The sequence below is a fragment of the Acetobacter pasteurianus subsp. pasteurianus LMG 1262 = NBRC 106471 genome (genome assembly GCF_000285275.1).
GTDB lineage: Bacteria > Pseudomonadota > Alphaproteobacteria > Acetobacterales > Acetobacteraceae > Acetobacter > Acetobacter pasteurianus.
The window spans coordinates 170,960-226,000 of sequence record NZ_CADO01000139.1; the positions used below are offsets into that span (position 1 = coordinate 170,960).

Sequence of the window (55,041 nt, forward strand, 5' to 3'; positions counted from 1 at the left end):
TCCCGCACGGTGCGGGTGCGTTTCCATAAAGTGGCGCAGGCAGGGGCCAGAGCCAGCAGGCTGAGCAGGGCAATGGAAAGCCAGATCATGGGGCGTTATCCTTATCCTTTGTCAGCTGGGCCAGCCGGTTTTTTTCTTCTTCTGTCAGCGGAGGAGGAGAGGGCGGGGCAGCCGCGCGACGGCGATAAAAGATAAAGGCCGAAGCAAGCCCCAGCAGCAGCGTCAGAACAGGCATGCACCACAACAACAAGGTGCTGAATGAGAATGCTGGTTTCAGCCGGATGAAGTTGCCATAGCGGTTTACCATCCAGTCCATGATCTGCTGGTTGTTTTCACCCTTGGCAACGTGTTCACGCACCACGCGGCGCAGGTCTCGCGCCAAGCCAGCACTACTGTCCTCAATGGATTCATTTTGGCAGACAAGGCAGCGCAGTTGGGAGCCAATGGCCTCGGCCCGTGCTTCATCCTTGGGGTTAGGCAGCATTTCCATGGGGTCATCTACCGCCAGCACCAGCGCAGGTGCGGCAATGAGGGAGAACCCAACGCAGGAGGCTGCCAGAAAACGGCGCATGTTCATGGCGTTTTCAACTTTTCAACCAAAGGCAGGAGTGTCTGGTTCAGAATGTCATCTGTAAGAGGGGCTGCTGTGTGCCAGCGGATAACGCCGCCGGGGCCGATCAGGAAGGTTTCCGGCACGCCAGAAATACCCCATTCAATCCCCACACGGCCTTCATGGTCACTTCCAAGGCGGGAGAACGGGTTGCCGGAATGCTTGAGAAAGTTTTCTGCGTTTTCTGGCCTGTCCTTGTAGGCAATGCCCCACATGGTCAGCTTGTCTTTCAGCGTCATCAGGGTAGGCATTTCCGCAAGGCAGGGAATGCACCATGATGCAAAAAAGTTCACCAGCACAGGCTGTGTCAGGTTGCGTAAGTCCTGCGTGTTAAAACCCTGCATGGGGGGCTGATCTGGCAGCGTAAAATCCGGCACAGGTCGGTTCAGCACTGGCGCATTGATATCATGCGGGTTGAAGGAGCCATGCTCCATGCCGGAAAGCATTTTCCAAAACGCAACGCCAACAACGCCAGCCCCCGCCAATGGCAAAGCCATAAGCAGGCGACGGCGGGATGCATTGGGGGGTGTTTCTGAATTGCTCATGATGCTGCACTCATTTCGGCAGAAGATTTGGCACGCTGCGGCGCACCCACACGCACACGACGGTCAGATAGCGAAAGCGCGCCACCAAACGCCATGACCAGAGCCCCCAGCCACATCCACGGGGCCAGCGGGTTGTAATGCAGGCGCAGCACGTAGGTGGGGTTATTATCCGGCCCGTGTTTGTCACCCAGAACACCATACAGATCTGCCAGCAGGTTGGTATGGATGGCAACATCCGTTGTGGTCTGGTTTTGCGTATTAAAGCTGCGTTTGGAAGGGTGCATGACAGTAATAAGGTGCCCGTTACGCCGCACTTCCAACGTGCCCACCATAGCGATGTAGTTTGGCCCCGGTTCCTGCTTTACGTTTGTCAGCGTCCAGTCATAGCCAGCCAGATGTTCTGTGGTGCCAATAGGCACTTCCACAATTTTATGCTGGGCCTGAGACATAGCGGAAAGCCCAAGCACCGTAATGCCCACGCCAATATGCGCAATGGCCGTGCCAATAATGGCGCGTGGCAACATGCGCGCACGCTGCACACTTGTGGCAAATGGTGCGCGGAACAGGCGCACACGTTCCACAACATCCGTAATGGTGGATGCAATAATCCAGATAGCCGCTGCTGCGCACAGAATGGGCAGAACGCCAGAAAGGCGGAAGGCCGCAATGGCGCAGGCAATGGCGGTGATAACAGCCGCTACCCACAGCTTTTGCAAAATGGGCCAAAGCTGCGCGCGCTTCCACGGCAGCATGGGGCCAAAGCCCATGAAGATGAACAGCGGCAACGCCAGCGGAATGGTGGTGGCATCAAAAAACGGTTTGCCCACAGAAATGGTGCGGTCAAACAGCAGGGACATAAACGGCGGATACATTGTGCCCGTGAGCACCACGGCACAGAGCGAACACAGCAGAATATTGTTCAGCACCAATGCCCCCTCGCGCGAGACCGGGGCAAACAGCCCGCCGGAAGTGAGGGATGGGGCACGATAGGCAAACAGCGCCAAAGAACCGCCAATCACTACCGCCAGCAGGCCCAGAATAAACACGCCACGTGCGGGGTCATTCGCAAAGGCATGCACGGAATTCAGAATGCCTGAACGCACAAGGAAGGTGCCGGAAAGCGAGAACGAGAACGTGCCAATAGCCAGCAGCACGGTCCAGATTTTAAGGGCTTCGCGCTTTTCCACCACAATGGCGGAGTGAATAAGGGCGGTGCCTGTCAGCCACGGAATGAGCGAGGCATTTTCCACCGGGTCCCAAAACCAGTAACCGCCCCAGCCCAGCACGTAATAAGACCACCAGGACCCCATGGCGATCCCGCAGGTGAGGAAGCACCAAGCGGCCACGGCCCAAGGGCGTACCCAGCGGCCCCATGCGGCATCCACCCGGCCTTCCAGCAGGGCGGCAATGGCAAAGGCAAACGGCACGGCAAAGCCCACATAACCCGTGTACAGAATAGGCGGATGAAAAGCCAAGCCGGGGTCTTGCAGCAGGGGGTTCATGCCCTGCCCATCCATGGGGGCAGGCCAGATGCGGGCAAACGGATCAGACGTGGTCAGGCAGAACAGCTCAAACCCGGTAGCCACCAGCCCCAGCACGCCAATAACGCGGGCGCGCAAAGCGGAAGGCAGGTTACGCCCAAAAGCCGCAACAGCCGCGCCGCACAGGCCCAGAATAAGCGCCCATAAAAGAATGGAGCCTTCGTGGTTCCCCCATACGCCGGTAATCTTATACAGCAGCGGTTTGGAAACCGCGCTGTTGGCCGCAATGTTCTGGACAGAAAAATCATCCGTAACGGCAGCGTAAACCAGACAGAGGAAAGAGGTTAGCAGCGCAATAAGCTGACCAATGGCAAGGCCGGGGGCCAGTGCCATCAGCCGCACATCGCGGCGGCGTGCACCCATAAGGGGGAGAATACCTTGTATGGCAGCAAGCACGCAGGCCAGCGCAAGGGCGTAGTGTCCGAGTTCGGGGCTCAGCATGTCAGGGGGTAGGCTCCCGCTTTTTCAGGTCTGTATATTAGTTGGAGGCAGGCTGGGTGGCGGTGTTTTTGCGGGCATCCTGCACCGTCATTTTATTCCAGCTATCCGCACTGGGGGGCGGGCCAAATCGAGGGTCCCACTTCCCGGCCTTTTTCAGGGCCTCGGCCACTTCCTTGGGCATGTAGGTTTCATCATGCTTGGCCAGCACTTCGGTGGCGGTAAAATCATGCGAGGGCTGAACCGTGCCAATGGCCACAACGCTTTGGCCTTCACGGAACAGGTCTGGCAAAATGCCTTCGTAATGCACGGTTACTGCGGCTTGGCCATCGGTGACGTTAAACGTGGCAACAGGTGTTTCACCCCTGCGTTCACGGTGGACAGAACCGGCCACCACCATGCCGCCCAGCTTGACGGTTCTATCCTTGGGCGGAGGGGAGGCCATAACCTGCGAAGGCGTTACAAAAAACACGATATCGGAAGAAAAAGCCCGCAGGATCAAAGCTGCGGCGGTGCCAAGGCACGCCACGCAGGCAATGACAAGCCAGAGGCGACGGGTTTTGCGGGTCATGATTGTGGAGCGGCTCCTGCCTTGCGGGGGGCTTTTTGTTCAAGGGTGGCCAGCCGGATGCGGTCGCGCTTCAGGCGCAGGGCAGCGCCAACGGAAAACACAAGCGCCATAATGGCAAACAGGCCGTAGCTGGCGGCAATATAAGGCAGATGGGTCATGCAGCGTTGCCTCTGCGGCGGGGGGAGGACAGCAGGGCGCGAATACGGCTTTCCATTACGGCGGCGCGGGTGCGGGCCACAACAATAGCAGCAAAGCCAAGCCCCATGCCCAAGGCAGACAAGGCCAAAGGCCACAGCATGGAAGAAGACATGGTGGGCGCACCCGTAAGGGTAATGCTGTCTGGCTGGTGCAGGGTGTTCCACCATTGCACGCTAAACTTGATAATGGGCAGATCTACCGCACCTGCAAGGGCCAGAATGGCGGCGGCCTTGTAGCCACGCTGCGGATCATCAAACGCGCGAATAAGCGCAATATGCCCCAGATACAGGAAAAACAGCACCAGAACGGAGGTCAGCCGTGCATCCCACACCCACCATGTGCCCCACATGGGCTTGCCCCAAAGAGACCCCGTAGCAAGGCAAAGTGCGGTGATGGAAGCGCCCACAGGGCCAATTTCCACCGCTGCCAAGTCAGCCAAGGGGTGCCGCCATACAAGTGAGAGCAGGCCACATATGGCCAAACCGGCATATCCGGCAGAAGCCAGCATGGCCGCAGGCACATGCACATACATAATGCGCACGGAATCGCCCTGCTGCCAGTCTGCGGGGGAGAAAAACAGCCCCCAGCCCAGCCCTGTAAGGGTAAGGAGTATGGCAGGCCATGTAAGCCACGGCTGAAGGCGTGCCCCCAGCTTAAGAAACTGGCCGGGATTGGCATACCGATGGAAAAAATTGCCGGTACGCGCGACAAAGGTCGGAGAGGCGCTCAAAAGTCAGTCCGTTCCATCTGTATCTGGTTCAATCCTGTGGTCTTCCTCTTTCACTGCCATTGCGGAAGTGGGAAAAGGACTACCTGTGTCCCCTTTTACAACATTCCGTGCCTCTTGACACGATGCAGTTGTTCATGGGCGTGTTGCCCACACAACACAACGGAGGAAATTATGCTGTTTGCCATTACCTGTACGGATCGCCCCGGCGCGCTGGAACTGCGCAAGGCCACACGTGCGCAGCATCTGGCATTTCTGGAAGCCCATAAAGACGGTATCCTTTTTGCAGGTCCGCAGTTGGATGCCAACGGCAACCCCTGTGGCAGCCTTGTTCTGCTAGAAGCACCAGACCGCGCTACGGCAGAAGGTTTTGCGGCGGCAGACCCGTATGCAAAGGTAAACCTGTTTGAAAGTGTGATTATTCGCCCGTTGCGGACCGTGTTCCGTGATGGCCAGATGGCTGAATAATCATGGCCTACTGGCTGGTGAAAAGTGAGCCTGATGCCTTTAGCTGGGATGAGCAGGTGGCCAATGGCGTGGAGCCATGGACAGGCGTGCGCAACCATCAGGCTAAAAAGAACCTGGCGGCCATGAAGGCGGGAGACCGCGCTTTTTTCTACCATTCCAACGTGCAGCGCGCCATTGTTGGCGTGGTGGAAGTGGTGCGTGAAGGTTACCCGGACCCAACGGCAGAAACCGATAAATGGGTATGTGTGGATGTAAAAGCCATAGCCCCTATGCCCACACCGGTAACACTGGCGCAGATTAAGGCAGAACCTACGCTGGAAGATCTGGCTTTGGTGCGGCAGTCCCGCTTGTCTGTCTGCCCCGTATCGGCAGAACACTGGCAGATTTTGTGTGACATGGGTGGGTGGCAGGAACCAGCCTGAAACCCAGCCCGTGTTCACGATATTTTGTAGTTTGTGGGTAAATACAAACCAACAAAAAAGGCCGCTCCATAAAGGGCGGCCTTTTTTGCAAGCAGCGCAGCGCAGGAATTAGCTCTGCGTTGCCAGTGTCCATGCCTGAGCAGAGCGGTTGCCAGAACGGCAATAAGCAAAAATCGGGCCCGGCAGGGTGTTAATGGCTTCCTGCGTTTCAATCACGGCATCGGAAGAAGGCGTGAGCGGTGCAGAAACCGGAATGGCAATAAAGGAAAGGCCGGCCTTGCGTGCGGCTTCACCAATGGTTTCAGCGGAAGGCTGACCAGCTTCTTCGCCATCCGGGCGGTTGCAGATAATGGTTTTGAACCCTGCATCCCGAATAAGCGGAATATCTTCCAACGTAATCTGGGGGGAAACTGCAAAATCGGGAGAAACAGAATGATACTGCATGGGACTATATATCCTGAAAGCTAAAAAGAACTGCCGCAGAATGCGGCTTTTGGGCCTGAATGCAAGATCAAAGCAGCCAGACCCAAAAGCATAGGCACCGGGGTATCTGTTTTAGCGGTGAATGAAGTACATATCGGAATACAGGTTTTTCAGCGCAGCATGGTCTGCCAGGCAGTGGCGCACCAGCACGGCGCGCAGGCTGATAGCGGCCTGCTGCACGGCTGGGTCTGTGCTATCTGGGTGCAGGGCTGGGTAATGCTGCATGCAGGATTTAAGCGTGGGGTTGTTCATATCCACGCCAGAGCGGATCTTTTCTTTCAGCTCGTTATAGTAATCGGAAACTTCTTTATCAGAATCCCACAGCGGCACGGAGGTATCCACCTTACCGTTGTGCATGAAGTAAGCCACCGTGAAAAAGCCTGTTTCAGGCGCAGCCGTGCCGGATTGAACTGTCATGCGGCAAGCGCGTTGTGAATATGGCGGAAAGCTTACATCCGGCATGGCGGAAGAAGCTTGCACCTGTATGGCTGGCGCAGGCGTGTTAGGGTTGGGAGAGGCATCTTCAACATCTGCCCCACCGGCTTCATGTGCCTTTTCCCATGCTTTTGCCACAAGAACGTGGAAACGGTCAGACTGGCACAGATCAGGTGCAGTGCGTGCTTCAGCCAGCCGGGTTTCATATGTCTGTTCCTGCGGGGTGGCGCAGGCTGCAGTTGCCACAATAGCCGCCAGCGGTGCCAGCCGCAGAAAGCGCCGTACAGAACGCTGGATGGGTGAAGGATCGGTCATATCAGGATACTCCGCAATAAGGTGTGCGCCTGGGTGGAGAACGGTATTTCTGCTTTGGAGTGTCTAAGGGCTTTATGCAAGCCTTACAACGGCGCGGGCCGCGTATGCAGGGCGGATAAGGTGCTGGGTGCTGTTTTTCGTGCCCTGTGCCTGTTATGATTACAACGGAATAGAGAAAAATAAGGCGCCAGAGTGCGTCGCTGCTTCGTTCGCAAACGGGCGTGGCATGCAGCAGGCAGGAGAGGCACGGATGAGCACACAAAAAACAGCAGGGAATGCCCTGGCCCCCATGCTTTTGGATGGGCACGAACTGGCAGAACTGGAACAGGCGCTGGCCGATGTGGAATCTGGCCGGGGCGTTCTGGTGCGTCTGGCAGACCTTATGGGCGGTGCTGTTGGGCATGCCGCACGTTTGGGCCTGCGCGGTTTGGGCATGGCCCCCAATATGGAAGAAAAAATGCGCGGGCTGGCAGAAACCGCCATTGCGCGCGCGTTTGATGTGGCCATTGTAGGTATGAAAGGCCCTGCCGATAGCCAGATGGCAGAAGCCCGTTGGCGTGGCCCGGCCTTGCAGGCTGCGGTGGCTGTTTCTGGCGCAGTGGGTGGCTTTAGTGGTTTGGCCGGCTTAGCCCCGGATATTGGTTTTACAACGCTGACAATCATGCGTGAAATAGCACGCGTTGCGCGGGAGGAAGGGGAAGATCTGTCAGACCCGGATGCCCGCCGCGCCTGTCTGGAAGTGTTTGCGCTTAAAGCCTTCCCCAACAGCAGAAGCGGGGAAGAAAGCGAACTGGGTTATTTCTCGGCCCGCGCTGTGCTGCGTGGCCGCCCGGTTGTGATGCTGATTGCTGAAGTGGCCTCTCATTACGGTTTGGCGCTGGGGCAGAAAATTTCCCTCCAGCTGATGCCTGTGGCAGGTGCGCTGTGTGGGGCTTCTTTGAACACGGCGTTCTTCAACCATTACCGCGCACTTGCCCGTGCGCATTTCACCATTCGCCGGCTGGAGCGGGAACATGGGCCGGTTGTGCGTGATACCGCCATGTCCATGCGTGAAGATCTGGCCGAACGTGGGGCAGAAGCCTAAGCCATTTTCAGCTCAGGCTAGAAAGATTGCAAAAAAGGCCAGCACCTTTACGGGCTGGCCTTTTTGCTGGTCAGGCAGGTTTTTTCTGCACCTTGCGGGGCGGTTCGCCCTCCAGAAACGTGGTGAGAATGGCAAACCCAAGCAGGGTGATGCCAATAACCTTGGCCGCCAGATGGTAATGCGGTGCCCAAAAGGTTACGGCAAAGCATACCGCAATACCAATCAGGCAAGACAGGCGCATGTTCATGGCAAAAGCGGCTCCTTACGGCGTAACGGGAGAAGGCATGGGCAAGCCTTTTGCCAAAGCCTCTACATTGTCTAGCGCCAGCATGCACATGGCGGTGCGCGTTTCTATGGTGGCGCTGCCTGCGTGCGGTGTCATGAAGATATTGGGCAGCGCTGTCAGCCGTGGGTTGGGGTTTGGTTCCTGCCGGTAAACATCAAGCCCGGCCCCAAACAGATGGCCAGATTCCAAGGCCTCTATCAGCGCATCTTCATCCACCAAGGAGCCGCGTGCCGCATTTACAAACACACTGCCCTTGGGCAGCAGGGAGAATGTCTGGCTGTTCATGAGAGGCGGCGCGGAAGGTGAGCCCGGCATGTGCAGGGTGAGCACATCGCAATGGGGCAGCATGTCTTCCAGCTTTTCAAAATAGGTGGCGCCAGCTTCTTCTGCTGCAGAAAGGCGGCTGCGGTTGTGGTAGAGAATAGTCATATCAAAGCCGCGCGCACGCTTTGCCACGGCCTGCCCAATGCGGCCCATGCCCACAATGCCCAGACGCTTGCCGGTAACACGGTGGCCCAACATGCCGCCCATACCAAGGCCATGATGCCAGCCGTTTTTCATGAGCGTATAATATTCGGCAGCCCTACGGCAGGCGGCCAGAATCAGCATCATGCTTAAATCGGCATTACAGTCTGTCAGCACATTTGGGGTGTTGGAAACCGCAATGCCGCGTTCATGCAGGGCAGGAAGATCCAGATGGTCCAGCCCAACGCTTACGGTAGATACCAGTTTTACGCAGTCTGGCAGCGTCTCCACATCCTTGCCTTTAAGGGGGGCGTTGTTGGTAAGCACAACAGCAAAAGGCTGAAATTCCTTGGCGAGTTCCAGAAGTGCCGGTGTTTTCAGGCTTCTTTCTGGCGGGGGCGGGGCTGTAAATTCTGCTTTAATACGATCTTCCGCAGCATCTAACAGGCGGATGGAGCGGATAAGGCGAGGTGCTTCTGTGCTCACAGGCAACTCCGTAGGCTGGTGAGTCGGTGGTTGTCTGGCGCAAGTTTGTGCCCAATGCGGTGTGGCATCAAGCGGGGGCAGACAACATATGGGCTATGACACTCCATAACGGCATGCAAAGCCAGAGGTTGCCTTGGCGTGCAGAATGATGAGTTGCAGGAAGGGAACACGCAGCAGATGACACAGGAACTTACCCCCCAGATCATGCTGGGTGCATACGCGGCGGGGCTGTTCCCTATGGCGTCTGATGCAACGGATACCACCTTACGGTGGTATGACCCGGACCCGCGCGGCATTCTGCCGTTGGATGGTTTTCATCTCCCGCGCCGCTTGCGCCGCACTGTGTTGTCTGACCAGTTTGACGTATGGGTGGATCGGGATTTTCCCGCCGTTATGCGCGCTTGTGCAGCCCCCGCGCCAGGGCGAGAAACCACTTGGATAAATAGCGAGATCTACCGTCTGTTCTGCGCCCTGCATGACATGGGCTTTAGCCACAGTGTGGAATGCTGGCAGAACGGTGAACTTGTGGGGGGCCTGTACGGCGTAGCCCTTGGCGGCGCGTTTTTTGGAGAAAGCATGTTCAGCCGCACAACAGATGCTTCCAAAGTGGCTTTGGTGCATTTGGTGGCACGCTTGCGCTTGTGCGGGTTTGTTGTGCTGGACACACAATTTGGCACCGAACACCTTGCCCGCTTTGGGGGAGAGGAAATACCGGCAGCCGAATATAAAGCTATGCTGGAAAAGGCCGTAAGCATGCAGCCGCGCTGGCAGCAGAATATTCCGGCTGATGTGCTGGAAGCAGAAATCCGAAACATGTAAGTAACTGCCATATTCCGGCCCGTGGCATGCCCTAGGGTTGCAGCATGTTGGTTGCGCCCAAGGTAAATAGCCAAGCGTGGGCCTGTAATTTGAATGACTGGAATGGATGATATCATGAGCACACGCCTGTATGGTCGTATGCGTTTTTTTTGCCTGATGGGTGTTCTGGGGGCGGCTGTGCCTGTTGTGGGCACGGTATGTTCCGAGCAGGCACAGGCACAGGTTGCGCTGGACCATCCGCGTTTAACGCCAGCGCGTGATGCCATTATTGATTACAGCTTTCAGCCCCAGCCCACAGCGCAGGATTTGCAAAACGGCGCCAAGCCGGACACCCCCGTGCCAACGCGCCATGTGCAGGTGATGTTCTCTGGCGATGGCGGGCTTATGCGCATCAACTACATGACTAGCATGGAAGGTGATGAAAGCCGCGGGGCCGTGATTATCAATCGTGCTTCACAGGAAGTGCTGGTGCTTTTGAATGATCGGCACATATACACCCGCCTTGTGCAGCAGGAAGGTATTCGCAACCCGTTTCTGCTTGATCTGTCCATGCAGTTTACGCGCAAAGGCAGCGATGTTGTGGCCGGGCAGCCATGCACCGTTTGGGCTGCGCAATCTGCCCAAGGGCAGGCCACGGCCTGCGTAACAGATGATGGCTTTATTCTGTCTCAAACCGGTATTGATGTAGATGGGCTGAACGGCCGTATCCGCGCCATGAAGGTATCTTACGAGCCTGTGCCAGATAGCGTGTTTCAGCCACCTGCAGGTTTTCAGGAAGTTAACCCGCATAGTGGGAACAAGAATAGCGGAGGTTCGGCAGGTGCTGCACCGGCGCAGCCTGCAGCCCCTGCTGGCGTAGGGCCGATGATATCTACCCCCACTAATGGTACGGAAGGAACCCCGTAAGATGGTTGCAAAACGCTTGCTTGCAGGTGTGGGGTTTGTGCTGATGGCGGCTTCCGGCACTGTGGCCCACGCCCAGATACAGCCCCAAACACCAGAACCAACACAGATAAGCCCAGCCGATGCACCAGTAGTGACGCCATCGGTTGATGCAGATGTGTTGTATGAGTTGAATTCCGCCCAAGGTGATGCGCATACCCAGCAGCGTATGCGCTGGCAGGTCAGTTCTCTACGCCAACGGCTGGACCCGCAGAATTCTGACGTGTTCATGATTACATCATGGACAGATCACACTCTTACGGTGGTGGATACCGCACGCAAGCGTGCCAGTGTAATGCCCGTGCCCGGCCCACAGCAGATTACCCCCCCAGGGCAGCCCGCAGCGGCTGGCACCTATGCACGATTGGGGAATTCCGTTGTGGCGGGTGAACAGTGCACATTATGGCGCACAACGGATGCCGATGGGCACCCAACAGATGCATGCTATACGCCAGACGGCCTGCTTTTGCAGGTTGCACAGCAGGGGCAGGTAACGGTGCGCGCGCTGAGTGTAAGCCGAGCCACCCAGCCAGATAGCGTGTTTGCCATTCCGTCCGGGCTGAAGCGGGAAGCCCCTGCGCACCCATAAGGTTTGATGTTTCGGGCGGCAAAAAACGGAAAAAGAGAACGTCGCCATGAAAATCCGCCCCAGCATTGCACTTTTTTATCTGTTTTTAGCTGGGGTGAGCCTGCCTGTATTTGCGCAGGCGGATGATGGAAGTTCCGGCACAGTTTCCGTATGTTTGCGCACAGATATTGCGCAACCGGCTCAAGCCATGCAGGTGGTGGCATCTGGCACTGTGTTTACAGCACAAACTAAAGCCGGTGGCCGCAAGGGCGGGGAAGAAAATGAGGCGCTGGTTACCACCGAAACCGTAACCCTCACCCATATGCAACCGTGTATGGATGCAGATGCTTCCTCCGTTATCTCGCACACGCGGCACTGGCTGGTTTCCCCCGTGCAGCCGCAGTCTGGCGTGGTGTTTCATGCTGTGGGAGAAGTCAGCGGCAATGGTCTGGACACCGCGTTTGATGATGAAGGCACATCTTTTCGCGATATCGTGCGGGCAGGGGGCATTACCGCCACAGTGCACAACCCGCTAACAGATGCCGTATCCCTGATGGAAGGGGCAGCTGATCTTCCCCCCAATGCGGATGGAGAAGACCCCGCTATTGATGATAAATAACGCAGCCTTCTAAAGGGGCTGCCACCGGGTTAAAAAATCCGGCGCAGCGCCCCGGGCAGGAAGATGGAATAGGGGTTTACGTGTAGGGAAGGATTGTTCATCTGCCCAGCCACGCCAAACGTTACGGCAACAAGCCCGCCATCTTTTTCCGGGCTGAACATCCAGCCAATACCCGGCAGCTTTCCGGGCAGTTTGTTAATGGCAAAAATAGGCACCACAGTGCCGTGTAAATCTATGCTGTTTTTATCCAGATTTACATCGCCTTCAAGCGTTGCGCCCAGCGCGTTGTTACCGGTTCTGCCATCATGAATATTCAGCACGCCATCTTTGAATGTTACGGGTAGCACAAGGTGTGTCACCATGAATTCTGATGTCTTGTGTGCAGCCAGCCAACCGTAAAACGAGATATTTCGCGCCATACGCAAGGCCGTTGGGGCTTTTTTGAACACAAATGGCGTAACGGTTATGCGGCCATTAAACGGAGCAGAGGCTTCCGTATCATCAAAAGATCCGCTGAGAACGGCATGGCCACCTTCAATATCTGGCAGAATGTTGAAGTCAGACAAAAATGCGCCCATGTCTGGAATGGAAACGCGCAGGTCTCGCCCCGCACCTTTGGGCGTAAGTGTCATGCTGACGGGGGTTGGCCCGTGCATGGCAAAGTACATTTTTTCCAGCCGCTGACCGTTATCCTCAAAATAGGCTTTGACAGCTTTTAAGGAGGGTTTATCCGGGTTGTAGCGCAGTGTGTTGGCTGTCAGATCAATCGCCCAAGCCGTTCCCGGCGGGCCGTGTAGCTTGCCTGTTGCAGCTTCTGGCACATGGTAGCCAGTGCTGGCGGGCTGCGCGGGTTTGGGGTCTGATGGATCACCCGTCACCAAGGGGGAAAGATCCAGCATGTCTGCATATACGCCAACATGAATAACCGAGCCCGTTACACCTTTTTGCGGCAGTTCCAGCATGGCGTGGCCGGTGGAATTGGCAACGCGGAAGGATGATATAATCAGTTGGGGCGCATGGTTGGGGCGCAGGCGGGCCTTGCCGCGTACATCCAGATCCGGCCCTGTGGCCAGAATACGATCCACCGCAACAATCTGCCCATTCTTTAGCCCCAGCGTGGCATTGGCCTGCGCTGCCCGCCCCGGTGCCTTGTGCCAGAGCGGAATACGGATTTGGGAGTTCCTGAGGTTGAGGTTGATATCCACCAACCCGTGGTGATCTCCATACTGGCGGTAATCCACCACGGCATCAGCCGAACCACCAAAGTGGTCTCCCGTTGCAAAACCGGCGGCTGTTGCGGTTTGCGGCGTGATGCGGGATGTCAGATGCGCCTGTTCCAAAAGCCCGGTAGGCGGTACGTGCCGGAAATCTGTTGAATAGGAGATATTGGAGGGCAAGCCACCCAATACGCCATGCCCGGCAAGGGAGAGCCCATCTGCCGTAGCATCCAGCTTGATATCAGCACGCCGTACACCACGCCCCGCCACCACATTATCAAGCGATGCCTGTGTAATATCGGCATGGCCCTTAATTTCCATGTCATCAATGCTGACATCGTCTTTCAAGGGCAGGCTGAGCATGAGCTGAAGTTTGGCACGCCCACGCGGGTTGCGAATATCCAGCGGGTGGCGGGAAAGCAGATGTAGGCGCGGTTCGGCCAGAAGGGCCATAACATCCTGCAACTTGCCATCCAGCTGCGTGTTGATAATGCCGGTCTGGTCTTTTTTGGTCAGGCCCACAATGTCCATGCTGCCGGGGCCTGCGGCAATGCGGCCCGTGCCATTCTGGCCCACATTTTTGCCAGCACGGTCAACAAGCTGATAGCCGTGGTCAAACTTGATGCTCAGCTTGTCCAGCCCATCCACATCCATATGGGCATCCATACCCCGAAGCGGAGAAATGGGCCGCAGCCAGTGGATGGTCAGCCCCTTGGCATCCAGCCCGCCAGCAATGTTGCTTACATCCACACCATTCCAGCCCGTTTTGCTGGAGAGGGAAACAACGGTGTGCAGGTTGTAGGCCACACCATCTGTAATATTCTTGGTTACCCACTTTTTGCCGCCCTTGGCGGCCTTGTCTGGCCAGTAATAAACCAGATCAGGAAAGTACACCTGCGGAATATCGGCAATAATCTGCCCGGAAACAGTGGTGGGGTTTATCAGATCCGTAGCATCTACCTGCCCGGATACAGCCAGATTAAGCCCTCTGGTTTCATCTTCCGGAAGGTCTGGATTGCGCAGGTTTGCGGTAATGTTGTGGACAATAATATGCGCAGGTGTGCTGCCATCCTTAAGATGGTCCAGCCGCAGGGTAATATTGGCAGACCCTCCGTTTAAAAAGTAACGCGCCCCGGCGGCGGTTACCTTGCCGCTTTGTGCATCTGCATGCAGGTCCATCGCCCCTGGCATCAGCCAATCCGAACCCGGCGCAGGCAGGAAATTAACATCAGACGTGACTGATATAGGCGTTCTAATGTGTTGCAGATCATGCGAGATATGGGAAAAGCTGGAAGGCTTAACGGCATTGGTTGCCAGATGCCATGTAATGCCCTTGCCATTTGAATCTGGCAGGCTGTTGGCTTTTACCTCTATGTGGCAATCAGGGTTTTCTTCCCCCGTTACGGCAAATTGCACGGCACCTGTCAGGCCCTTTTTGCCTTGGGCCGAGGCCATGTGCAGCGTGGCATCTAGCGGAGAAGCCACCCAATGCGTGCCAGTCAACTGGTCATTCATGCGCACAATGGCGTGGGAGATAACGGCACGGTCCAGCCCGGCGGCATCCACACTTCCGCTATCACTTGCTCCAGCAGAAGGCGGGGTATCAAAATCAAACCCCACAGCCCCGTTTTTACCACGGCGGAGGGCAAGGTTTACGCCCTCCAATTCTACAGCGCGCAGGGCAATGCCGCCGTGCACCAAGGCCAGTGTATCCAGCGTAACATGGGCCTCGTGCACGGTATCAACAACTGTGCGGTCCGGCCCTTTAACAGCAATATCCTGCAGAACAAGCATGAGCGGAGATGTGAAGCCATCGCGCACACCGTTCCATTCCAGATAAGCGCGGCTAAGCCCCAATGTGGCGACAGGAGGCTGCTTTTTGCCGCCAGAAATAACGGTAACCGGTAAAAAAGGGCGCACCAGCGGCGTAACATTAATTGGCCCCAGCGCCATGCACGCAAACAGCAAGGCTGTGCCCACAAGCGGCAGGCCAACCATGGCATAGGCACCATAGACCAGAAATCGCCGGGTTTTTGTGCGCCGTGGGCGCGTGGTGTCTTGACCGTTGGAAGTCAACGCAGCAAGCCTTTATTGTTCACAGCACGGGCCAGATCATGACGCAGGCAGACCATTCCCTTTTTCGAGACGTAAGGCAACCTAGAGGGCATGGTTCCCGCATGTGGCCAGATGCAGACTGGCCCGCTCCGGCTGATAAACGTGCGGCCGAACTTTTTACGCAGGATATGCTGGCCCTGGCGCAGGAAGCGGGTGTTGCAGAATCTGTCATGATACAGCCCGGCGCGCGGGAGCTGCTGGCCTGCCTTGGGGGCAACAGCCCGTATCTGGCTGATTTGGCGCGTGAAGATGTTCTGGCCTTTGCGGCCCTGCTGGAACAGGGGCCGGATATTTGTGTGCAGGATGCGTTTGCAACATGCGCGGAGTTTGACACAACATCGGGGCGAGAGTGTGTCGCGGCTTTTTTGCGGCATACAAAAAAACGCATAGCTTTTATTTGTGCTGTGGCAGACTTGGGCGGCTTCTGGTCTTTGGAAGAAGTCACGCATGCTCTCAGCCGTTTGGCTGATACCGCGCTGGATCTGGCTGTCAGGCATTTGCTGTGGTGTGCCTTTCAGGCAGGGCAGCTGGCTTTGCCAAACCCGGAACAGCCTGCGCAGGGCTGCGGCTTTGTAATTCTGGCCATGGGCAAGCTGGGCGCGCGGGAGCTGAATTTTTCATCCGATATAGACCTGATGGTGCTGTATGATCCCACAGCGTACCCTCAGTCGGACACAGTGCGGCGTGTGTTCGTGCGTATGACTAGCGATCTTGTGAGCCTGATGGAAGCACGAGATGCCAATGGATACGTTTTTCGCACAGATTTAAGATTACGGCCCGATCCATCCTCCACCCCTCCGGCGGTTACGGTGCAGGCGGCCACCCTGTATTATGAAAGCCTCGGCCAAACGTGGGAACGCGCGGCCATGACAAAAGCGCGCCCTGTGGCGGGGGATCTCACACTGGGGCGGCGTTTTCTGGCGGCCATTCGCCCTTTCATCTGGCGCAGACACTTGGATTTTGCGCTGATTGATGACCTGCATGACATGAAAGCCCGGATTGACCGTTACCGTAAGGCGGGCCGCACAGATTTAAGCACTCTGCCAGATGCCGTGCTGGCAGATCCTTCCGCCAGCATAGAATGGCTGCTGGGCCATAACCTCAAGCTGGGGCAGGGCGGTATTCGTGAAATTGAATTTATCGCGCAGGCCATGCAGCTTGTCTGGGGTGGGCGCGAGCCCGCGTTGCGGGATAAAACTACCTTTGGTGCGCTCAAAAAACTTGTGGGTTCAGGCCGTCTGCCGCGGGAAGAGGCCGAGGTGCTGGCCCGTACCTATCGCTTTTTGCGCGATGCAGAGCACCGCTTGCAAATGCGGGCAGACCATCAAACCCACAGCCTGCCAGATACGCGGGAAGGGTTTGAGGCTTTTGCCATCTTCATGAATTACCCAGATGCCGAAGTTCTGGCGCTGGATATGTTGCCCCGTATGCGTGAGGCACGGCGTATTTTTGAACGCCATTTTGTGCTGCATTCCGCCCAGCCGGAAGAAGTGGAAGGCAGTGTTCTGGTGCCCGGCCCGGAAGATGGGCAAACGGCAGAGCTGTTGCAAAAACACGGTTTCCCGCCCGAACAGGTGGAGGAAGCCACACAGGTTCTCACCCGTTGGCGTGGTAACGGCTTGCGGGCGCTGCGGTCTGAGCGCGCACATGCGTTGTTGCGTGTGTTGTTGCCGACATTGCTGGCCAGTTTTGGCGCACGCAGTAATCCGCTAGCCTGTTTGCGCCGGTTTGATGCCTTGCTGGCGCGGCAGCACGCTGGGGTGCAGCTTCTTTCTCTGTTTGAACGCAATCCGGCATTGGTGGACCGTATTGCCAATATCTTTGATGCCTCGGTTTTTCTGGCAGATTATCTGGCAGACAAGCCTTCTGCGCTGGAAGGTTTGTTGGAATCCGAGCCAGAGGAAGGGCGTACGGTAGTGGCGCGCCTTCAGCATCTGGCGGAGGAAATGGCGGATATTGAAGAGCTGGTCACAGCTTTACGCCCGCTTTTGCGTGGTGAGGAATTTCGCCTCTCCGTTGCCTTGCTGGAAGGCCGCATGACGGAAAACGAGGCCGAAAAGCAGCGCACGGTGCTGGCAGATACCATTATCACCATTGTTAAACACGCGGTGGAGGTCGAGCACACGCGCCGCTACGGGCATGTTCCGGGTGGAGGAATGGCCATTGTAGCACTTGGCAAAGCCGGTTCGCGCGAGATGATGCCGCGCTCAGACCTTGATTTGCTGATGGTGTTTGATCACCCCGAAGATGTGCAGGCCAGCGAGGTACCGCAGGCGGATGCAAAAGCAGAGCGTCCACTGTTTTCCGCCCCACGGTCTGTTGGGGTGGCGCAGTATTATACACGGTTGGCCCATGCCTTTATTGCCGCGCTTACTGCACCGGGGCCGGAAGGGCCATTATATGCGGTGGATATGCGGTTGCGTCCCTCCGGCGCAGCGGGGCCGGTTGCTGTCTCGCGCCCCGCTTTTTTGCGTTACCACACAGAATCCGCATGGACATGGGAGTGCATGGCGCTCACGCGTGCCCGTATTGTAGCTGCTCCAGCAGAATTGAAGCAGGTGTTGCGGAAGGATCTGGATGCCATTCTGGATGGCCGTTTGCGGGCCGAGCCAGCATCTCGCGCAACACTGCTGAAAGATGCCTGCGCCATGCGTGCGCGTTTGGCGCGAGACCTGCCAGCATCTTCCGTATGGGATGTAAAACGGCGGCTGGGCGGGCTGATAGATGTGGAATTTATTGCCCAGATTTATCAGCTGATTGGCGCAAATAGTGCCGTGCGGGATGTCAGCACCCGTTTGGCGCTGGGGCGGCTGGAAAAGGCAGGGCTGCTGAGTGCTGAAGATGCTCAGTTTTTAAAGCAGGCTGAGTTGTTCTGGCGTCAGCTTCAGGCTGTCTTGCGGCTGCTCTGTGGGGCAACGCCGCCTGTTGATCTGGAGCGTGATCTGGCTCCTGCATCATTAAACGTGCTGCTGAAAGCCATGAAGCTAGAGACGCTGCCGGATCTGATTGAAAAGGCGAACATTCTGGCGCGTGATGTGCACGCAGTTTTTGCCCGGCTGGTTGGCCCGGTAGAATAAGCCGGGCATGACGCCGGAACAGCTTGCTGACCCTGCACGTTCACTCTGGCGTAAGAGATTTTAAAAGAAGGAAACCAAGCATGACGGAAAAACACACGCTTGAAGTAGGAGATGCTGCTCCGGCGTTTGATATGGAAGCAAGCGGCGGCCGTAAGGTGGCGTTGGCAGATTTTAAGGGCAAACCGTTTGTTCTGTATTTCTACCCCAAGGCAGATACACCCGGATGCACAAAGGAAGCCTGCGGATTTAACGAGGCCCTGAAAGATTTTGACAAGGCAGGCCTGACCGTTATTGGCGTTTCGCGCGATCCGGTAAAAAAGCTAGACGCCTTTGCGGCCAAATATGATCTGACATTTCCCTTGGCATCAGATGAATCCGGGAGCGTGACAGAGGCCTACGGTGTGTGGGTAGAAAAAACCAATTACGGCCGCCAGTATATGGGTATCGAGCGCACAACGTTCCTGATCGGGGCGGATGGTAAAATTGCGCATATCTGGCCCAAGGTGAAAGTGCCGGGCCATGTTGAAGCCGTGCTGGAAGCTGCCCGCGCATTGGCGGGCAGCGCCTGATTTTTGTTTTCAGGCCTCAGCTTTATTCGGCTGGCTGATTACCACGCCTGATAATATCCGCGCGGGCCGTAATAGCCGTAACCCGGCCCGGGCATAACCGGCACAGCGGGAACTACGTAAGCTGTTGGTGGTGGCGGAGGGGGCGGCGGTGCGTAAGCCACCGGTGGGCTGCCAGCCATTGTGGCGCCTGCCAAAGCCCCTACGGCCAGACCGCCAATAAGGGCACCGGCAATGGCACCACCACCGGGGCCACGATGATGATAATAGCCACCTCTTGGTCCGCCCCAACCGGGGCCTCCCGGTCCGCCACGCGGGCCACCGGCCCAACCGGGGCCGCCCATCATATGTGGTCCGGGTTGCGCCTGCGCCGCGGGCACGCTTGCCAAGCCAAGGCCCGTAATAACGGGCAGGGCCATCAGAAGTTTGGTTATCTGGCGCATGAAATGAGCCTCCTTGAAACAGGATTACACCTGCGTTCTTTCTCTCATCTCAAATAATGGCGCATCTTATGGCAAATTAAAGGCGTATCCGCGGCGTTATTTTGTATGCTTATTTTATGAAACACTTAGCCTCGTACTTAAAAGGCCGTAACTGGCATGCTGCCTTACGCATGATAAGGCAACATGCCGTGCACTGAATATTCAGGAACGTGCAGGAGCGGTGGCTGGTGCGCTAATGCGGTCTGCCTGTTTCAGGCGTAAAACCGTAAACAGGGTAACTGCCGCACAGATGGAAACATAACCGGCAAACCAGTTTTCGTGCCCGATCTGTTTGCACCACAGGGCAATGTATTCCGTTGTGCCACCAAAAATGGAAACCGTGAGTGCATAAGGCAGGGCCACACCCAAAGCACGAATACGAGTGGGAAACAGCTCAGCCTTCACAATGGCGTTAATGGATGTGTAGCCCGATGCAATAAATAGCGCCGTAACAATCAGACCAAATGCCACCCATGGGGATGAAGCAGTAGCAAGTACATGCAGTAGCGGAATGGTGCCAAATGTTGCGCCAAAGCCAAAAAACAGCAGCAGCGGCTTGCGACCAATTTTATCAGAAATGGCCCCAAAAACAGGCTGCATGGCGGCAAATACCACCAGACTGGCGGTGGAAATAAGAGTTGCCGTTTCCTTGGGAAAGCCCAGCGTGTTGGCCAGATATTTCTGCATGTAAATGGTGTAGGTATAAAACGCCACGGTGCCACCAAGCGTCAGGCCACATACCGTTAATACAGCCCGCCAATGGTGCAGAAGAACGCGAATACCGCCTTTTTCTTCTTCCGTATGTGCGTTTTTAAAGCTGTCACTTTCTGTCATCTGGCGGCGTAGCCAGAACACCAGCACAGCGCCCAAAGCCCCCATCAGAAACGGCACACGCCAGCCCCAGCTTGCAATCTGTTGTGGGGTTAGCAGCACGTATTGCATGAGCAGCAGCAGAACAAGCGCTAAAAGCTGGCCCATAACCAGTGTGACATACAAAAAGCCAGACCAGAATCCGCGATGTTCCGGTGTGGCTACTTCGGCCAGATAGGTGGCGGATGCCCCGTATTCTCCCCCAAGGCTCAGGCCTTGCAGCAGACGGGCAATCAGCAGCAGCAGTGGGGCGGCAAGGCCGATCTGGTCATATGTTGGGCATACGGCAATGGCCAAAGACCCCAAACACATGGTGAGCACAGAAATGGTAAGCGCGCTGCGGCGGCCATATCGATCTGCCGCCATACCCAAAAGCCACCCGCCCACAGGGCGCATGAAAAACCCTACAGCAAATACTGCGGCTGCATTTAACAGCTCAACCGTAGGGTTGCCGTGCGGGAAAAAGGCATGGGCAAAATAAATGGTGAAAGAGGAATAAACATACCAATCAAAATATTCCAGCAGGTTACCTGCGGAACCTGCCACAATGCCGCGAATGCGCTGTGCCGTGTTCACTCTTATTGTTCTCCTGTCTGGAAAAGGCACGGTGTTATTTGATTCCGCTGCCTGAATGACATGTTTTTAATAGCTTGCCACGCAGTGCATGTTCTGCACGCAAGGCAGGCGAAGGGGCAGGTCATACCACTGCCTGTGGTCGATTGTCATTACGGTGCCGCGATAAAGCTGTTCTGGCGGGCAATCTATGCGTTTGTAGTGCTTGCTCTTGCTGCGGACATAAGACAAAACGGGGCATGAGTTCCATAATTGTTCTTTTGAGTATTGCTGTGTGCGCCCTGTTGCTGGGGGCGGGCCTTACCATTTTGCTACGCCCTAAATCTGGTGGCACGGATGCAGATCTGCTGGCACGGCTGTATGTTCTGGTCGAGCGAGAGGCCGCAACTGCGCGTTCCGATATTGCTGCCCAGCGTAACAGCATGGTGGAAATGGAACGCGCCATGGGGGGGCGCATTGAACGCATGCGCACGGAGCTGGCAGAACAGCTTGGCGCACTGGCCGGAGGGCTGGGGCGAGAACAGGCCGAAGCCCGTGCCGCACAGGCCGAAGCCTTGCGCAATCTGGCAGATACATCAGCCCAGCAGCTTGCCTCTATCCGCCGTGCCGTTACGGAACAGTTGCACGAAGCGGTAGAGCAGCAGATGCAAACATCGTTCCAGCGTGTGCTGGAACAGTTTTCTGCCATGCAAAAGGCTATGGGTGAGGTAAGGGCCATGACAGGCCAGATAGGAGACCTCAAACGCCTGTTCAGTAACGTCAAAACCCGTGGCGGCTGGGGGGAAGCCCAGTTGCGCGCCATTCTGGATGATGTGCTGCCGCCCGGAACGTATGAAAGCAATGTGCGGATTGGCAACGGGAATGACGTGGTGGAATTTGCCATTCGCATGCCGGTTAAATCCAGCACGCCGCCCTTGCTGCCGGTAGATAGTAAATTCCCCACCGAAGCCTATGAACGGTTGTTAAATGCTGCGGATGAAGGGGATGCAGCGGGAGAAAAGGCAGCCCGCAAATCTCTGGAAAACACCATGCGGCTAGAGGCGCGCAAAATTTCCAGCAAATATATTCACCCGCCTAAAACGGTGGAGTTTGCGGTACTGTATCTGCCTACAGATGGGTTATATACAGAAGTGGCACGTATGCCGGGGCTGATTGATGATCTGGGGCGGCAGTTTCGGGTTATGGTTATGGGGCCTGCTCTTATGCCCGCCATGTTGCGCACAATCCATTTGGGGTACGTTACACTGGCATTGGAAGAGCGGACAGAAACCATTGCGCGCCTGTTGGGGGCCACGCGGCAGGAAATGATCAAGATGGATGGCGTGCTGGATAAACTGGCGCGGAATGCGCAGGCCATGTCTTTTTCTATCGAGGAAGCCCGCAGGCGCACACGTTCGGTGAGCCGCAAGTTGCGCGAACTGGATGAACCGGAAGACAATGCCAGCGGAACAGAAGAGTCTGAAATTGAATTTACTGGCGTTGATTCAAATGGGACGGCATCAGTTTAACAGATGAATGGAACAGCGGATATGTCTAAGGAAGATACCGATTTTTTCTCACCCAATGGGAAAACGGTGCTTCTGGTAGAAGATGACGGCACCATAGCCGAAGAAATTGCAGCTGAACTGACAGCCCGCGGTTTTAAGGTGCTGCACGAAGCCACGGGTAATGCCGGGCTGGAAGCCGCCTTGCGGTTAGAAGCAGACATAATGGTGGTAGACCGCCTTTTGCCCGGTCTGGATGGTTTGAGCGTTATAGAAACCATGCGGCAGCAGGGCATACGCATGCCTGTTCTGGTGCTTTCTGCCCTTTCTGCGGTGGATGATCGGGTAACCGGCCTTAAGGCTGGGGGAGATGATTACCTCACCAAACCCTTCGCCATAGAAGAACTGGTGGCCCGTATAGAAGCCCTGTTGCGCAGGCCGGATGATACCCGCAGCACCAAGCTGCATCTGGGCCCGATTGATATGGACCTGATAGAACGCCGCGTCTGGCGGGATGGACGGGAAATCGAGCTGTTGCCGCGTGAATTCCGTTTGCTCGAATACCTTATGCGCAGGCCGGGGCAGGTGCTCACACGTTCCATGTTGCTGGAGGATGTGTGGCAGTATCGGTTTATTCCGCGCACCAATCTGGTGGATGTGCATATCGGCAAGCTGCGGCGGAAAATTGATGGGCCGGGAGAAGAACCGTTGATCGAGAGTATTCGCGGAACGGGATTCCGGCTGCGTGTTCCTGACTGAACTTTTTCGTACAGCTACCTTCCGCATCACCCTTATGGCGCTGGCCGCCATGGCGGGGGTGATGGTCATGCAGTTTGGTCTGGTTTACGCGCAGCTTGAGGCTGTGGAATCTCGTCGTTCCACTGAATTGCTGAAAGGCGAGGCCGAACTGCTGGCCCAGATGTCTCCCGAGCATCTGGAATACGTTATCCGCCGGCGCGCCACGGATGATCTACGGTTGATCATCAACAGTGCTGGGCTGTTTGATTCCGGGCATGCCCTTATTGCAGGGGATTTGCGTACATGGCCCAAGGGCCTGAAGGCAGATGGCAAACCTCATAATGTAGAAATCTACCCCGAAGAAGGGGATTCGTATCCCTTGCGCGTGCTGGCAGAAAAGCTGCCAGATGGCACCATTCTGGTGTTGGGGCGCAGCTTTCATCTGCTTTCCGAGCAAAAGCTCATGCTGCGCCACACCATGCTGGTGGCGGCCATACCCACCTTTGTGTTTGCGTTGTTTCTGGGCATCGTGCTTAGCCACCGCGCGCTTTCCCGCGTGAAGGAAATGCACGAGGCCATAGACCGCATTATGGCCGGTGATATCCATGAACGCCTGCCTGCCGCCAAGGAGCGGGATGATCTGGAACGCCTGGCAGGCAGTGTAAACCGCATGCTGGACCGGCTGGAACGGCTGATGGACGATATGCGGGAGGTGGGTAATGATATTGCGCATGATTTACGCACCCCGCTTTCACGCATGCGGGCCAGATTGGAGCGGGCTCTTTCTGCCGGTGCGGCCGATCCAGCGGCGCTTGAGGCCGCAGTGGGGCGTGCTGTGGATGATCTGGACCAGTGTCTGGGAATTATCACCGCGTTGCTGCGCATTGCAGAAATAGAAAATAGCCGCAGAAAAGCAGGCTTTGGGCAGGTTCTTTTAGCCGATCTGGTGGCAGACGTATTTGATTTGTATGAACCCATAGCTGAAATGGAAGATAAAGTGCTGGTTGCAAAGGAGGGCGAGGCCCCTTGCTTTGTATGGGGGGACCGGCACTTGTTGATCGAGCTTTTGGCTAATCTGGTTGATAACGCCATCAAATTCACACCAGAAGGTGGCCGCATTACTCTGGGGTCGCAACGGATCAACGGTGCGGCGTCTCTTTTTGTTACGGATACTGGCGTAGGCATTGCACCGGCTGAAAGAGAAGCCGTGCTTTCACGCTTTTACCGGTCGGACAAAAGCCGCCATGTACCGGGTAGCGGGCTGGGGCTTAGCCTTGTGTGCGCCATTGCGCATCTGCACGAAGCCCATGTCACCATTGAAACAGGGGCAGAAGGAATAGGCACCTGTTTCAGAATTACCTTTCCATCCGCTTTTTTACAAAAGGTTGAAGATTGCACGTAATGATGTTGGCGGGCCGCAGATATGTATGTAACGATAAAACCATGCCAAATCTGCCTGTCTGCAATGCAGCGTCTCTAACCGTGCAAGGTTGGAGCGCATGAACGAAATTGTCGTTACCGCGCTTAAAAAGCCGTATACGTTTGTGGTGCTTTCCATCCTGATTCTAGTGTTCGGAATCAGGGGGATATTCAATACGCCTACAGACGTATTTCCCAGTATTCGTATTCCTGTTGTGGCAGTGGTCTGGACCTATACGGGCCTGATGCCCGAGGATATGTCTGGCCGTGTGGTGTATTATTACGAGCGCGCCCTGACCGCGACCGTGAATAATATCGAGCATATCGAGAGCCAGTCCTATTACGGCCGCGGGATTGTGAAGATCTACTTCCAGCCCGGTACGGATACATCTGTGGCGCAAACCCAGATTACCTCGGTATCGCAGACAGTTATCAAGCAGATGCCCACGGGTTCTACCCCACCATTGGTGTTGGCTTATAATGCGTCCTCTGTGCCGGTTGTTACGTTGCAGGTGTCTTCCACCTCCATGACGGCCTCGCAGATTTACGACATGTCCTCCAACCTTATCCGCCCGGCGCTTGTTTCCGTGGCGGGGGCTGCCATTCCCAACCCTTACGGGGGGCAGCCGGGCAATATCATGGTGGATCTGGACCCGGTTAAACTGCTGGCGCACCGGCTTTCTCCGGTAGATGTCTCGCGCGCGTTGAACAGCCAGAACATTGTGCTGCCCGCAGGTGACCAGCGCATTGGCCCGTTTGACTGGATGGTTCAGACCAACGCCTCTCCCAAAAACATGGAAGAGCTGAACATGATCCCCATCAAACAGGTAGGGGATGCCGTGGTGCGCTTGCAGGATGTGGCATGGGTGCATGCAGGTGGGCCGCCACAAACCAACCTTGTGCTGGTTAAAGGGCAGCAGGGCGTTCTGATTGTCATTATGAAAAGTGGTGATGCCTCTACGCTGGATGTTGTGGCTGGGGTTAAAAAGCTGCTGCCGGGCATTGTAAAAACCTTGCCCGAAGGCGTGAGCATCAAGGTGTTGAATGATGCCTCCACCTTCGTGAAGGAATCCGTGCAGGACGTGGTGCGCGAAATGCTGACGGCCGCGTGCCTGACCGGGCTTGTGGTGCTGCTGTTTCTGGGGTCTTGGCGCTCCACCGTTATTATTGCCACCTCCATTCCATTGGCCATGCTGTGCTCCGTTATCGGGCTGGGCCGGGCCGGGCAGACCATCAACGTCATGACACTGGGCGGCTTGGCGCTAGCCGTGGGTATTCTGGTGGATGATGCCACGGTGATGATCGAAAATATCGATGCGCATCTTGAGATGGAGAAGGATCTGGAAACGGCCATTATTGATGCCGCCAACCAGATTGTTATTCCCACCTTTGTCTCCACCATGTGCATCTGTATTGTTTGGATGCCGCTGTTCCAGCTTACGGGCGTTGCGGGCTGGCTGTTCATGCCAATGGCAGAAGCCATCATTTTTGCCATGATCGCCTCTTTCATCCTGTCCCGAACACTGGTGCCCACCATGGCCAAATACATGCTGGCCGCACAGGTGGCGGCCCATGCACATGGCCCGCAGGAACCCAAGACCATTTTTGGCCGCTTTCAGCGTGGGTTTGAGCGGAAGTTCGAGCAGTTCCGGCATCGCTATCACGAACTGCTTTCGCATCTGGTGGCAACGCGCGGCACTTTTGTGCCGGTATTTGTGCTGTGCTCGCTTGGTTCCTTGGGGCTGCTGTTCTTTGTGGGGCAGGACTTCTTCCCCGAAGTGAACTCCGATGCCATTGCCCTGCATATGCGTGCGCCTATCGGCACAAGGCTGGAGGAATCCGGCAAGATTTCCCAGCTTGTGAATGATGAGATCGAACGCACTTTGCCGGGGCAGGTGGAAGGGCTGGTTGATAACTGCGGCCTGCCATTCAGCCCGCTGAATCAGGCTTATATTCCAACGCCAACTGTGGGTACGCAGGATTGCGATATTACGGTTTCGCTTAAAAATCCGGCATCCCCTGTGGCGGAATATCGGCGGCTTTTGCGCCATAACCTCAACATGAAGTTCCCCGGCACGCAGTTCTCCTTCCTGCCGGGGGATCTGACAGCCAAAATCCTGAACTTTGGTCTGCCATCCCCCATTGATGTGCAGGTGGTTGGGCGCAACCTGTCGGAAAACTTCCGTTTTGCGAACCGTCTGGCAGAACGCCTGCGCCACGTTACGGGCCTGACAGACGTGTTTGTGCAACAGCCCATGACAACGCCAACCCTGATGGTGAACACCCGCCGAACCTACGCATTGGGCACCGGCATTACAGAAGCCGATGTGGCCAACAACGCGCTGGTTTCTCTGTCCGGGAGTTCTCAGGTGGGGCAGGTGTACTGGCTGGATACCAAAACAGGTGTCTCGCATCTGATTGATATTCAAACACCTGCACCGTTTCTCCAGACCATGAATGATCTGGAAATCACGCCGGTTGATAAAGGGGATGGCAACCCATCTGGCCAGGACCCGCAAATTCTGGGTGGTTTGAGCAAGATCGATCAGATCGGCACCCCGGCGGAGGTGGCGCATTACAACATCATGCCGGTGTTTGATATTTACGCCACGAACGAAGGCATAGACCTTGGCACCGTCTCGCGCGAGGTGACGCGTATTGTAGATGAGGCTCAGGGAAATCTGCCGCATGGTTCTTCCCTCAGCGTGCTGGGGCAGGCTGTCACCATGAACAGCGCCTATGTGCAGTTGCTGGGTGGTTTGGCGATGTCCGTGCTGCTGGTTTACCTGCTGATTGTGGTGAACTTTCAGTCCTGGCTGGACCCGTTCATCATCATCACCGCATTGCCCGGTGCGCTGGCTGGTATTTCATGGAGCCTGTTTCTTACGCACACCACGCTTTCTGTGCCTGCGCTTACTGGGGCCATTATGTGCATGGGCACGGCCACGGCCAACGCCATTCTGGTGGTAGCCTTTGCGCGTGAACGGCTGGAAGAACACGGTGATGCCATTAAGGCCGCGCTGGAAGCCGGGTTTGAGCGTATTCGCCCCGTGCTGATGACAGCCTCCGCCATGATTATTGGCATGTTGCCCATGTCTTTAAGTAATTCGCAAAACGCACCCTTGGGTAAGGCAGTTATGGGCGGCCTGATGGTAGCAACTGTTGCCACACTGCTGTTCGTGCCCTGCGTATTTGCCATGCTGCACACACGTAAAAAACCGCATGAAACCGAACAAGAGGAAGCTGCCGCATGACCCAAGAGCATCCAGACGCTTCAGGGCCTCAATCTCCCACGCCGGCTGGCAGCACACGTAAACGCAAGATCGGGTTTGTGGCTGTTGGCGGGGTTGCCATCCTGCTGGCAGTGGTGGGTATTGTTCAGCGCCACACGCAATATGTTAATCTAGCGCACGAAACAGCACATAACGCTATTCCATCCGTGCAGGTTATCTTCCCTCAGCCGGGGCCGGATGAACGTACGCTTTCCCTGCCAGCCAATATAGCCGCATGGTATCAGGCGCCCATTTATGCGCAGGTCTCTGGCTATGTGAAAATGTGGTACAAAGACTTTGGCGCCAAGGTTAAGGCGGGCGATGTGCTGGCCGAAATTGATACGCCGGGGCTGGATGCGCAGTTTGCCGCTGCCAAAGCCAACCTGAATGTGGCGCTGGCGCGGTACAAGCTGGCCCAGATTACAGCAAAACGCTGGAAGGCCCTGCAAGGCACACAAGCTGTTTCTCAGCAGGAAGTGGACGTGCAGGCCGCCAATGCCGAGGCCCAGAAGGCCGAGGTGGAAGCCGCCCAGCATGATGTAGAGCGTTATGCTGCGCTGGAAGCGTTTAAAAAGATTGTTGCGCCGTTTGATGGTGTCGTCACATCGCGCTTGGCGGATGTGGGGGATTACGTCAACGCCGGGCGTGGGGATGTAGATGCTCACGGCAATGCCACCGAATTGTTTAGTGTGGCAGACGTGCATGCCATGCGTGTGTTTGTGGCTGTGCCGCAGGATTATGCAGATATTATCTCCCCTCGGTTGGAGGCGGATTTAAGTATTCCGCAATATCCTGAACGCACATTCCGCGCACATTTTCTAGCCACGGCTTCGGCGTTTAACGCCTCTACCCGTACCGTCACCACAGAACTGACGCTGGATAATAAATCCGGAGAGCTTTGGCCTAATTCTTACGCCACAGCCACGTTTCATGCGCCCGGTGATACGGATGAGCTGATTCTGCCGCTGGGGGCCATTGTGTTCAGGGCGGAAGGTACACAGGTTGCGCTGGTAGATGATACCAACCACGTGCATCTGGTAAGTGTCACGTTGGGCACCAATTTCGGCACAACGGTGCAGATTCTGCGTGGTGTGAAAAAAACGGATCGGGTTATCAATAACCCATCTGCTGGCCTGCTGGATGGGCAGGAAGTGCGCATCGTTAAAGGCACCCCCGGTTATAATATGCCCAGCATACCGCCTGCGGCCAAAAAGCAGGAACCCCAAAAGCCCGTTCCTCCCACCAAATCTTCCGAACTGGAGGAAGGGGATGATACCCGTGCGATGCCGGATGACAGCGCGGATGCATCTGAAGCTGGGGCCCGCCCATGAGGAAGGGGAATATTCTGCCACGTAACGTTGCGCATATTTTGTTGGTAGGGGTGGCTACATCAGCCTTGGCTGGGTGTGACATGGCCCCGCGCTACAAACCCGCGCAATTTGTGCTGCCCGATAACTGGAGTGGGCAGGGCGTAATGAAGCCCGCGCGCCCATCGGATGATACCATTCGCTCAGATTGGTGGACAATGCTGGGTGACCCGGTGTTGAACCAACTGGAAGATCAGGCCATGCGCCTGAACCCGGATTTGCAGGCGCAGGCAGAGGCGTTCATGCAATCGCGCGATATGGCGGCGGAGGCTAAGTCTCACCTCTATCCGCAGTTGAATGGGGCAGCGAGCGGCGAAAAATATAAAGGCTCGCAACACAGGCTCTGGCGTGGGGCTGGGGCAACCGGGCCGATGTATATGTCGTCCGAGCAGTATTCAGCCACAGCTACGTGGGAGCCGGATTTCTGGTCTGCCATTCGCAACCGGATTCGTATGGCCAAGCAGGGTGTGCAGGAAAATGCCGCCAATTACGCCTCGGCACGTTTGAGCCTACAGGCGGAGCTGGCATCGGATTACGTTATTCTGCGCGGGCTAGATGCGCAGGATGCGGTGTACAAGGATTCCATCCGGTATTACCAAACAGCCGTGCAGGTTACGCGCATGCGTCTGGCCGGGGCTATTGCGCCGGGGATGGATGTTTCCCGCGCAGAAGCCCAGCTTTACACCACGCAAGCGCAGGAAACAGATATCCATACCCAGCGTGATGTGATGGAACATGCCATTGCCGTGCTGGTTAATCAGGCTCCGGCCTCGTTCCATATCGCGCCGGTTACCAAGCTGACATTTGCGGATAAAGAACCACCTGTAGCGCTGCCATCCACCTTGCTGGAACGCCGGCCAGATATTGCAGCGGCTGAACGGCGCATGGCCCAAGCCAATAGAGCCATTGGTGTATCCCGCGCGGCGTTTTATCCGCACGTTACCTTTAACGCCATGACAGGCTTTATGGATAACGGGTTCGATCTGGCCTCGCTTTACAACGCTATGTACCAGTTTGGAGCACAGGCTGTGCTGCCGTTGTTCCAGGGTGGTTTGCGGCGTGCAGAATTGCAGCGCACGTGGTCGGGCTATCGGCAAACGGAAGATCTTTATCGCGCCACGGTGCTGGATGCCTTTCAGGAAGTGGAAGACAATCTTACCCGCACCAATCGGTTGAAAACGCAGGTGAAGCAGGAAAGCAACGCCGTAGATGCCGCCTTGCGCACGCAGGGCATGACAATGGCGCTATATACTGGCGGGCTAACCAATTATCTGGATGTTGTGGTGGCGCAGGTGGCGGCGCTGAATGCGCGTATTTCATTGGTGCAGGCGCAAACCCGGCAGGTGGATGCACGTGTGCAGCTTGTGCGGGCTCTTGGGGGCGGGTGGTCTCGCAGCCAGTTGCCGCATGGTGAGGAAACCATTATGCCTTTCAAGCCCTTGCAGTATGAAAATCTGCGCCATGCCGCACCGCTGGGCGGCATTAGCACCCAGACAGATCCGGTCTCCAATGATCTGACAGGCGGCATGAAAAACACACAACCACTTGACACACAGCCAGCGTCCCGGTAAGCGCGGCACTTCTGATCGGAACGCGGGAGATTCTTGTCTGCGCCCTGTGCGTGGTGCGGAATCGGAAGAACCGCGGTCCGGGTTCATTTTGAGGAGTCCCGGATATGGCCAAAAAAGTTGTTGGCTACATCAAACTTCAGATCCCCGCTGGTAAGGCTAATCCTTCCCCGCCGGTTGGTCCGGCACTGGGTCAGCGCGGTCTGAACATCATGGAATTCTGTAAGGCATTTAACGCCAAGACCCAGGGTCTTGAGCCGGGCATGCCGATTCCGGTGGTTATCACCGCATATGCAGACCGTACGTTCAGCTTCATCACCAAAACCCCGCCGAACACCTACTTCCTGCTCAAGGCCGCCAAGATTTCCAAAGGCAGCCAGACAGTTGGTAAGGGTGGCAGCGTTGGTAAGGTGACCATGAGCCAGCTTCGTGAAATTGCTGAACAGAAACAGCAGGACATGAACGCAAACGATCTGGATGGCGCAGTGCGCATGCTGATCGGCTCTGCCCGCTCCATGGGCATCGATGTGGTGGAGGGCTAATCTATCATGGCAAAGAACAAGCGTCTCGCTGCTGCGCGTGCCAAGGTTGAAGCTGGTAAAGCTTACGGTGTTGATGAAGCTGTCGCGCTGGTAAAAAGCAACGCAACAGCCAAGTTTGACGAAACCGTTGAAATTGCACTGAACTTGGGTATTGACCCACGTCATGCAGACCAGATGGTTCGTGGTTTTGTTTCCCTGCCGAACGGCACGGGTAAAACCCTGCGCGTTGCCGTGTTTGCACGTGGCCCGAAAGCTGAAGAAGCTCAGGCTGCTGGTGCAGACATCGTGGGTGCAGAAGACCTGATGGAAAAAGTGCAGGCTGGCGAAATCAACTTCGACCGCTGCATTGCTACGCCTGACATGATGGCTCTGGTGGGTCGTCTGGGTAAGATCCTCGGCCCACGTGGGCTGATGCCGAACCCCAAGCTGGGCACCGTGACCATGAACGTAAAGGGCGCTGTTGAAGCGGCTAAGTCTGGTCAGGTTGAATATCGCGCTGAAAAGAGCGGTATCGTGCATGCTGGTGTTGGTAAGGCTTCCTTCAGTGAAGACAAGCTGGCTGAAAACGTGCGTGCATTTATTGATGCCGTGCAGAAGGCCCGTCCGTCTGGCGCAAAAGGTGCTTACATGAAGAAGGGCGCTCTGTCCTCCACCATGGGCCCCGGCGTTCAGCTGGACCTCTCTGCCTTCGCTGGCTGAGAAAGAATGACGCCGCGCTAACTTTCGGGTTGGCGTGGTGCATGAAGGGGTGGTTACGGCTGCTCCTTCTTCCTGTCCGAGACCGTGCGCAACTGCGGTTTTAATCAGCCTTCGGGTTGGCGAACGGTAAGACGGGAATGCTGGTTACAGGTCGTATTTACGGCACGCCAGATATTCCGTTTCAAGGACAGGCGAGCGGGTTCCGTTATGTATAACGGAACCTAAAGGGCAACCCGTTCTGTTGGGCGCAAGCTTGATGGAACAAGACGGAGACGGGATTTGAACCGTACGGAAAAGAAGGCCTTTATCGCCTCTCTGGCCGCCGTTTTCGCCCAGACGTCCATGGTTGTGGTCACCCGTAATGACGGGCTGACTGTGGCTGCTGTGACGGAACTGCGGCGTAAAGTGCGTGCAGCGGGTGCGAACTATAAGGTCGCTAAAAACCGGCTGGCAACTCTCGCCCTGGATGGGACCCAGTTCAACGGCATCGCGCCGCTGCTGCAAGGCCCGACCGCGCTTGCGTGGTCTGAAGACCCTGTGGCTGTGGCTAAGGCTGTCGTTGAGTTCGCCAAAACAAATGACAAGCTTGTGCTGCTTGGTGGTTCTCTTGGTTCTCAGGTGCTTGACGCCGATGGAATCAAGGCTCTGGCCGAGCTGCCGTCTCTTGATGCGCTGCGCGCGCAGCTCGTGGGTCTTATCTCCACGCCAGCTACGCGTATCGCCAGCGTTACTCAGGCGCCGGCAGGCCAGCTTGCACGTGTTTTTGGGGCCTATGCCAAAACGGGTGAAGCTGCCTGATTTCATTCCTTCGTATGAGGGAATGTTCAAGAATTTTGCGCTGCCTTCGTGCTTGAAGGTTGCGTTCTGCTAACCAGTATCTATATTAGGAAGTCAAACTATGGCTGATCTTGCTAAGCTTGTTGACGAACTGTCCGCTCTGACCGTTCTTGAAGCTGCTGAACTTTCCAAGCTGCTCGAAGAAAAATGGGGCGTTTCCGCTGCTGCTCCTGTAGCAGTTGCTGCTGCTGCACCTGGTGCTGCTGCTGCTCCGGCTGAAGAAAAAACCGAATTCACGGTTGTTCTGGCCAGCGCTGGCGACAAGAAGATCAACGTGATTAAGGAAATCCGCGGCATCACCGGTCTGGGCCTGAAAGAAGCCAAGGATCTGGTTGAAGGTGCGCCGAAGACCGTTAAAGAAGGTGTCAGCAAGGACGAAGCTGACAAGATCAAAAAGGCTCTTGAAGGCGCCGGGGCAACCGTCGAAGTCAAGTAAGTTTGCCAATTTTCTGATGCATGGCATCAGAGAAATGGGAAAAAAGGTTTTCGGGTGGGGGCGCTGTGCCTCTGCCCGTTTGCCTGTTTCGGGTTGATCTGAAACAGGAGCCGGGTAAAACCGGTATGGGCTTGAGACCAAAATTAGGTCGGACCATCAGGCTCGCGGGGTGACCACGGGCATGATGGTCCGAGATAAATGGGCGGGGCAGGAGCGACGATGAACGCAATCACTAAATCGTTCACAGGACGGAAGCGGATTCGCAAAAGTTTCGGGCGGATTCCCGAAATCGCCCCGATGCCGAACCTGATTGACGTGCAGCGTGCGTCTTACGAGACATTCCTTCAGGCAAATGTATCGCCTGATGCACGTACTCCAACAGGTTTGCAGGAGGTATTCCGTTCCGTTTTCCCCATCAATGATTTTGCGGGACGGGGGCGTCTGGAATTCGTCAGTTACGAATTTGAAGAGCCTAAATATGATGTGGAAGAATGCATTCAGCGTGGCCTGACATATGCCGCACCGCTGAAGGTTATTTTGCGCCTGATCGTATGGGATGTGGACGAAGATACGGGGTCTCGTTCCATTCGCGATATTAAGGAACAGCCGGTTTATATGGGCGATATGCCGCTCATGACAGACAACGGCACCTTTATCGTAAACGGTACGGAGCGCGTTATTGTCAGCCAGATGCACCGTTCACCCGGTGTGTTCTTTGATCATGATAAAGGTAAAACGCATTCTTCCGGCAAGTATCTGTTTGCCGCACGCGTTATTCCTTACCGTGGTTCTTGGCTGGACTTCGAATTTGACGCCAAAGATCTGCTTTACGTTCGTATTGACCGTAAGCGTAAGCTGCCTGTTACCACGCTGCTGTATGCGCTTGAAGGTGCAGCATCTGAAGCTGCACGCAAGGCGAAGGCAGCTGAAGGTGGCGATGTTGACTCTATGGAAATCAAGGGGATGGATGCCAATGAAATCCTCGCCTATTTCTATAACGCTGTCACATTCGTAAAAACACCTAAGGGCTGGGCGCGTCCGTTTGATGCGGATTCCTTCCGTGGTCTCAAGCTGCTGGCACCGCTGGTGGATGCAGAAACCGGTGAAGTGGTGGCGGAAGCCGAAACCAAGCTGACCGCCCGCATGGTGCGCAAGATCGCGGAAAAAACGCGTGAAGTGCTGGTGGGTGAAATCGATCTGCTTGGCCGTTACATCGCTCATGATATCGTCAACATGCAGACTGGCGAAATCTACGGTGAGGCTGGTGAAGAAATCACCGAAGCGCGCCTTGCTGCTCTGGAAGAAGCTGGGATTACAGAGCTTCCTCTGCTGGCAATTGATGCAGCTAACGGCCCGTGGATCCGTGATACGCTCACGGTAGATAAAAACAGCACGCGTGATGAAGCGCTGATTGATATCTACCGCGTAATGCGCCCCGGTGAGCCGCCAACGGCTGAAACAGCCGAAGCCATGCTGAATGGCCTGTTCTTTGATCCTGACCGCTATGATCTTTCCGCCGTTGGTCGTGTGAAGATGAATATGCGTCTGGACATGGATGTGCCGGACACAGTGCGCGTGCTGCGCAAAGAAGACATTCTGCGCACCATTAAAACGCTGTGTGACCTGAAAGACGGTCGCGGCCAGATTGACGATATTGATAACCTTGGTAACCGCCGTGTTCGCTCGGTTGGTGAGCTGATGGAAAATCAGTACCGCATTGGCCTGCTGCGTATGGAACGTGCTATCCGTGAACGCATGGGTTCTGTGGACATTGATACGGTCATGCCGCATGACCTCATCAACGCAAAACCAGCCGCCGCTGCTGTGCGTGAGTTCTTCGGGTCTTCCCAGCTCAGCCAGTTTATGGATCAGACCAACCCACTGTCTGAAGTCACGCATAAGCGTCGTCTCTCAGCGCTTGGCCCGGGCGGTTTGACCCGTGAGCGCGCAGGCTTTGAAGTGCGTGACGTTCACCCAACACATTACGGTCGTATCTGCCCAATTGAAACGCCGGAAGGCCCGAACATTGGTCTGATCAACTCTCTGGCAACCTATGCCAAAGTGAACAAATACGGCTTTATTGAAACGCCTTACCGTCTGGTGAAGGACGGCGTGCTGCAGGACGGCTGGAAGTACCTCTCCGCTATGGAAGAGGAAAAGCTGGTTGTTGCGCAGGCTGATGCCAAGGTGAATGATCAGGGTGCGCTGACAAGCGATCTGATTTCTGTGCGCCGTAATGGTGATTTCCGTCTGGTTCCGCCAACGGAAGTTACAGCGTGTGACGTTTCTCCCAAGCAGTTGGTGTCTGTTGCTGCAGCGCTTATTCCGTTCTTGGAAAACGATGACGCGAACCGTGCACTGATGGGTTCCAACATGCAGCGTCAGGCTGTGCCGCTGGTGCGTTCCGATGCCCCGCTGGTTGGTACAGGTATGGAAGCTGCTGTGGCGCGTGATTCCGGTGCAACAATCGTCGCTAAGCGCGATGGTATTGTTGACCAGATTGACGGTGCCCGTATCGTGGTGCGTGCAACAAACGCAACAGGCTCTACGCAGGGTGTGGATATTTACCGTCTGCGTAAATATTCCCGTTCCAACCAGTCCACCTGTATCAACCAGCGTCCTCTGGTGCATGTTGGTGACAATGTGCGGGCTGGCGACATTATTGCCGATGGCCCTTCCACGGAGCTGGGCGAATTGGCTCTGGGCCGTAACGTGCTGGTCGCGTTTATGCCTTGGAACGGCTACAACTTCGAAGACTCCATCCTGATTTCCGAACGGATTGCCAAGGATGACGTTTTCACCTCGATCCATATCGAGGAATTCGAAGTTATGGCTCGTGATACCAAGCTGGGTCAGGAAGAAATCACGCGTGATATTCCGAATGTGGGTGAAGAAGCCCTGCGGAACTTGGATGAAGCCGGCATTGTTTACGTAGGTGCCGAAGTTAATCCGGGTGATATTCTGATCGGTAAGGTGACGCCAAAGGGTGAAAGCCCGATGACACCGGAAGAAAAGCTTCTGCGTGCCATCTTTGGTGAAAAAGCCTCCGACGTGCGTGATACGTCTCTGCGTCTGCCGCCTGGCACGTCTGGTACAATCGTTGATGTGCGCGTGTTCTCTCGTCGTGGCGTGGACAAAGATGAACGCGCCATGGCTATTGAGCGTGCGGAAATCGAACGTCTGGCTAAAGACCGTGACGATGAACGCGCTATTCAGGAACGTTCTTTCTACAGCCGTCTGCGTGAAAAACTGCTGGGGCAGGTTGCTGGTGCTGGGTTCAAGGGCATTCGCTCTGGAACCGAGATCACTGATGCTGTTCTGGACGAACACCCGCGTGCTACGTGGCGCCAGATTGTTGTCGCTTCTGACAGTGTGATGGCCGAGCTTGAAACCCTGCGGCGTGAATTTGATGCGGCTATTGCCCGTATTCAGGCACGTTTTGAAAGCAAGGTTGAAAAGCTGCAGCGTGGTGATGAACTGCCACCTGGCGTGATGAAGATGGTCAAGGTCTTTGTGGCTGTTAAGCGTAAGCTGCAGCCCGGGGATAAAATGGCTGGTCGTCATGGTAACAAGGGTGTGGTTTCCCGCGTTGTTCCAGTTGAAGACATGCCGTTCCTGGAAGACGGCACAGCTGTTGATCTGGTGCTGAACCCACTGGGTGTGCCTTCACGTATGAACGTGGGGCAGATTCTGGAAACGCATTTGGGCTGGGCCTGCGCCAAAATTGGCCGTGGCATCGGCGATATGGTGGATGAATACCAGCGTAATGGCGAAAAACGTCAGGAACTGCTGGACCGTCTGAAAGATGTGTACGGGGATAAGGTTTACAGCGAAGACATTGCCAACATGAGCAATGATGAGCTGGTTGAACTGGCCAATAACCTGCGCAAGGGCGTGCCGATTGCAACGCCAGTGTTCGATGGTGCCTCCATTCCGGATATTGAAGCCATGCTTGAAAAAGCTGGTGTTGATAAATCCGGTCAGTCTCAGCTGATTGATGGGCGCACAGGTGAGCCGTTCGAGCGTAAAACAACGGTCGGTTACATCTACATGCTCAAGCTGCACCATCTTGTTGATGACAAGATCCATGCACGCTCTATCGGCCCATACTCGCTGGTTACACAGCAGCCTCTGGGTGGTAAGGCGCAGTTTGGTGGTCAGCGCTTTGGGGAAATGGAAGTGTGGGCGCTGGAAGCATACGGTGCCGCTTACACTCTGCAGGAAATGCTGACTGTGAAGTCGGATGACGTTTCTGGCCGAACCAAAGTTTATGAATCCATCGTGCGTGAGCAGGATGATTTTGAGGCCGGTATTCCGGAAAGCTTTAACGTTCTGATCAAAGAGCTGAAGTCTCTGGGTCTGAACGTAGAACTGGAGCAGGGGGCCGAGTGACGGTGAATTTCGCCACCACCATCCGTTCTTATTTCAAAGGGGAGGCCGGGGTAGAAACCTCGGCTCCCCGTTTCCCGCTGGGGGCTTCGGCACATGAATGAGCTCATGAAAATTCTTGGCCAGACCGGCCAGGCGATGACGTTTGATCAGATCAAGATTCAGCTGGCATCGCCCGAACAAATCCGTTCCTGGTCTTATGGCGAAATCAAGAAGCCCGAGACCATCAACTATCGTACGTTCAAGCCAGAACGGGATGGCCTGTTCTGCGCGCGTATTTTTGGTCCGATCAAGGACTATGAATGCCTTTGCGGCAAATACAAGCGGATGAAATTCCGCGGTATTATCTGCGAAAAGTGCGGTGTTGAAGTTACGCTGGCCAAGGTGCGTCGTGAACGCATGGGCCATATTCAGCTTGCCAGCCCCGTTGCCCATATCTGGTTCCTGAAGTCTCTGCCCAGCCGTATCGGCCTGATGGTTGATATGACGCTGAAAGATCTGGAAAAGGTGCTTTACTTTGAAAGCTACCTGGTTCTGGAACCCGGCACGTCTCCGCTGAAGCAGTACTCCTTGCTGACGGAAGAACAGTACCTTGATGCCATGGACGAATATGGCGATGAGGGTGTTGAAGTCGGTATTGGTGCAGAAGCCATTAAAAAGGTTCTGGAGCGCATTGACTGCGATGCCGAAAAGGTAGAGCTGCGCCAGGAACTTAAGGAAACAACTTCAGAAGCTAAGCGCAAAAAGCTTGTTAAGCGCCTGAAGCTGATTGAAGCGTTTGCAGAAAGCGGTTCCCGCCCAGAATGGATGATTCTGGATCTGGTTCCGGTTATTCCGCCTGATCTGCGTCCGTTGGTGCCGCTGGATGGTGGGCGTTTTGCAACGTCTGATCTGAACGATCTGTATCGTCGCGTCATCAACCGTAATAACCGTCTGAAGCGCCTGATGGAGCTGCGTGCGCCCGATATTATCGTGCGTAACGAAAAGCGTATGCTTCAGGAAGCTGTGGATGCGCTGTTCGATAACGGGCGTCGTGGCCGGGCTATCACGGGTGCTAACAAGCGTCCGCTGAAATCCCTGTCCGATATGCTTAAAGGTAAGCAGGGTCGTTTCCGTCAGAACCTGCTGGGTAAGCGCGTCGATTACTCTGGCCGTTCCGTTATTGTGGTGGGCCCAGAACTTAAGCTGCACCAGTGCGGTCTTCCCAAGAAGATGGCTCTGGAACTGTTCAAGCCGTTTATTTACGCCAAGCTGGAAAAATACGGCCACGCCACCACCATTAAGGCTGCAAAGCGGATGGTGGAAAAAGAGCGTCCGGAAGTTTGGGATATTCTTGAAGAAGTTATCCGCGAACACCCAGTTATGCTTAACCGTGCGCCTACGCTGCACCGTTTGGGCATTCAGGCGTTTGAACCGGTACTGGTTGAAGGTAAGGCTATTCAGCTGCACCCATTGGTCTGCACCGCGTTTAACGCAGACTTTGACGGTGACCAGATGGCCGTCCACGTGCCGCTGAGCCTTGAAGCTCAGCTTGAGGCACGCGTGCTGATGATGTCCACCAACAACATCCTCAGCCCGGCAAACGGTAAGCCGATTATTGTGCCTTCTCAGGATATCGTTCTGGGGCTGTATTACCTCAGCCTCGAAACACCTGAATTCAAGGTTACGCCGGATCGTTGTGAGTATGACGAGACAACAGGTGCTCTGACCAAAGAAGGTGCGCCGTCTTTCTCTTCCATCGGTGAAGTGGAATATGCGCTGAGTGCTGGCGCACTGAAGCTGCATGATAAAATTCGTGCGCGCTTCCAGAAGATCGGTGCAGATGGCAAGGTCACCTACGAAACAGCTGTGACCACGCCTGGTCGTGTGCTGATTGCGCAGATCCTGCCGCAGCATGAAGCTGTGCCGTTCTCCCTTATCAACCGTCAGCTCACCAAAAAGGCTGTGTCTGACGTTATTGATACGGTGTACCGTCACTGTGGTCAGAAAGAAGCCGTTATCTTCTGTGACCGTCTGATGGCTCTGGGTTTCCGTCACGCTGCTAAGGCTGGGATTTCCTTCGGTAAGGATGACATGATCATCCCACCCGAAAAGAAAGAACTGGTTGATCGTACGGCTGCCGAAGTGAAAGAGTTTGAACAGCAGTATCAGGATGGTCTGATCACGGCTGGCGAACGCTACAACAAGGTGGTGGACGCATGGTCACGTTGCACGGATGAAGTGCAGGCGGCCATGACCAAAGAGATTTCCCGTCAGGAAGTTGGCAAGCAGATCAACTCCGTGTGGATGATGAGCCACTCCGGGGCTCGTGGGTCGCCGGCTCAGATGAAGCAGCTGGCCGGTATGCGTGGTCTGATGGCCAAGCCATCTGGTGAAATTATTGAACAGCCGATTATTGCCAACTTTAAAGAAGGCCTGTCGGTTCTCGATTACTTCACCTCTACCCATGGTGCACGTAAGGGGCTGGCCGATACCGCGCTTAAAACCGCTAACTCCGGGTATCTTACCCGTCGTCTGGTGGACGTGGCGCAGGACAGCATCATTATTGAAGAAGATTGTGGTAGTGAACGCGGTCTGACGGTGCGTGCAGTTATGGACGGTGGGGAAGTTGTGGCTTCTCTGTCCGAACGTATCCTTGGGCGTACTGTTGCTTCTGATGTGGTGGTTCCGGGCACCGGTGAAGTTATTGTGCCGCGCAATCATCTGATTGATGAAGCTGATGCAGAGCGGATTGAAAAATCCGGCGTGGAAACGGTTCATATTCGTTCTGTGCTGACCTGTGATAGCCGCGTTGGTGTCTGCGGTCGCTGCTATGGGCGTGATCTTGCACGCGGCACGCCAGTAAACATCGGTGAAGCTGTGGGTGTTATTGCTGCTCAGTCCATTGGTGAGCCCGGCACGCAGCTGACAATGCGTACCTTCCATATTGGTGGTGCGGCACAGCGTGGTGCGGAACAGTCCATGATCGAGGCCTCTCGTGATGGACATGTTGTGATCCGTAACCGCAACGTTGTGCATAACAGTCAGAACGTGCCGATCGTGATGGCGCGTAACTGTGAAATCCTTCTGTCTGATGAAAACGGGGTCGAAAAAGCCCGTTACCGTGTGCCGTATGGTGCACGCTTGCTGACAGAAGAGGGTGCAAAGGTTGCACGCGGTCAGAAGCTGGCTGAGTGGGATCCGTACACCCTTCCGATTATCACGGAAAAAGCCGGTAAGGTTGAATACCTAGATCTGATTGACTCTATTACGCTTGTTGAGCGTATGGACGAAGTAACAGGCCTGACATCCAAAGTGGTGGTTGACTATAAGCAGGCAGGTAAGGGTGTGGATCTGCGCCCACGTCTGCAGCTTAAAGATGCCAACGGCGATGTGGTGAAGTTGGATAACGGTGCAGATGCCCGTTACTTCCTCTCTCCCGAAACGCTTCTGTCTGTTGAAAACGGCACGGAAGTGAATGCCGGTGACGTTCTGGCCCGTCTGCCACGTGAAGGGTCCAAAACCCGTGATATTACGGGTGGTCTGCCGCGCGTTGCTGAACTGTTTGAAGCACGTCGGCCTAAGGATCACGCTATTATCGCGGAAATGGAAGGTCGCGTTGAGTTCGGGAAGGACTACAAGTCCAAGCGCCGTGTTATCGTGAAAAACGATGAAACGGGCGAGGAACAGGAATACCTGATCCCGAAAGGCAAGCACATTTCCGTTCAGGAAGGTGACTTTGTGGAAAAAGGTGATCCGCTGGTCGATGGTCCACGGGTGCCCCACGATATCCTAAAGGTGATGGGTGTTGAGGCTCTGTCTGATTACCTGATCAACGAAATTCAGGATGTGTATCGTCTTCAGGGTGTGAAGATTAACGATAAGCATATTGAAGTGATCGTGCGTCAGATGCTTCAGAAGGTCGAAATTCTGGAGCCGGGTGACACGACGTACCTGATTGGTGAAACCGTTGACCGTATTGAGTTCGAGGCTGAAAATGCCAAGTGCCTCAAGGCGGGTGAACGGCCAGCTCAAGGTATGCCGGTGCTGCAGGGTATCACCAAGGCCTCTCTGCAGACACAGTCCTTCATCTCTGCTGCATCGTTCCAGGAAACCACACGCGTGCTCACAGAAGCTGCTACGGCAGGGAAAGTGGATAAGTTGATGGGCTTGAAGGAAAACGTGATTGTTGGGCGTCTGATCCCGGCAGGCACAGGCAGTGTTATGAAGCGTCTGCGGGCCATTGCGGCAGAGCAGGATCGTCAGCGTGTTGGGCGTTCTGCGGCCGAATAAACGTTGCAAATATGCTTCATGAAGGAAGGATCAGGGGAAACCCTGGTCCTTTTTTCATGTACAGCGTACGCAATATCTTTAAGAATCGCAGGGTAAAACTTGACTCCCGACGGGGGGAGGGTTAGGTAGCAGCCCTCAGCTCTGGATATCCCTGTGGATAGAAAGAGCAATTAGGTTTTCTGTGTGAGTCTAGCATGCGGTTGGCTTCCGGGGTGGAAGCGGGGCCGGATGCCAACATAGCCCCATACAGGCACATGCCTGATGGGATCTTTTTTAATGAAAGTCGGCAGTCAGAAATAATGGCGGCCGGCCGAACTGTGTAAGGATCGGGAAAGGCGCATGCCGACCATCAACCAGCTCATTGCCAAGGGGCGCAAGCCTGCGGTCAAGCGCAACAAGGTGCCCGCGCTGCAAGGATGCCCCCAAAAGCGCGGTGTTTGCACCCGCGTTTATACTACGACGCCAAAAAAGCCGAACTCCGCACTGCGTAAAGTCGCTAAGGTGCGTCTGACGAACGGCTATGAGGTGGTCAGCTATATTCCGGGTGAAGGTCATAACCTTCAGGAACATAGTGTTGTGCTGATCCGCGGCGGTCGTGTGAAGGATTTGCCGGGTGTGCGTTATCACATCCTTCGTGGTGTTCTGGATACGCAGGGTATTGCCAAGCGGCGTCAGCGTCGTTCGCTGTATGGCGCCAAGCGTCCGAAATAAGAGGAAGAACAGGTATGAGTCGCCGTCATCGCGCAGTAAAGCGCGAGATCCTTCCCGATCCGAAATTCGGAGATATCGTTGTCACGCGTTTCATGAATGCGCTGATGTACGATGGTAAGAAGTCTGCTGCAGAAAGAATCGTATACGGTGCGCTGGATGCCATGGTGCGTCGTAGCGGTAACGGTGCGGATGCAGTGGTTCTGTTCCACAGTGCGCTGGACAACGTAAAGCCGGCTGTTGAAGTGCGTTCTCGCCGTGTTGGTGGGGCAACCTACCAGGTGCCGGTTGAAGTTCGCGCAGACCGCCGTCAGGCGTTGGCGATCCGTTGGGTGATTGATGCTGCGCGCAAGCGTGGCGAAAACACCATGCAGGATCGGCTTTCCAATGAGCTTCTGGATGCCGTCAACAATCGTGGCGCAGCAGTGAAGAAGCGGGAAGATACCCACCGTATGGCGGAAGCTAACAAAGCATTCAGCCACTATCGCTGGTAATGAAAGAAGCTGCTGCATTTCCTCTTGCAGTGAGTTTGCAGGGCTTATAACAACTGCATCCCGAATAGTTTTTGGGGCATGGAGTAAAAAATGGCTAAGGCTAAATTTGAGCGGAATAAACCGCACTGCAACATCGGCACCATTGGTCACGTTGACCATGGCAAGACCTCTCTGACGGCAGCGATCACCAAGACGCTTGCAAAGAAGGGTGGCGCTGAATTCAAGGCGTATGATCAGATCGACGCTGCTCCGGAAGAACGCGCTCGCGGTATCACCATTTCCACAGCACACGTGGAATATGAAACCGACAACCGTCACTATGCGCACGTTGACTGCCCCGGACATGCTGACTACGTGAAGAACATGATCACGGGTGCAGCGCAGATGGACGGCGCAATTCTGGTTGTGTCCGCAGCTGACGGCCCGATGCCGCAGACCCGTGAACACATCCTGCTTGCTCGTCAGGTTGGTGTGCCTGCTCTGGTTGTCTTCCTGAACAAGGTTGACCAGGTTGACGATCCGGAACTGCTTGAACTGGTTGAAATGGAAGTTCGTGAACTTCTGTCTTCCTATCAGTTCCCTGGCGACGATGTGCCGATCATCAAGGGTTCCGCTCTGGTAACTCTGGAAGATGGTGATCCGGAAATCGGTGAAAACCGCGTTCGCGATCTGATGGACGCAGTTGACTCCTACATCCCGCAGCCGGAACGTCCGGTTGACCGTCCGTTCCTGATGCCGATCGAAGATGTGTTCTCCATCTCTGGTCGTGGCACCGTGGTAACGGGTCGTGTTGAACGCGGCGTGATCAATGTTGGTGACGAAATCGAAATCGTTGGTCTGAAGCCGACGACGAAGACAACCGTAACCGGCGTTGAAATGTTCCGTAAGCTGCTTGATCGCGGTGAGGCTGGTGACAACATCGGTGCTCTGCTGCGTGGCACGAAGCGTGAAGATGTGGAACGTGGTCAGGTTCTGGCAAAGCCAGGCTCCATCACGCCGCATAAGAAGTTCAAGGCAGAAGCTTACATCCTGACGAAGGAAGAAGGTGGTCGTCATACACCATTCTTCACCAACTATCGTCCGCAGTTCTACTTCCGTACGACTGACGTGACGGGTGTTGTGCACCTGCCAGAAGGCACCGAAATGGTGATGCCGGGCGACAACTGCGCTATGGAAGTCGAGCTGATTGCTCCGATCGCCATGGACGAAGGTCTGCGTTTCGCTATTCGCGAAGGTGGCCGCACGGTTGGTGCTGGCGTTGTTTCCTCCATTATCGAGTAATCGATAGAGGATATTGAGCCTAAGTGGCCCCGACCGATTCATTTTGGTCGGGGTCTTACTTGGCGGCCGGGATTCCCCGGATAGGTAAAGTGTTGGACTAAAAAACAAATGGACAACCAGAACATCCGCATTCGCCTGAAAGCGTACGATCATCGGGTGCTGGACAACAGCACGAAAGAGATCGTGAATACGGCGAAGCGTACGGGTGCGCGGGTTCGGGGTCCTATCCCGCTGCCTACGCATATCGAACGGTTTACGGTTAACCGTTCTCCTCACGTTGATAAAAAGAGCCGCGAGCAGTTCGAAATTCGAACTCATCGCCGTCTGCTCGACATTGTTGAGCCCACTCCGCAGACCGTGGACGCTCTCATGAAGCTCGACCTCGCCGCTGGCGTTGATGTCGAGATCAAACTCTAAGGTCCAGACGATGCGCACCGGATTGATCGCAAAGAAGTTGGGCATGTCCCGACTGTTCAAGGAAGATGGCACGCATGTGCCTGTTACCGTCCTGCATGTTGATGATGTGCAGGTGGTTGATGTCCGTAACCAGGAACGGGACGGCTACGTAGCTGTTCAGCTGGGTATGGGTAAAGCCAAGGTGAAAAACGTAACCAAGCCGAATCGTGGGCATTTTGCTCGCACGAAGGTGGAGCCCAAGCAGGCGCTTCGCGAATTTCGTGTGGCTGATGATGCCGCTCTTGAGGTTGGTGCTACCCTTTCAGCTTCTCACTTTGTAGTCGGCCAGAAGGTTGACGTTACGGGTGTGAGCAAAGGTAAGGGATTTGCTGGCGCAATGAAGCGCTGGAATTTTGCTGGTCTTGAAGCCACGCATGGTGTGTCCATTTCGCACCGTTCGCATGGTTCGACCGGTAATCGCCAGGATCCCGGCAAGACCTTTAAGAACAAGAAGATGGCTGGTCATCTCGGTGATGAACGCGTGACCACCTTGAATCTGGAAATCGCAGCGGTCGATCCGGAAAAGAATCTGATCATGGTTCGTGGCTCCGTGCCAGGAGCGAAGAACGGTGTTGTTCTGATCCGTGACGCCATTAAAAAAGCCCGCCATGGTGACGCGCCTTATCCGGCCGGCCTCGTGAAGGCGGAGGGCTGAGGTCATGGAAATCGAAATCAAGACGCTAGACAACAGCAGCGCTGGTTCTGCAACGCTTCCGGACGAAATTTTCGCCGTAGCACCGCGTGCAGATATCATGGCTCGTGTTGTGCACTGGCAGCTGGCAAAACGCCGCGCCGGCACACACAAGGTGAAGGGCATGGGCGAAGTGTCCGGCACCACCAAAAAGCCGTATCGCCAGAAAGGCACAGGCAGCGCCCGTCAGGGTTCATTGCGTGCGCCGCAGTATCGTACCGGTGGGGCAGTGCATGGCCCGGTTGTGCGTGACCACGGTTACGATCTGCCGAAAAAAGTGCGTCGCCTTGGTCTGATCTCTGCGCTTTCTCAGAAGGCAAAAGACGGCAAGCTGATCGTGCTGCAGTCTGCTTCTGGCGTTGATAAAACCAGCGAACTGGCAAAGAAGCTGAAGTCTCTGGGTTGGACATCTGCACTGATCGTGGATGCAGCCGTGGATGAGAACTTCGGTCGTGCCGCCCGTAACCTGCCCAAGATCGACATTCTGCCGACCATTGGTGCGAATGTTTACGACATTCTGAACCACGAGGTGCTTGCTATTACGCAGGCCGGCCTTGAAGGACTGAAGGAGCGCCTGGCATGACGAATATTCTTGCCATTCGCAAGAAAGCCGAGCGTCTTTCCCGTGAAGCAATGTACGATATCGTGCGTACACCTGTGATCACGGAAAAAGCTACGGCGCTTTCTGAAAAGAACCAGGTTGTTTTCAAAGTGGCAATGTCCGCTACGAAGCCTGAAATCAAGGTTGCGGTGGAAACGCTGTTCGGGGTCAAGGTTGTTGGTGTCAACACCTTGGTTCAGAAGGGGAAAACCAAGCGCTTTAAAGGGCGTGTTGGGCAGCGTTCTGACGTGAAGAAGGCGTTCGTTCAGCTTGCGGAAGGTCAGTCCATTGATCTTACCGCCAAGCTGGCGTGACCGAAGGTAGAAATTCATGGCTCTGAAGCACTTTAATCCTGTCACGCCAAGCTTGCGTGGTACGGTGCTGGTTGATCGTGCTGACCTTTGGAAAGGTAAGCCGGTCAAACAGTTGACCGAAGGTAAAAACAAGACAGGCGGCCGTAATAATAACGGTCGTATCACTTCCCGTTTCCGTGGGGGTGGTCATAAGCAGTCTTACCGTTATGTAGACTTCAAACGTCGTAAGTTTGATGTTCTGGGTACGGTGGAACGTCTGGAATATGATCCGAACCGCACCGCGTTTATTGCGCTGGTGAAGTACGAAGATGGTGAGCTTGCATATATCCTGGCTCCGCAGCGTCTGAAGGTTGGTGACAATGTCATCGCCGGTGCACGCGTGGATATTAAGCCTGGTAATGCTATGCCGCTGGCTTCCATCCCGGTGGGAACGATCATCCATAACATTGAGCTGAAGCAGGGTGCAGGCGGTAAGCTGGCACGTTCTGCTGGCACATATGCCCAGCTCGTTGGTAAGGATTCCGGCTACGCCCAGATCAAGCTGCAGTCTGGTGAGCTGCGTGTTGTTCGTGGTGAGTGCATGGCTACTGTTGGTGCCGTGTCCAACCCGGATAACATGAACCAGCACATGGGTAAGGCAGGGCGTTCCCGTTGGTTGGGTCGTCGTCCTCACAACCGTGGCGTGGTGATGAACCCTGTTGATCACCCACATGGTGGTGGTGAAGGCCGTACGTCTGGTGGCCGTCATCCGGTTACGCCGTGGGGCAAGCCAACCAAAGGGTATAAAACTCGGGTCAACAAGCGGACGGACAGTCTGATTATCCGTCGTCGAAAGACCGGCAAGTAAGGGGCAATAGAAGATGGCACGTTCCGTCTGGAAAGGCCCGTTCGTCGACGGGTATCTGCTGAATAAAGCTGAGGTATCCCGCGCGTCGGGTCGTAACGAAGTGATCAAGATCTGGTCTCGTCGTTCTACAATTCTTCCGCAGTTCGTCGGTCTGACGTTCGGTGTTTATAACGGTCAGAAGTTCCTGCCCGTACAGGTTACGGAAAACATGGTCGGACATAAGTTCGGCGAATTTTCCCCTACCCGTACATTCCACGGGCATGGCGCTGACAAGAAGTCTAAGCGGGGCTAAGCAGAGATGAGCAAGCCGAAGCATCCGCGCACACTCGCGGAAACAGAAGCGCAGGCAGTTACGCGCAACATCCGGGTTAGCCCCCGCAAGCTGAACCTTGTGGCCGGCCTGATCCGCAACAAGCCTGCTTCTCAGGCTGTTGCAACGTTGACGTTCTCTAAGCGCCGTATCGCTCAGGAAGTGAAAAAGACGCTGGAAAGCGCAATCGCTAACGCTGAAAACAATCACCAGCTGGACGTTGACCAGCTGGTGGTGAAAACAGCTGAAGTTGGAAAATCCATTGTCATGCGGCGTTTCCATGCCCGTGGCCGTGGGCGTTCTGCTCGCGTTGAAAAGTTTTTCAGTCACCTGAAGATTGTTGTAGCTGAACGGGCTGCTGAGCCTGAAGCAGCTTCTTCCGAACAGAAGGCGGCCTGAGGTATGGGACATAAAGTCAATCCAATCGGGCTGCGGCTCGGTATCAACCGCACGTGGGATAGCCGGTGGTATGCCGATTCCGACTATTCAAAGCTGCTTCATGAAGATCTGAAGCTGCGTGCATTCCTGCGCCGCAAGCTGGTTGGCGCTGGTGTGTCTCGTGTCGTTATCGAACGTCCGGCTAAAAAGCCCCGCGTTACCATTTATGCTGCCCGTCCGGGTGTTGTGATTGGTAAGAAGGGCCAGGACATCGATGCGCTCCGTAAAGAGCTGACACGTATGGCTGGCACGGAAGTTGCGCTGAACATTGTTGAAATCCGCAAGCCGGAAATCGATGCAACATTGGTTGCAGAAAACATTGCTCAGCAGCTGGAACGCCGCGTTGCTTTCCGTCGTGCAATGAAGCGTGCCGTGCAGTCTGCAATGCGTCTGGGCGCACAGGGCATTCGTATTAACTGCTCTGGTCGTCTTGGCGGTGCGGAAATCGCACGTATCGAATGGTATCGTGAAGGTCGTGTGCCTCTGCACACCCTGCGTGCTGATATCGATTATGGCACAGCCACAGCAAAGACCACCTATGGCACTTGCGGTGTAAAAGTCTGGATCTTCAAGGGCGAAATTCTTGCTCATGATCCGATGGCTCAGGATCGCCGGGCGGCCGAACAGGCTCCTCAGCGCTGAGGAGAGGGATAAAACAACATGCTTTCCCCGAAGCGGACAAAATTCCGTAAAGCCCACAAAGGCCGTATCCACGGCCTTGCTAAAAGTGGCACCACGTTGAACTTCGGTACGTTTGGACTGAAGGCTCTTCAGCCGGAACGTATTACGGCACGCCAGATTGAAGCCTCCCGTCGGGCTATCACACGTGCCATGAAACGTGCAGGTCGCGTCTGGATTCGTATTTTTCCTGACCTTCCGGTCTCGACAAAACCTGCAGAAGTGCGTATGGGCTCCGGTAAGGGTTCCCCCGAATTCTGGGTGGCCCGTGTGAAGCCAGGTCGCATTCTGTTCGAGATCGAAGGTGTGCCCCCTGAACTGGCGCGTGAAGCGTTGGCTCTGGGTGCAGCAAAACTGCCGATCAAGACCAAGTTTGTGACCCGAATTGGAGATGCGTGAGATGGTAAAGGCAACTAAGCCAGCCGATTTGCGCGCCAAGACTCCAGACGAGCTCGAAGCTCGTCTGGTTGAATTGAAGCGTGAGCAGCTTAATCTGCGTTTCCAGCAGGCCACGGGTCAGACTGAAGCGCAGAGCCGTATGCGTGCGGTGCGTCGTGAGATTGCACGAATCAAGACGATTGCAGTGCAAAATGCAAAGACTGCAGCAGGTGCAAAAACATCTGCTGCCAATGCCTGAGGAGAGTTAGCCGATGCCAAGGCGCGTCCTGACCGGGCGTGTGACCAGCGATAAGATGGACAAAACCATTACGGTTCTTGTTGATCGTCGCGTCATGCATCCGCTCTATAAGAAATTCATTCGTCGCTCTAAAAAATATGCGGCGCATGATGAAGAAAATATCTGCAAGGTTGGTGACTCCGTGCGGATTGTTGAATGTCCGCCTATTTCACGCCGCAAGACGTGGACTGTGATTTCCCGCAACGGCGAAGTCGTTGGTGCGGAAGCCGGTGCATCGGCCTAACGTAAGGATATTTAGGTTATGATCCATCCCGAGACCAACCTTGACGTAGCCGATAATTCCGGCGCACGTCAGGTGCAGTGCATCAAGGTGCTGGGCGGCTCCAAGCGGAAGTCCGCCTCGGTCGGCGACGTGATCGTCGTTTCCGTCAAAGAAGCTATCCCCCGCGGGAAAGTGAAGAAGGGCGACGTTCACCAGGCTGTTATTGTACGGACTTCCTATCCAGTCCGTCGGCCTGATGGTAGCGCTATCCGTTTCGATAAAAACGCAGCCGTGCTGATCAACAAGCAGCAGGAACCAATTGGTACGCGTATTTTTGGGCCGGTTGTGCGTGAATTGCGTGCGAAGAAGTTCATGAAGATCATCTCTCTTGCGCCGGAGGTGTTGTAATGGCTGCCCGTATTAAAAAAGGCGATACGGTTGTCGTCATCAGCGGTTCCTCCAAAGGAACGCAGGGAGAAGTTCTGGAGGTTCGTCCTTCCGAAAACCGTGCTGTTGTTCGTGGCGTGGCGCTGATTAAGCGCCATCAGCGTGCGCGCCGCATGGGTGAAGAAAGCGGGATTATTACCCGTGAAGCGCCCATTCACCTTTCTAACCTGAAGCTGATTGACCCGGCCTCTAAAAAGCCCACACGTGTTGGCTTCCGAGTGCTGGAAAACGGCAAAAAAGTTCGCATCGCTAAGGCGACCGGCGAAGCTATTGAAGGTTGAGGGGCTACGAATGAGTGCGAAACAGGAAGGTCGTTCTCTGCCGCGCTTTCAGCAGCGGTATGAAAGCGAACTGCGTGCCAACCTGCGCAAGCAGTTTGGTTACAAAAATGAAATGCAGGTGCCTCACCTTGAAAAAATCGTCCTGAACATGGGCGTGGGTGAAGCTGCTGGCGATCAGAAAAAGCTGGATGCTGCTGTTGCAGAAATGGCTCTTATTGCTGGTCAGAAGCCTGTTAAAACAGTGGCGAAGAAAGCTATCGCGGGCTTCAAGATCCGTGAAGGTCTGCCGATTGGCTGTAAGGTCACTCTGCGCCGTGCACGGATGTATGAATTCCTTGATCGTCTGGTAACCATTGCTATGCCACGCATCCGCGATTTCCGCGGTCTGCCGGCTACCAAAGGTTTTGACGGTCGTGGTAACTTTGCTCTGGGTCTGAAAGAACAGATCATCTTTCCTGAAATCGAATACGATAAGGTAGATGAAATCCGCGGCATGGACGTGGTGTTTGTTACCAGTGCAAAGACAGATGCAGAAGCCAAGGCCCTGCTTAAGGCGTTTGATCTTCCCTTCTTGGGGTGATACAGACCCTTCTGGGTGTTTTAATGTGTGATCTTGGAAAACCGTCGAAGGTTTTCGAAGGGTTCCGGAGGTAATTTGTATGGCTAAGACTTCTGCCATTCTGCGTAACGCAAAGCGCGCGCGCATGGCGGCACGGGATAAAGAGAAGCGGGTAGCTCTCAAAAATATCGTTATGGATCGTTCTCTTCCCGTGGAGGATCGGTTTGATGCGTCTTTGAAGTTGGCTGAACTGCCGCGCAATGGTTCGCGCGTGCGGGTTCGTCTGCGTTGCAAGCTGACAGGTCGTTCTCGCGGTAACTACCGTAAGTTTGAACTGTGCCGTATTGCTTTCCGTGATCTGGCATCTGAAGGCCAGATTCCGGGCGTGGTTAAAGCAAGCTGGTAAGGGCGCGAGATGTCACTTTCTGATCCTTTGGGTGATATGCTCACCCGTATTCGTAATGCTCAGCGTGCGCGTCACAATGCTTGTGTTGCTCCGGCTTCCAAGTTGCGCGTGAGTGTTCTGGAAGCTCTGCAGCGTGAAGGCTACATTCGTGGCTATAAGCGTGAAGATGTCCGTAAGGGTATTGCTCAGCTGCATATCGAGCTGAAATACACTGACGGTGAGCCGGTTATCCGCGAAATTCAGCGCGTTTCACGCCCTGGCCGTCGCGTATATTCCAAAATTAAGGAACTTCCTCGCGTTTGTGCAGGTCTGGGTGTTTCCATCCTTTCCACGCCGCGTGGTGTTCTTTCCGATGTTGAGGCTCGTGCTGCCAATGTTGGCGGTGAAGTCCTCTGCCGTGTTTTCTAAGGAGGGGTAAATGTCACGCGTAGGCAAGTATCCTGTTGAAGTGCCGGCAGGGGTAACCATCGCTATTGCAGATGGTGTTCTGAAGGCCAAAGGAAAGTTGGGGGAGCTGGCTCTGCCGCTTTCTTCACATGTTTCCGTTGATGTGCAGGATGGTAAGGTTGTTGTGCAGCCAGTGGGCACCGCTGCTCAGGCTCGCATGATGTGGGGCACAACTCGTGCTCTGATCGCAACGGCTGTTAAAGGGGTTTCGGAAGGTTTTTCCAAAGCTCTGGAAATTAACGGCACAGGTTACCGTGCAGCTGTGCAGGGTTCCAATCTGGTGATGAACCTTGGGTTCTCCCATGATGTTGTGTATCCGATTCCTGCAGGCATCAAGATTTCTACGCCGCGTCCGACGGCTATTGTGGTGGAAGGGATCGATAAGCAGCGGGTTGGCCAGGTGGCCCTTGATATCCGCAGCTTCCGTAAGCCTGAACCTTACAAGGGCAAAGGTGTTCGGTACGAAACGGAAACCATTCGTCGTAAGGAAGGCAAGAAGAAATAATGAGCACTCAGCAGGAATTGCGGAACCGCCGTCGGGCGCGTCTCCGTTTTCAGCTGCGCCGCAAGGCAGGTGGGCGCCCGCGTCTGTCTGTTTTCCGGTCTGGCAAGAACATTTATGCTCAGGTGATCGACGATGCGCAGGGCCGTACTCTGGCCTCAGCGTCCTCCTTGGATAAGGAGCTGCAGGCGGATCTGAAAAAAGGTTCCACGCAGGAAAGCGCTGGCGCTGTCGGTAAGCTGGTTGCACAGCGCGCCGTTGCTGCAGGTGTATCTCAGGTCGTGTTCGACAGGGGGTCTTATCTTTATCACGGGCGCGTCAAGGCCCTGGCAGAGGCGGCCCGTGAGGGCGGTCTCTCCTTCTGAGGAAAGGATCACGGAATGGCTCGTGAACCAAGAGAAGGCGGTCGAGGCGGCCGTGAGCGTGAACGCGAAGGGGATGAACTGGTCGACAAACTGGTAACCATCAATCGCGTTGCGAAAGTGGTTAAGGGTGGTCGTCGGTTTGCTTTCGCCGCTCTGGTTGTTGTTGGTGACCAGAAGGGGCGTGTTGGCTACGGTGCTGGTAAGGCACGCGAAGTTCCTGAAGCAATTCGTAAGGCTACGGAGCGTGCTAAGCGTGGCATGATCCGTGTCCCGATGAAGGAAGGCCGTACACTGCATCATGATGTTGCTGGTCACTTCGGTGCTGGTAAGGTTGTGCTGCGGTCAGCCGAAGCAGGGACGGGGATCATCGCTGGTGGTCCGATGCGTGCTGTGTTCGAAAGCCTTGGCATTAACGATGTGGTTGCGAAGTCTCTGGGTACCCGGAACCCGCACAACATGGTTAAGGCAACTTTTGATGCACTGACACGTTGTGCAAGTCCACGTTCTGTAGCTAGCCGTCGCGGTAAGAAGGTTGCTGAAATCTTCGGTAAGCGTGAACAGGCTGCTGCTGCGGAGGCCGCTGATGTCTGATAAAAAAACCTTTAAGGTTGTGCAGATTGCGTCCGGTAACGGACGTAAGCCTGGGCAGCAGGCAACTTTGATCGGTCTGGGTCTGAACAAGATTGGCCGTGAACGCGTTCTGGAAGATACTCCGTCTGTCCGGGGTATGGTACGCAAAGTGGCCCACCTGGTGAAGGTGGAGGATTGAAATGAAGCTGAACGAACTTCGTGATAACGAAGGTTCCCGTTACCGGAAAAAGCGTCTTGGGCGCGGTATTGGTTCTGGTAAGGGCAAGACGTCTGGTAGGGGTGTAAAAGGCCAGAAGGCTCGTGAAGGGGTTTCTCTGAACGGGTTTGAAGGTGGTCAGCTTCCCATCTACCGTCGTCTGCCGAAGCGTGGCTTCAAAAACATCTTCCGCAAGGTTTATGCTCCTGTAAACCTTGGCGCGGTGGAAAAAGCCTTGGCTGATGGCAAACTTGCAGCAGGCGCACCTGTTACTGAAGAAGCTTTGAAAAAAGCTGGTCTGGTTGGCACTGGCAAATATGCTGGCGTGCGCATTCTGGCCGAAGGTGAGCTGACAAAAGCTGTTACGTTTGAAGTCTCTAGTGCATCAGCTTCTGCTGTTGCAGCAGTAGAAAAAGCCGGAGGTAGCGTTAAGCTGCTGCAGCCTAAAGCTGCTGAAGCCAGCGCTTCCTGATGTTGCAAAAAGGAGAGCAGTGTTCGCACTGTTCTCCTTTCTTGTTCCTTCTCAGAATGTTGTCTGAATTTTTCAGGCGATTGTGCCAGCGTCTCCACAGCCGTGGTGGCGCTGTTTGTATGAAAGGACGGATGCATGGCTTCCGCGGCCGAACAACTGGCTGCCAACTTTAATGTCGGCTCTTTTGCCAAAGCGACAGAACTGAAGAAGCGAATCTGGTTTACGCTAGGTGCGCTGATTGTTTACCGCTTGGGCACATACATCCCGGTTCCGGGGGTAGATGCCACAGTTATGGGGCAGCTTCTGGCGCAGCATCAGGGTGGCATTCTGGGCATGTTCAACATGTTCACGGGGGGTGCGCTTGGGCGTATGACCGTGTTCGCACTGAACATCATGCCATATATCTCTGCGTCTATTATTGTGCAGCTTATGTCTACTGCTGTGCCTTCTCTTGAGGCTCTCAAGAAGGAAGGTGAACAGGGGCGTAAAAAGCTTAACCAGTACACACGTTACCTCACTGTTCTTATCGCGCTGTTTCAGGCGTATGGGATAGCTGTCGGGCTGGAGAACGTGCATAGCGCTGCTGGCGCTGCTGTTGTTCATCCGGGCATGTTCTTTTTGCTTTCATGCGTCACCACGCTTGTTGGCGGAACCATGTTTCTGATGTGGCTGGGTGAGCAGATTACCGCGCGTGGCGTGGGGAATGGCATTTCGCTCATTATCTTTGCTGGTATTGTGGCCAACCTGCCGCATGCGCTGGCAAGCCTCTTTCAGCTTGGTTACACGGGTGCACTTTCGCCGTTCTTCGTGTTGCTTTTCTTGGTTCTTGCAGCGCTTACCATCATGTTCATTGTGTTTATGGAACAGGCGCAGCGCCGGGTTGTCATCCAGTATCCCAAGCGCCAGATGGGGCAGCGGATGTTTGGGGGTGACACAACCCATATGCCACTGAAAGTGAATACGGCGGGCGTTATCCCACCGATTTTTGCCTCTTCAGTGCTGCTGATTCCGGTTACGATTGCTGGCTTTATGAATGGCAAATCACTGCCGGGCTGGCTTTCATTTCTGGGGCAGGAGCTTGGGCAGGGGCAGCCGCTGTATATGCTGTTCTAT

At 55.2% G+C, this 55,041-nt stretch carries 61 protein-coding genes (2 of these 61 only partly in view); 46 read left to right on the forward strand and 15 right to left on the reverse strand.

The genetic code is table 11. The features are described from left to right. The 7 genes in view from ccmI to APA10_RS12740 are tightly spaced (at most 37 nt apart) and all read right to left on the reverse strand, a layout consistent with a single transcriptional unit that may run on beyond the window. On the reverse strand, window positions 1-89 hold the 5' end (the start) of the coding sequence (gene ccmI / locus APA10_RS12715) for a c-type cytochrome biogenesis protein CcmI (RefSeq protein ID WP_003628251.1). It extends 643 nt beyond the left edge of the window; only the first 89 of its 732 coding nucleotides appear in the window; the start codon lies at window positions 87-89; its stop codon lies beyond the left edge, outside the window. Next, the gene (locus tag APA10_RS12720) at window positions 86-577 is read right to left on the reverse strand and encodes a cytochrome c-type biogenesis protein (protein WP_003628250.1); all 492 of its coding nucleotides are present in this window, start codon (window positions 575-577) and stop codon (window positions 86-88) included. Before APA10_RS12720 ends, ccmI begins: the two co-directional genes overlap by 4 nt. Beyond that, window positions 574-1,155 carry a DsbE family thiol:disulfide interchange protein gene (locus APA10_RS12725; RefSeq protein WP_003625198.1) on the reverse strand — a complete coding sequence of 194 codons (582 nt, stop codon included), beginning with the start codon at window positions 1,153-1,155 and terminating at the stop codon, window positions 574-576. Before APA10_RS12725 ends, APA10_RS12720 begins: the two co-directional genes overlap by 4 nt. After that, entirely contained in the window at window positions 1,152-3,137 is a 1,986-nt protein-coding gene (locus tag APA10_RS12730; protein ID WP_003628249.1) for a heme lyase CcmF/NrfE family subunit, read from the reverse strand. Before APA10_RS12730 ends, APA10_RS12725 begins: the two co-directional genes overlap by 4 nt. A gap of 37 nt (window positions 3,138-3,174) precedes the next feature. Beyond that, the gene (gene ccmE / locus APA10_RS12735) at window positions 3,175-3,705 is read right to left on the reverse strand and encodes a cytochrome c maturation protein CcmE (protein ID WP_003628248.1); all 531 of its coding nucleotides are present in this window, start codon (window positions 3,703-3,705) and stop codon (window positions 3,175-3,177) included. After that, entirely contained in the window at window positions 3,702-3,863 is a 162-nt protein-coding gene (locus APA10_RS15220; protein WP_003622625.1) for a hypothetical protein, read from the reverse strand. Before APA10_RS15220 ends, ccmE begins: the two co-directional genes overlap by 4 nt. Further along, window positions 3,860-4,633 carry a heme ABC transporter permease gene (locus APA10_RS12740; protein ID WP_003622628.1) on the reverse strand — a complete coding sequence of 258 codons (774 nt, stop codon included), beginning with the start codon at window positions 4,631-4,633 and terminating at the stop codon, window positions 3,860-3,862. Before APA10_RS12740 ends, APA10_RS15220 begins: the two co-directional genes overlap by 4 nt. 171 nt (window positions 4,634-4,804) lie before the next feature. Between APA10_RS12740 and APA10_RS12745 the strand changes: the two genes are divergently transcribed. Both APA10_RS12745 and APA10_RS12750 read left to right on the forward strand, forming a co-directional pair. After that, window positions 4,805-5,098: a YciI family protein gene (locus APA10_RS12745; protein WP_003622630.1), complete on the forward strand. Its 294-nt coding sequence runs from the start codon at window positions 4,805-4,807 to the stop codon at window positions 5,096-5,098. A 2-nt stretch (window positions 5,099-5,100) separates the two neighbouring features. Next, window positions 5,101-5,520, forward strand: a complete 420-nt coding sequence (locus APA10_RS12750; RefSeq protein WP_003628246.1) for an EVE domain-containing protein — start codon at window positions 5,101-5,103, stop codon at window positions 5,518-5,520. Window positions 5,521-5,628: 108 nt separating this feature from the next. On the opposite strand, the gene APA10_RS12755 is transcribed toward APA10_RS12750, so the two are convergent. Next, a complete protein-coding gene (locus APA10_RS12755; protein ID WP_003628245.1) occupies window positions 5,629-5,964 on the reverse strand; it encodes a TIGR01244 family sulfur transferase in 336 nt (111 codons plus the stop codon). Window positions 5,965-6,075: 111 nt separating this feature from the next. Continuing rightward, the gene (locus APA10_RS12760; RefSeq protein WP_003628244.1) at window positions 6,076-6,753 is read right to left on the reverse strand and encodes a hypothetical protein; all 678 of its coding nucleotides are present in this window, start codon (window positions 6,751-6,753) and stop codon (window positions 6,076-6,078) included. A 226-nt stretch (window positions 6,754-6,979) separates the two neighbouring features. On the opposite strand from APA10_RS12760, the gene APA10_RS12765 reads away from it, so the two are divergent. Further along, complete coding sequence (locus APA10_RS12765; protein ID WP_003628243.1) at window positions 6,980-7,837, forward strand: EcsC family protein; 858 nt, start codon at window positions 6,980-6,982, stop codon at window positions 7,835-7,837. A 70-nt stretch (window positions 7,838-7,907) separates the two neighbouring features. Here the strand turns inward: APA10_RS12765 and APA10_RS15225 are convergent, their stop codons facing one another. Together APA10_RS15225 and APA10_RS12770 are read right to left on the reverse strand one after the other, a co-directional pair. Next, the gene (locus tag APA10_RS15225) at window positions 7,908-8,084 is read right to left on the reverse strand and encodes a hypothetical protein (protein ID WP_003622641.1); all 177 of its coding nucleotides are present in this window, start codon (window positions 8,082-8,084) and stop codon (window positions 7,908-7,910) included. 15 nt (window positions 8,085-8,099) lie between these two features. After that, window positions 8,100-9,074 carry a 2-hydroxyacid dehydrogenase gene (locus tag APA10_RS12770; protein ID WP_003628242.1) on the reverse strand — a complete coding sequence of 325 codons (975 nt, stop codon included), beginning with the start codon at window positions 9,072-9,074 and terminating at the stop codon, window positions 8,100-8,102. Between the two features lie 177 nt (window positions 9,075-9,251). Between APA10_RS12770 and aat the strand changes: the two genes are divergently transcribed. The 4 genes from aat (at window position 9,252) to APA10_RS12790 (ending at window position 12,022) form a co-directional block, all read left to right on the forward strand. After that, window positions 9,252-9,893, forward strand: a complete 642-nt coding sequence (gene aat / locus APA10_RS12775; protein WP_035365472.1) for a leucyl/phenylalanyl-tRNA--protein transferase — start codon at window positions 9,252-9,254, stop codon at window positions 9,891-9,893. A gap of 93 nt (window positions 9,894-9,986) precedes the next feature. Continuing rightward, window positions 9,987-10,799 carry a DUF4412 domain-containing protein gene (locus APA10_RS12780; protein WP_174714306.1) on the forward strand — a complete coding sequence of 271 codons (813 nt, stop codon included), beginning with the start codon at window positions 9,987-9,989 and terminating at the stop codon, window positions 10,797-10,799. A gap of 1 nt (window position 10,800) precedes the next feature. Next, on the forward strand, window positions 10,801-11,424 hold the full coding sequence (locus APA10_RS12785) for a hypothetical protein (protein ID WP_003622649.1): 624 nt from the start codon (window positions 10,801-10,803) through the stop codon (window positions 11,422-11,424). Between the two features lie 46 nt (window positions 11,425-11,470). Beyond that, window positions 11,471-12,022, forward strand: coding sequence for a hypothetical protein (locus APA10_RS12790; RefSeq protein WP_003628236.1), 552 nt, complete (start codon window positions 11,471-11,473; stop codon window positions 12,020-12,022). Between the two features lie 29 nt (window positions 12,023-12,051). On the opposite strand, the gene APA10_RS12795 is transcribed toward APA10_RS12790, so the two are convergent. Further along, the gene (locus APA10_RS12795) at window positions 12,052-15,237 is read right to left on the reverse strand and encodes an AsmA-like C-terminal region-containing protein (protein ID WP_003628235.1); all 3,186 of its coding nucleotides are present in this window, start codon (window positions 15,235-15,237) and stop codon (window positions 12,052-12,054) included. Window positions 15,238-15,353: 116 nt separating this feature from the next. Here APA10_RS12795 and APA10_RS12800 point away from each other — a divergent pair, with 116 nt between their 5' ends. Together APA10_RS12800 and bcp are read left to right on the forward strand one after the other, a co-directional pair. Continuing rightward, window positions 15,354-18,431: a bifunctional [glutamine synthetase] adenylyltransferase/[glutamine synthetase]-adenylyl-L-tyrosine phosphorylase gene (locus APA10_RS12800; protein WP_174714307.1), complete on the forward strand. Its 3,078-nt coding sequence runs from the start codon at window positions 15,354-15,356 to the stop codon at window positions 18,429-18,431. Window positions 18,432-18,511: 80 nt separating this feature from the next. Then, window positions 18,512-19,000 (forward strand): thioredoxin-dependent thiol peroxidase, encoded by a 489-nt coding sequence (bcp, locus tag APA10_RS12805; protein ID WP_003628233.1) that lies wholly within the window; start codon window positions 18,512-18,514, stop codon window positions 18,998-19,000. A 38-nt stretch (window positions 19,001-19,038) separates the two neighbouring features. On the opposite strand, the gene APA10_RS12810 is transcribed toward bcp, so the two are convergent. The 3 genes from APA10_RS12810 to APA10_RS15285 form a co-directional block, all read right to left on the reverse strand. Next, on the reverse strand, window positions 19,039-19,440 hold the full coding sequence (locus tag APA10_RS12810) for a hypothetical protein (protein ID WP_003622662.1): 402 nt from the start codon (window positions 19,438-19,440) through the stop codon (window positions 19,039-19,041). Window positions 19,441-19,641: 201 nt separating this feature from the next. Continuing rightward, complete coding sequence (locus APA10_RS12815) at window positions 19,642-20,925, reverse strand: MFS transporter (protein ID WP_003622664.1); 1,284 nt, start codon at window positions 20,923-20,925, stop codon at window positions 19,642-19,644. A 66-nt stretch (window positions 20,926-20,991) separates the two neighbouring features. Continuing rightward, window positions 20,992-21,153 carry a hypothetical protein gene (locus tag APA10_RS15285; RefSeq protein WP_003628229.1) on the reverse strand — a complete coding sequence of 54 codons (162 nt, stop codon included), beginning with the start codon at window positions 21,151-21,153 and terminating at the stop codon, window positions 20,992-20,994. Window positions 21,154-21,161: 8 nt separating this feature from the next. Here APA10_RS15285 and APA10_RS12825 point away from each other — a divergent pair, with 8 nt between their 5' ends. From APA10_RS12825 to secY, 37 genes are all read left to right on the forward strand, one after another. Further along, the gene (locus tag APA10_RS12825; protein ID WP_003628227.1) at window positions 21,162-22,430 is read left to right on the forward strand and encodes a DNA recombination protein RmuC; all 1,269 of its coding nucleotides are present in this window, start codon (window positions 21,162-21,164) and stop codon (window positions 22,428-22,430) included. Between the two features lie 3 nt (window positions 22,431-22,433). Beyond that, window positions 22,434-23,165: a response regulator transcription factor gene (locus tag APA10_RS12830; protein ID WP_003622669.1), complete on the forward strand. Its 732-nt coding sequence runs from the start codon at window positions 22,434-22,436 to the stop codon at window positions 23,163-23,165. Beyond that, complete coding sequence (locus tag APA10_RS12835; protein ID WP_003622671.1) at window positions 23,152-24,546, forward strand: sensor histidine kinase; 1,395 nt, start codon at window positions 23,152-23,154, stop codon at window positions 24,544-24,546. Before APA10_RS12830 ends, APA10_RS12835 begins: the two co-directional genes overlap by 14 nt. A gap of 97 nt (window positions 24,547-24,643) precedes the next feature. Then, window positions 24,644-27,817: an efflux RND transporter permease subunit gene (locus APA10_RS12840; RefSeq protein ID WP_003628225.1), complete on the forward strand. Its 3,174-nt coding sequence runs from the start codon at window positions 24,644-24,646 to the stop codon at window positions 27,815-27,817. Continuing rightward, the gene (locus APA10_RS12845) at window positions 27,814-29,166 is read left to right on the forward strand and encodes an efflux RND transporter periplasmic adaptor subunit (RefSeq protein WP_003628223.1); all 1,353 of its coding nucleotides are present in this window, start codon (window positions 27,814-27,816) and stop codon (window positions 29,164-29,166) included. Before APA10_RS12840 ends, APA10_RS12845 begins: the two co-directional genes overlap by 4 nt. Further along, window positions 29,163-30,773, forward strand: coding sequence for an efflux transporter outer membrane subunit (locus tag APA10_RS12850; RefSeq protein ID WP_003622678.1), 1,611 nt, complete (start codon window positions 29,163-29,165; stop codon window positions 30,771-30,773). Before APA10_RS12845 ends, APA10_RS12850 begins: the two co-directional genes overlap by 4 nt. Before the next feature lie 104 nt (window positions 30,774-30,877). Next, window positions 30,878-31,312 carry a 50S ribosomal protein L11 gene (gene rplK, locus APA10_RS12855; RefSeq protein ID WP_003622680.1) on the forward strand — a complete coding sequence of 145 codons (435 nt, stop codon included), beginning with the start codon at window positions 30,878-30,880 and terminating at the stop codon, window positions 31,310-31,312. Between the two features lie 6 nt (window positions 31,313-31,318). After that, window positions 31,319-32,011 carry a 50S ribosomal protein L1 gene (gene rplA, locus APA10_RS12860; RefSeq protein ID WP_003622682.1) on the forward strand — a complete coding sequence of 231 codons (693 nt, stop codon included), beginning with the start codon at window positions 31,319-31,321 and terminating at the stop codon, window positions 32,009-32,011. Window positions 32,012-32,290: 279 nt separating this feature from the next. Then, window positions 32,291-32,809, forward strand: coding sequence for a 50S ribosomal protein L10 (rplJ, locus tag APA10_RS12865; protein ID WP_003622686.1), 519 nt, complete (start codon window positions 32,291-32,293; stop codon window positions 32,807-32,809). Between the two features lie 100 nt (window positions 32,810-32,909). Next, on the forward strand, window positions 32,910-33,284 hold the full coding sequence (gene rplL / locus APA10_RS12870) for a 50S ribosomal protein L7/L12 (protein ID WP_003622688.1): 375 nt from the start codon (window positions 32,910-32,912) through the stop codon (window positions 33,282-33,284). Between the two features lie 219 nt (window positions 33,285-33,503). Next, the gene (rpoB, locus tag APA10_RS12875; protein WP_035362067.1) at window positions 33,504-37,676 is read left to right on the forward strand and encodes a DNA-directed RNA polymerase subunit beta; all 4,173 of its coding nucleotides are present in this window, start codon (window positions 33,504-33,506) and stop codon (window positions 37,674-37,676) included. A 93-nt stretch (window positions 37,677-37,769) separates the two neighbouring features. Further along, the gene (gene rpoC / locus APA10_RS12880) at window positions 37,770-41,945 is read left to right on the forward strand and encodes a DNA-directed RNA polymerase subunit beta' (RefSeq protein ID WP_003628220.1); all 4,176 of its coding nucleotides are present in this window, start codon (window positions 37,770-37,772) and stop codon (window positions 41,943-41,945) included. A 339-nt stretch (window positions 41,946-42,284) separates the two neighbouring features. Beyond that, complete coding sequence (gene rpsL / locus APA10_RS12885; protein ID WP_003622698.1) at window positions 42,285-42,656, forward strand: 30S ribosomal protein S12; 372 nt, start codon at window positions 42,285-42,287, stop codon at window positions 42,654-42,656. Window positions 42,657-42,670: 14 nt separating this feature from the next. Then, a complete protein-coding gene (rpsG, locus tag APA10_RS12890) occupies window positions 42,671-43,147 on the forward strand; it encodes a 30S ribosomal protein S7 (protein WP_006116053.1) in 477 nt (158 codons plus the stop codon). 90 nt (window positions 43,148-43,237) lie between these two features. Continuing rightward, the gene (gene tuf / locus APA10_RS12895; RefSeq protein WP_003622701.1) at window positions 43,238-44,428 is read left to right on the forward strand and encodes an elongation factor Tu; all 1,191 of its coding nucleotides are present in this window, start codon (window positions 43,238-43,240) and stop codon (window positions 44,426-44,428) included. A 108-nt stretch (window positions 44,429-44,536) separates the two neighbouring features. After that, window positions 44,537-44,845 carry a 30S ribosomal protein S10 gene (gene rpsJ / locus APA10_RS12900; protein ID WP_007282720.1) on the forward strand — a complete coding sequence of 103 codons (309 nt, stop codon included), beginning with the start codon at window positions 44,537-44,539 and terminating at the stop codon, window positions 44,843-44,845. A gap of 10 nt (window positions 44,846-44,855) precedes the next feature. Continuing rightward, on the forward strand, window positions 44,856-45,539 hold the full coding sequence (rplC, locus tag APA10_RS12905; RefSeq protein ID WP_003622704.1) for a 50S ribosomal protein L3: 684 nt from the start codon (window positions 44,856-44,858) through the stop codon (window positions 45,537-45,539). Between the two features lie 4 nt (window positions 45,540-45,543). Next, entirely contained in the window at window positions 45,544-46,158 is a 615-nt protein-coding gene (gene rplD, locus APA10_RS12910) for a 50S ribosomal protein L4 (protein ID WP_003622706.1), read from the forward strand. Further along, complete coding sequence (locus APA10_RS12915; RefSeq protein ID WP_003622708.1) at window positions 46,155-46,490, forward strand: 50S ribosomal protein L23; 336 nt, start codon at window positions 46,155-46,157, stop codon at window positions 46,488-46,490. The genes rplD and APA10_RS12915 overlap by 4 nt, the downstream gene beginning before the upstream one ends. 16 nt (window positions 46,491-46,506) lie before the next feature. Beyond that, window positions 46,507-47,337 (forward strand): 50S ribosomal protein L2, encoded by an 831-nt coding sequence (gene rplB / locus APA10_RS12920; protein ID WP_003628218.1) that lies wholly within the window; start codon window positions 46,507-46,509, stop codon window positions 47,335-47,337. A gap of 13 nt (window positions 47,338-47,350) precedes the next feature. Beyond that, window positions 47,351-47,629, forward strand: coding sequence for a 30S ribosomal protein S19 (gene rpsS, locus APA10_RS12925; protein ID WP_012812769.1), 279 nt, complete (start codon window positions 47,351-47,353; stop codon window positions 47,627-47,629). 6 nt (window positions 47,630-47,635) lie between these two features. Next, the gene (gene rplV, locus APA10_RS12930) at window positions 47,636-48,046 is read left to right on the forward strand and encodes a 50S ribosomal protein L22 (RefSeq protein WP_003622713.1); all 411 of its coding nucleotides are present in this window, start codon (window positions 47,636-47,638) and stop codon (window positions 48,044-48,046) included. 3 nt (window positions 48,047-48,049) lie between these two features. Further along, window positions 48,050-48,727 carry a 30S ribosomal protein S3 gene (gene rpsC / locus APA10_RS12935; protein ID WP_003622715.1) on the forward strand — a complete coding sequence of 226 codons (678 nt, stop codon included), beginning with the start codon at window positions 48,050-48,052 and terminating at the stop codon, window positions 48,725-48,727. An 18-nt stretch (window positions 48,728-48,745) separates the two neighbouring features. Then, complete coding sequence (gene rplP, locus APA10_RS12940; RefSeq protein ID WP_003622718.1) at window positions 48,746-49,162, forward strand: 50S ribosomal protein L16; 417 nt, start codon at window positions 48,746-48,748, stop codon at window positions 49,160-49,162. Between the two features lies 1 nt (window position 49,163). Further along, the gene (gene rpmC / locus APA10_RS12945) at window positions 49,164-49,400 is read left to right on the forward strand and encodes a 50S ribosomal protein L29 (protein WP_003622719.1); all 237 of its coding nucleotides are present in this window, start codon (window positions 49,164-49,166) and stop codon (window positions 49,398-49,400) included. A 13-nt stretch (window positions 49,401-49,413) separates the two neighbouring features. Next, window positions 49,414-49,683, forward strand: coding sequence for a 30S ribosomal protein S17 (rpsQ, locus tag APA10_RS12950; protein ID WP_006116046.1), 270 nt, complete (start codon window positions 49,414-49,416; stop codon window positions 49,681-49,683). 18 nt (window positions 49,684-49,701) lie between these two features. Beyond that, window positions 49,702-50,070, forward strand: coding sequence for a 50S ribosomal protein L14 (gene rplN, locus APA10_RS12955; protein ID WP_012812770.1), 369 nt, complete (start codon window positions 49,702-49,704; stop codon window positions 50,068-50,070). Then, complete coding sequence (rplX, locus tag APA10_RS12960) at window positions 50,070-50,390, forward strand: 50S ribosomal protein L24 (RefSeq protein ID WP_003622726.1); 321 nt, start codon at window positions 50,070-50,072, stop codon at window positions 50,388-50,390. The genes rplN and rplX overlap by 1 nt, the downstream gene beginning before the upstream one ends. Window positions 50,391-50,400: 10 nt before the next feature. Next, window positions 50,401-50,970, forward strand: coding sequence for a 50S ribosomal protein L5 (gene rplE / locus APA10_RS12965; protein WP_003622727.1), 570 nt, complete (start codon window positions 50,401-50,403; stop codon window positions 50,968-50,970). A 79-nt stretch (window positions 50,971-51,049) separates the two neighbouring features. After that, window positions 51,050-51,355 (forward strand): 30S ribosomal protein S14, encoded by a 306-nt coding sequence (rpsN, locus tag APA10_RS12970; protein ID WP_003622728.1) that lies wholly within the window; start codon window positions 51,050-51,052, stop codon window positions 51,353-51,355. Window positions 51,356-51,364: 9 nt separating this feature from the next. Next, window positions 51,365-51,763: a 30S ribosomal protein S8 gene (gene rpsH / locus APA10_RS12975; RefSeq protein WP_003622730.1), complete on the forward strand. Its 399-nt coding sequence runs from the start codon at window positions 51,365-51,367 to the stop codon at window positions 51,761-51,763. A 10-nt stretch (window positions 51,764-51,773) separates the two neighbouring features. Further along, window positions 51,774-52,307, forward strand: a complete 534-nt coding sequence (gene rplF / locus APA10_RS12980; RefSeq protein WP_003622732.1) for a 50S ribosomal protein L6 — start codon at window positions 51,774-51,776, stop codon at window positions 52,305-52,307. Beyond that, window positions 52,307-52,669 carry a 50S ribosomal protein L18 gene (gene rplR / locus APA10_RS12985; protein ID WP_003622734.1) on the forward strand — a complete coding sequence of 121 codons (363 nt, stop codon included), beginning with the start codon at window positions 52,307-52,309 and terminating at the stop codon, window positions 52,667-52,669. Before rplF ends, rplR begins: the two co-directional genes overlap by 1 nt. A 15-nt stretch (window positions 52,670-52,684) precedes the next feature. Beyond that, window positions 52,685-53,260 carry a 30S ribosomal protein S5 gene (rpsE, locus tag APA10_RS12990; protein WP_003622736.1) on the forward strand — a complete coding sequence of 192 codons (576 nt, stop codon included), beginning with the start codon at window positions 52,685-52,687 and terminating at the stop codon, window positions 53,258-53,260. Further along, on the forward strand, window positions 53,253-53,438 hold the full coding sequence (gene rpmD / locus APA10_RS12995; RefSeq protein ID WP_003622738.1) for a 50S ribosomal protein L30: 186 nt from the start codon (window positions 53,253-53,255) through the stop codon (window positions 53,436-53,438). The genes rpsE and rpmD overlap by 8 nt, the downstream gene beginning before the upstream one ends. 1 nt (window position 53,439) lies before the next feature. Beyond that, entirely contained in the window at window positions 53,440-53,928 is a 489-nt protein-coding gene (rplO, locus tag APA10_RS13000) for a 50S ribosomal protein L15 (RefSeq protein ID WP_003628216.1), read from the forward strand. Window positions 53,929-54,063: 135 nt separating this feature from the next. Next, window positions 54,064-55,041, forward strand: the 5' portion of a protein-coding gene (gene secY, locus APA10_RS13005) for a preprotein translocase subunit SecY (RefSeq protein ID WP_003628215.1). 381 nt of this gene lie beyond the right edge of the window; the window shows 978 of its 1,359 coding nt (coding positions 1-978); its start codon is at window positions 54,064-54,066; its stop codon lies beyond the right edge, outside the window.

What these genes read in the sequence shown, in the direction of transcription:
- APA10_RS12720 (WP_003628250.1), bottom strand. Translation starts at nt 577, where the DNA reads ATGAACATGCGCCGTTTTCTGGCAGCCTCCTGCGTTGGGTTCTCCCTC.
- APA10_RS12725 (WP_003625198.1), bottom strand. Translation starts at nt 1,155, where the DNA reads ATGAGCAATTCAGAAACACCCCCCAATGCATCCCGCCGTCGCCTGCTT.
- APA10_RS12730 (WP_003628249.1), bottom strand. Translation starts at nt 3,137, where the DNA reads ATGCTGAGCCCCGAACTCGGACACTACGCCCTTGCGCTGGCCTGCGTG.
- ccmE (WP_003628248.1), bottom strand. Translation starts at nt 3,705, where the DNA reads ATGACCCGCAAAACCCGTCGCCTCTGGCTTGTCATTGCCTGCGTGGCG.
- APA10_RS15220 (WP_003622625.1), bottom strand. Translation starts at nt 3,863, where the DNA reads ATGACCCATCTGCCTTATATTGCCGCCAGCTACGGCCTGTTTGCCATT.
- APA10_RS12745 (WP_003622630.1), top strand. Translation starts at nt 4,805, where the DNA reads ATGCTGTTTGCCATTACCTGTACGGATCGCCCCGGCGCGCTGGAACTG.
- APA10_RS12750 (WP_003628246.1), top strand. Translation starts at nt 5,101, where the DNA reads ATGGCCTACTGGCTGGTGAAAAGTGAGCCTGATGCCTTTAGCTGGGAT.
- APA10_RS12755 (WP_003628245.1), bottom strand. Translation starts at nt 5,964, where the DNA reads ATGCAGTATCATTCTGTTTCTCCCGATTTTGCAGTTTCCCCCCAGATT.
- APA10_RS12760 (WP_003628244.1), bottom strand. Translation starts at nt 6,753, where the DNA reads ATGACCGATCCTTCACCCATCCAGCGTTCTGTACGGCGCTTTCTGCGG.
- APA10_RS12765 (WP_003628243.1), top strand. Translation starts at nt 6,980, where the DNA reads ATGCAGCAGGCAGGAGAGGCACGGATGAGCACACAAAAAACAGCAGGG.
- APA10_RS15225 (WP_003622641.1), bottom strand. Translation starts at nt 8,084, where the DNA reads ATGAACATGCGCCTGTCTTGCCTGATTGGTATTGCGGTATGCTTTGCC.
- aat (WP_035365472.1), top strand. Translation starts at nt 9,252, where the DNA reads ATGACACAGGAACTTACCCCCCAGATCATGCTGGGTGCATACGCGGCG.
- APA10_RS12780 (WP_174714306.1), top strand. Translation starts at nt 9,987, where the DNA reads ATGACTGGAATGGATGATATCATGAGCACACGCCTGTATGGTCGTATG.
- APA10_RS12785 (WP_003622649.1), top strand. Translation starts at nt 10,801, where the DNA reads ATGGTTGCAAAACGCTTGCTTGCAGGTGTGGGGTTTGTGCTGATGGCG.
- APA10_RS12790 (WP_003628236.1), top strand. Translation starts at nt 11,471, where the DNA reads ATGAAAATCCGCCCCAGCATTGCACTTTTTTATCTGTTTTTAGCTGGG.
- APA10_RS12795 (WP_003628235.1), bottom strand. Translation starts at nt 15,237, where the DNA reads ATGGTTGGCCTGCCGCTTGTGGGCACAGCCTTGCTGTTTGCGTGCATG.
- APA10_RS12800 (WP_174714307.1), top strand. Translation starts at nt 15,354, where the DNA reads ATGACGCAGGCAGACCATTCCCTTTTTCGAGACGTAAGGCAACCTAGA.
- bcp (WP_003628233.1), top strand. Translation starts at nt 18,512, where the DNA reads ATGACGGAAAAACACACGCTTGAAGTAGGAGATGCTGCTCCGGCGTTT.
- APA10_RS12810 (WP_003622662.1), bottom strand. Translation starts at nt 19,440, where the DNA reads ATGCGCCAGATAACCAAACTTCTGATGGCCCTGCCCGTTATTACGGGC.
- APA10_RS12825 (WP_003628227.1), top strand. Translation starts at nt 21,162, where the DNA reads ATGAGTTCCATAATTGTTCTTTTGAGTATTGCTGTGTGCGCCCTGTTG.
- APA10_RS12830 (WP_003622669.1), top strand. Translation starts at nt 22,434, where the DNA reads ATGAATGGAACAGCGGATATGTCTAAGGAAGATACCGATTTTTTCTCA.
- APA10_RS12840 (WP_003628225.1), top strand. Translation starts at nt 24,644, where the DNA reads ATGAACGAAATTGTCGTTACCGCGCTTAAAAAGCCGTATACGTTTGTG.
- APA10_RS12845 (WP_003628223.1), top strand. Translation starts at nt 27,814, where the DNA reads ATGACCCAAGAGCATCCAGACGCTTCAGGGCCTCAATCTCCCACGCCG.
- APA10_RS12850 (WP_003622678.1), top strand. Translation starts at nt 29,163, where the DNA reads ATGAGGAAGGGGAATATTCTGCCACGTAACGTTGCGCATATTTTGTTG.
- rplK (WP_003622680.1), top strand. Translation starts at nt 30,878, where the DNA reads ATGGCCAAAAAAGTTGTTGGCTACATCAAACTTCAGATCCCCGCTGGT.
- rplA (WP_003622682.1), top strand. Translation starts at nt 31,319, where the DNA reads ATGGCAAAGAACAAGCGTCTCGCTGCTGCGCGTGCCAAGGTTGAAGCT.
- rplL (WP_003622688.1), top strand. Translation starts at nt 32,910, where the DNA reads ATGGCTGATCTTGCTAAGCTTGTTGACGAACTGTCCGCTCTGACCGTT.
- rpoB (WP_035362067.1), top strand. Translation starts at nt 33,504, where the DNA reads ATGAACGCAATCACTAAATCGTTCACAGGACGGAAGCGGATTCGCAAA.
- rpoC (WP_003628220.1), top strand. Translation starts at nt 37,770, where the DNA reads ATGAATGAGCTCATGAAAATTCTTGGCCAGACCGGCCAGGCGATGACG.
- rpsL (WP_003622698.1), top strand. Translation starts at nt 42,285, where the DNA reads ATGCCGACCATCAACCAGCTCATTGCCAAGGGGCGCAAGCCTGCGGTC.
- rpsG (WP_006116053.1), top strand. Translation starts at nt 42,671, where the DNA reads ATGAGTCGCCGTCATCGCGCAGTAAAGCGCGAGATCCTTCCCGATCCG.
- tuf (WP_003622701.1), top strand. Translation starts at nt 43,238, where the DNA reads ATGGCTAAGGCTAAATTTGAGCGGAATAAACCGCACTGCAACATCGGC.
- rpsJ (WP_007282720.1), top strand. Translation starts at nt 44,537, where the DNA reads ATGGACAACCAGAACATCCGCATTCGCCTGAAAGCGTACGATCATCGG.
- rplC (WP_003622704.1), top strand. Translation starts at nt 44,856, where the DNA reads ATGCGCACCGGATTGATCGCAAAGAAGTTGGGCATGTCCCGACTGTTC.
- rplD (WP_003622706.1), top strand. Translation starts at nt 45,544, where the DNA reads ATGGAAATCGAAATCAAGACGCTAGACAACAGCAGCGCTGGTTCTGCA.
- APA10_RS12915 (WP_003622708.1), top strand. Translation starts at nt 46,155, where the DNA reads ATGACGAATATTCTTGCCATTCGCAAGAAAGCCGAGCGTCTTTCCCGT.
- rplB (WP_003628218.1), top strand. Translation starts at nt 46,507, where the DNA reads ATGGCTCTGAAGCACTTTAATCCTGTCACGCCAAGCTTGCGTGGTACG.
- rpsS (WP_012812769.1), top strand. Translation starts at nt 47,351, where the DNA reads ATGGCACGTTCCGTCTGGAAAGGCCCGTTCGTCGACGGGTATCTGCTG.
- rplV (WP_003622713.1), top strand. Translation starts at nt 47,636, where the DNA reads ATGAGCAAGCCGAAGCATCCGCGCACACTCGCGGAAACAGAAGCGCAG.
- rpsC (WP_003622715.1), top strand. Translation starts at nt 48,050, where the DNA reads ATGGGACATAAAGTCAATCCAATCGGGCTGCGGCTCGGTATCAACCGC.
- rplP (WP_003622718.1), top strand. Translation starts at nt 48,746, where the DNA reads ATGCTTTCCCCGAAGCGGACAAAATTCCGTAAAGCCCACAAAGGCCGT.
- rpmC (WP_003622719.1), top strand. Translation starts at nt 49,164, where the DNA reads ATGGTAAAGGCAACTAAGCCAGCCGATTTGCGCGCCAAGACTCCAGAC.
- rpsQ (WP_006116046.1), top strand. Translation starts at nt 49,414, where the DNA reads ATGCCAAGGCGCGTCCTGACCGGGCGTGTGACCAGCGATAAGATGGAC.
- rplN (WP_012812770.1), top strand. Translation starts at nt 49,702, where the DNA reads ATGATCCATCCCGAGACCAACCTTGACGTAGCCGATAATTCCGGCGCA.
- rplX (WP_003622726.1), top strand. Translation starts at nt 50,070, where the DNA reads ATGGCTGCCCGTATTAAAAAAGGCGATACGGTTGTCGTCATCAGCGGT.
- rplE (WP_003622727.1), top strand. Translation starts at nt 50,401, where the DNA reads ATGAGTGCGAAACAGGAAGGTCGTTCTCTGCCGCGCTTTCAGCAGCGG.
- rpsN (WP_003622728.1), top strand. Translation starts at nt 51,050, where the DNA reads ATGGCTAAGACTTCTGCCATTCTGCGTAACGCAAAGCGCGCGCGCATG.
- rpsH (WP_003622730.1), top strand. Translation starts at nt 51,365, where the DNA reads ATGTCACTTTCTGATCCTTTGGGTGATATGCTCACCCGTATTCGTAAT.
- rplF (WP_003622732.1), top strand. Translation starts at nt 51,774, where the DNA reads ATGTCACGCGTAGGCAAGTATCCTGTTGAAGTGCCGGCAGGGGTAACC.
- rplR (WP_003622734.1), top strand. Translation starts at nt 52,307, where the DNA reads ATGAGCACTCAGCAGGAATTGCGGAACCGCCGTCGGGCGCGTCTCCGT.
- rpsE (WP_003622736.1), top strand. Translation starts at nt 52,685, where the DNA reads ATGGCTCGTGAACCAAGAGAAGGCGGTCGAGGCGGCCGTGAGCGTGAA.
- rpmD (WP_003622738.1), top strand. Translation starts at nt 53,253, where the DNA reads ATGTCTGATAAAAAAACCTTTAAGGTTGTGCAGATTGCGTCCGGTAAC.
- rplO (WP_003628216.1), top strand. Translation starts at nt 53,440, where the DNA reads ATGAAGCTGAACGAACTTCGTGATAACGAAGGTTCCCGTTACCGGAAA.